We start from the raw sequence: 57,671 nt of genomic DNA on the forward strand, positions 1-57,671 counted from the left end.
TCGGGCCGACCTGATGGACGTCGCGAAAGCGATCGGCGCAACCGAGCCGGTCAACATGCTGGTGCTGCCGGCCGATCTCGACGCGGCCCGCGCGCTGCTCGCGACTGCAAGCGTCGCGAATCCCGACCTGCATGCACGTTATGCGGCGCGTCCGGCGGGCACGGGCGGGATCACCCTCGTGCCGCTAGCCGACGGCTTCAATGACTTCTGGGTGCGCGACACGGGCTGCGTGTTCGTCAGGGACACCGCGAACGGCAATGCGCTGAACGCGGTCGGCTTCAATTTCAACGGCTGGGGCAACGCAAACACCGACGGCGTCGGCGCGACGATCCCGCCGGCGGTAGCCGCCGCGAGCAACCGGTCGAAGGCGGGCAAGTTCTTCCAGCCGTTCGGCCGCGACAGTACGGTGGCGGGCTGGATGGCACAGACGAAAGGCGCGAACCTGATCCGCAGCGCGTTGACGCTCGAAGGCGGTGCGATCGAATTCGACGGTGATGCGACGGCGATCCTTACCGAATCGGCCGTGCTGCACGTGAACCGGAATCCGCAGTTGTTCGACATCCCCAACGGTGTCATCGCCAACGCGACACTGCTGCCGACGGCGAAAGATACCGTGCTCGCCGAGTTGCAGCGTACGCTCGGCGTGCGCAAGATCATCTGGCTGCCGGGCACGGCAACCTATCCGCGCGGTGCCGGCGTGGGCGGTGCCGGTGGCGCGGCGACGCCGGCCGGCGAGAGCGACATCACGAACGGCCACGTCGATTTCTATGCGCGGTTTCTCGCGCCGGGTGTGGTCGCGTGCTGCTACGACGCGTCGAATTCGACTGGCGAGCGCGCATTGACGGATGCGAACCGGCAACGCCTCGCCGGCCAGACCGATGCGAATGGCCGGCCGCTGCAGATTGTCGAACTCGTGCCGCCGGTCAACTTCGGCACGTCGGCCGGCACGAGCCTGAGCGAAAGGCAGCTGTCGCATTTCGCGGCCGGCTACATCAACTTCTACACGTGCAACGGCGCGATCGTGATGCCGAAGTTCAACGACGCGGCGGCCGACGCGGCCGCGGTCGCCGCCCTCCGCCCGTATGCGGGGAAGCGCGCGATCGTGCAGGTCGACATCCTCGGCATCGCGTCCGGGGGCGGCGGCATCCACTGCGCGACCCGGGAAGTGCCGGCATGAGCGTGTCGTGTCATATCGATATGGAAATCGATTCGTTGTCCGTGACGCGCGATTTCCTTAATCTGAACCCGTAGTTCGTGTGACACCTCCTTGACTGGGATTCGCGCCCGCTGCTTGCAGCGGGCGTCTTTTTTTGTGCGCTGCATCTCACGTCGGCCCGTGCGGGGTTGGTGGCGAGAGGCGACTCGCCTATGCTGGTTGCTGCGTGTCCGCGCGGCGGTCCGGATCGGCCGGGCCGGTGACGTTTCGATGACATGCCACGTCAAGGAGAAACACCATGAGCAAACCCGCGATCGTGCTCGTGCACGGCTTCTGGGGCGGTGCCGCGCACTGGGCAAAAGTGATCGTCGAACTTGCGCGCAAGGGTCATGTGTCGCTGCATGCGGTCGAGATGCCGCTGACATCGCTCGCCGACGATGCAGAACGCACGCGCAAGATGGTCAGGCAGGTGGACGGCCCCGTGCTGCTGGTCGGCCATTCGTACGGCGGGGCGGTGATCAGCGAGGCCGGCAACCTGCCGAATGTCTCGGGCCTCGTGTTCATTGCCGCGTTCGCGCCGGACGCCGGCGAAAGCCCCGGCGCGATCACGCAGGAACACCTGCCGGTGGCCGCGCCGAATCTCGCGCCCGACAGCGATGGTTATCTGTGGCTCAAGCCCGACAAATTCCACGAGAGCTTCTGCCAGGACCTTTCGTCGGACGAAGCGCTCGTGATGGCCGTCACGCAGAAGGCGCCGTTGGCGAGCACGTTCGCGGACACCGTCAGCACACCCGCGTGGCGCACGAAGCCGTCGTGGTACCAGATCTCGAGCGAGGACCGGATGATTGCGCCGGAGAACCAGGAGCGGATGTCGGCGCGGATGAATGCACGCAAGGTCATCACGCTCGATGCGAGCCATGCGTCGCTCGCGTCGAAACCGGTGGCGGTCGCCGCGCTGATCGACGAAGCGGCTGCGTCGCTTGCCGGATGAGGCAAGGATCGGCGGGAAGGGCGCAGCGCCATGCCGCGCCCGCGGCCGGTATCGCTCATCACGAAACCCGCTGAGCAAAGCACCATTTGTTGGTTCGAATTCGCCGCACGCGCTGATACGTTAGCGGCTTCGCGACCCACACGCGTCGCGATGTTCCTCGAACCGGGCCGCCGCGCGATCCGCGGCGGCCTTCATAACAAGACAGGTCGTGCTCATGAAATTCCACACTCTCGCTACGTGGCTCGTCGGGGCCGCGCTCATTACCGCCGGCACCGTCGCGCATGCGGATCGCCTCGACGACATCAAGAAGGCCGGCGTGCTGCGCGTCGCGACGTTCGACAGCAACCCGCCGTTCGGTTATGTCGACGCGAAGAACAACCACATCGTCGGTCTCGACGTCGACTATGCGAAGGCGCTCGCCGACAAGCTCGGCGTGAAGCTGCAACTCCAGCCGACCAACCCCGCGAACCGCATTCCGTTCCTGACGTCCGGCAAGGTCGACCTCGTGCTCGCGAACTTCACGATCACCGACGAGCGCGCGAAGCAGGTCGACTTCAGCATTCCGTATTTCTCGTCGGGCCAGCAGTTTCTCGCGAAGAAGGGCGTGCTGAAATCGGCCGACCAGTTGAGCGGTTTGCGCGTTGGTGCGGACAAGGGCACGACGAACGAAATCACGCTGCGCGAGAAATTCCCGAAGGCGACGATCGTCGCTTATGACGACACGCCGTTCGCGTTCGCCGCGCTGCGCGCGGGCAACGTGCAGGCGATCACGCAGGACGGCCCGAAGCTGATCGGCCTGCTCGCGAACGTGCCCGACAAGCAGAACTACGAGATCCCGGCCTTCACGATCTCGAACGACTACATGGGCGTCGGCGTGCCGAAGGGCGAGACGCGCCTGCTCGGTTTCGTCAACGACACGCTGAAGGGGCTCGAGGCGAACGGCCGCGCCGTGCAGATCTACGACGCCTGGTTCGGGCCGACGACGAAGACGCCGCTCACGCGCATCTTCCGCATCGGCGACAAGACCTGAGCCACGCCGCACGCGCGCCGCGACCTGCCGGAACATCGGCGTCGCGGCGCTTTCCGTTTTCTTCCGATCGCGCGCTTGGCGCGCGCACCCAGGCATGCTCGGGTTGGCTCCCAAATATCTGTTCTGGCTCTGGCAGGGTTTCCTGCTGACACTCGGCCTCGCGGCCGCGTCGGCCGTCGCCGCGACCGCCGGCGGGCTGTTGCTCGCGGTCATGCGTCACGCGCGCAGCACGGCCCTGCGCATGACGGCGTCCGCGTATGTCGTCGCGTTTCGCAACACGCCGCTGCTCGTGCAGTTGCTGTTCTGGTATTTCGGCGTGGCGTCGCTGCTGCCCGACACGTGGATCGCGTGGCTGAACGCAAGCCATGCAGTGAGCGCTGGCCCGTTCACGCTCGCCTGGCCGTCGTTCGAATTCGTCGCGGGCTGGGTCGGGCTGAGTGCGTACACGGCCGCGTTCGTCGCCGAGGAATGCGAAGCCGGCCTGCGCGGCGTACGGCGCGCGCAGCACGACGCGGCGGCCGCGCTCGGCCTCACGCCGATGCAGTCGCTGCGTTATGTGGTGCTGCCGCAGGCCGTGCGTATCGCGTTGCCGCCGCTGTGCGGTCAATACATGAATCTCGTGAAGAACTCGTCGCTCGCGATGGCGATCGGCGTGGCCGAGCTGTCGTATGCATCGCGACAGGTCGAAACGGAAACGTTCAAGACCTTCGCCGCGTTCGGCGTCGCGACCGTGCTGTACGTCGCGGCGGTGGCCGCGATCGAGGCCGGCGCATACGCGGCCACGCAATGGCGCGACAGGCTGGGAGCGGGGCGCTGACGATGGATTTTTCGCTGCTGCTCGCCAACCTGCCGTACCTGCTCGTCGGCGCATTCCCGGAAGGCCCGCTCGGCGGCGCCGCGCTGTCGCTGGTGCTTGCGATCGCGTCCGCCATAACGTCGGCCGTGCTCGGTGTCGCGCTCGGCGTCGCGATGGCGCTCGCGCGCGGCCCCGTACGCGTGCTGCTGCTCGCGTTCATCGGCTTCTTCCGCGCGATTCCGGTGCTGATGCTGATCTTCTGGACGTATTTCCTGATGCCCATGCTGCTGCACATGGACGTGCCGGGGCTCGCGACGGTCGTTTGCGCGCTCGCGCTGATCGGCGGTGCGTATCTCGCGCATGCGGTGCATGCGGGCATCGTCGCGGCGGGGCACGGGCAATGGCAGGCCGGGCTGTCGCTCGGGCTCACGCGCTGGCAGACGGTGCGCTACGTGCTGCTGCCGCAGGCGATCCGGATCATGACGCCGTCGTTCGTGAACCAGTGGGTCGCGCTCGTGAAGGACACGTCGCTCGCGTATATCGTCGGCGTGCCGGAACTGTCGTTCGTCGCGACGCAGGTGAACAACCGGCTGATGGTGTATCCGGCGCCGATCTTCCTGTTCGTCGCGGTGATCTATCTGGTGCTGTGCACGTCGCTCGACGGCGCGGCGCGCTGGCTGCTGTCGCGCGGCCCGCGTGCGGAACGCGTCGGGCAGGCGACGGCCGAGCGCACGGAGCCCGCGCGGTGACGATGCATCACGGCCGTGGCCGCGGAGAGCGGCCGGCGCCGAATTGCCAGTGATCCGCGATGGACCGCACGCCGCGCAGGTCGGGCGCGGCGTGCAGATCGGACAAGGCGGGCAGACGACTGGCCGCCTGCGTCGCCGCTGCCGGCGCGACGGCGGGCGGCACGCGCGTCACGATGCCGTGTAGTGTGTGTTGAAGACCGCGCGCAGTGTCGACTTGTCGGTCGCGAAATCGCCCCACAGCGGGCCGTCGTTCTGCGCGAACGCGAACGGCGTCGTATCGATCGACGCGAGGCGGAAGCGCCATTGCGCCGCTTCCTGGCGGAACGCGGTGAGCTGCATGTCGGACAGCGCCGTCTGCGCACTGGCGAGCGTGACGAGCGGGTCGACCGGATTGTTCGCGACGCGCACCTCGAAATGCAGGTGCGGGCCCGTTGCGGCACCCGTCATCCCGACCGAGCCGATCCGCTGGCCCTGCTTCACGCTTTCACCCGTCTTGAGGCCGCGCGCGAACGCGGACAGGTGTGCGTAGTAGGTCGAGTAGCCGTCCGCGTGATCGACGATCACGTAGCGGCCGTAGCCGCCCGGATCGAAACCGGCGAACGACACGACGCCGTCGGCCGCCGCGTCGACGGGCGTACCGCTCGGCGCGGCGAGATCGACGCCCGTATGGAACGCCATCGCCTGCGACAGCGGATGGATGCGTTCGCCGAAGAACGAGCTGATGCGCGTCCACTTGACCGGCATCGTGAACGCGGCGGCTTCGAGCGGCGAGCCGTCGAGCGCATAGTACGCGCCGTGTTCGGCACCGGGCGCACGGAACCAGATCGCACCGAACGTGCGGCCGGCGACGCGCAACTCGAACGCGGTGAGGCGCGGCGTGCCGTCGTTGGTGTCGAACGCGACGCGGTAATAGTCGCCGCGCTGCGCACTCGCGCGCATCGCGACCTTGCCGGTGACGAGATCGCCAAGCTGGATGCGCACCTCGGGCGGCACGTCGAGACGGTTCAGCGTATCGGACAGCGTGAGCTCGATGTTGCCGGCGCGCATCCCGTGCTGGTTCTCGGGCGGTGCGAGCTGGAACAGGCTCGCATAACCGAGCATGTCGTTGCGGTGTGCGCTGAGCGGCGCGAACAGGCCGGGCTGCAGGCTGCGGTCGTTGCGTTCGACGTGTTCATTGCGCTCGCCGATCGTGCGAGCGAGCTCGCTCGTCACGAAATGTTGCGCGGTGGGAAACGGCGTGTCGGACAGCACGCGCTGCGGCAGCGCGGCGGTGCCGGTATCGACGGCGCCGGGCAGTTGCGACACGGCCGGCAGCGCGGCGGCGAGACCGAGGGCGGCGAGGGCACCGAGCACGGCGGCCGGCACGAGCGCGCGCACGACGCGCTGCGCGCGGCCGGGCGCGAAAGCATCAGGAGTTGCGGCAGACTTGACCAAGGTGTCCACATCCAGGAGAGCGGTTCAAGGGGGTGTGGGCAGGGGCCGACGGCGGCACAACCGTCGAAGGGCGACGGGGCGGGCGGCGGGCGTGCAACAAAACAGGCCCCGCCAGGGGCCTGTGTCGTTTCCGTTCGACCCAACGCGCGGGGCGGGCCCGCTTCGAACGGCGGCGTGCATACCGGGTCGAACCCGGTTATCACGAAGACGCTAAAGAAAGATGACAGCGTCAGTCTACCGATGTTCCGCGAAACGTTAAAAATTTTAAAGGGGGTCAGCTCGTTCGTTTCGCAGTGCGGTAAATCGGGTTAAATCAGCATTTGTTACGACGATTTTCGTCAGTCCGGCAATTTTTGCGCGCGGCCGTGCAGCGCGGCGGACGTGCGGACGGTGTCGAAACCGGCGTCGAGCATCGCCTCTGCGTCGTTCCACAGGTTGCCGCGCAGCCGGTTGGTCCAGATCATCGACGCGAACACGCCTTCGAGCAGCGACACGAGATAGACGGCGGCCAGGTGCACGTCGAGATCGGCGGCGAGCTCGCCGGCCGCGATCGCGCGGCGCAGCAGCGCCTTCGTGATCCGCAGCATCTGCAGTTCGAGCAGCATGCGGCGCCGCTGCAGCGCGCCGTTTTCCTCGCTCTGCTCGCATTTCGTATAGAGGATCACGAGCACGCGCTGCATCGGCCCCGGCTCGCCGCATTCCTGCAGGTAGTGCGACGCGGCGCGCCGCAGCGTGGCGAGCGGCGGCAGGCCTTCGCCCGCGTCGAAACCTTCCGACGTGCGCGCGAACGCGCGGTCGCACATCGCGAGACACACTTCCATCTTGTTGCGGTAGTGGCCGTAGACGGCGCCCCGCGACATCCCGGCGGCCTCGGCGAGGTCCGCCATCGCGGTCTGCGCGACGCCTTTCTCGAGCAGCACGAGCTCGGCGGCGTCGAGGATCCGGTGCTTGATGGCGAGCGATTCTTCCCGGGTCTTGCGGGCCATGTCGTGAGTTTCCTTTCAATTCGCTGTCGTTTTATTGAGACAGTGTGGCGGTCGGATTGAAACAGCGTTTAATTAATCAGTCGTGACTGATTATAATCGGCCACCCTGAGCCGCCGCATTGTATCGGCGGCGAACGATCCGAGGTCACCATGAATAACAACAATTGCTTCCTGTCGCGCTGCCGCCGGCTGGCGCCGTTCACGCTGGCGGCTGCGCTCGTCGTGGCCGGATGCGGCAAGGGCGAGCAGGACGCGGAGAAAGAGACCGCGAAGCAGGCGACCGTCGTGACGGTGCGCCCGACGGCCGTGCCGATGACCGTCGAATTGCCGGGCCGGCTCGACGCATACCGGCAGGCGGAAGTGCGCGCGCGGGTCGCGGGCATCGTCACCGCGCGCACCTACGAGGAAGGCCAGGAAGTGAAGCAGGGTGCGGTGCTGTTCCGCATCGATCCCGCGCCGCTGAAGGCCGCGCGCGACGCCGCGCAGGGTGCGCTCGCGAAGGCGCAGGCCGCTTTGCTCGCGGCGAGCGACAAGCGCCGCCGTTACGACGATCTCGTGCGCGACCGCGCGGTGAGCGAGCGCGACCATACCGAGGCCGTCGCGGGCGACACGCAGGCGAAGGCCGAGGTTGCGTCCGCGAAGGCCGAGCTCGCGCGTGCGCAGCTGCAGCTCGACTATGCGACCGTCACCGCGCCGATCGCGGGCCGCGCACGGCGCGCGCTCGTGACCGAAGGCGCGCTCGTCGGCCAGGACCAGGCGACGCCGCTCACGACCGTCGAGCAGCTCGATCCGATCTACGTGAACTTCTCGCAGCCGGCCGCCGACGTCGACGCACTGCGCCGCGCGGTGAAGAGCGGGCGCGCGACGGGCATCGCGCAGCACGACATCGCGGTGACGCTGCTGCGCGCCGACGGCACCGCGTATCCGCTGAAGGGCAAGCTGCTGTTCAGCGATCTCGCGGTCGATCCGACCACCGACACCGTCGCGATGCGCGCGCTGTTCCCGAACCCGGAGCGCGAGCTGTTGCCGGGCGCGTATGTGCGGATCGCGCTCGATACGGCGGTCGACCAGCGGGCGATCCTCGTGCCGCGCGACGCGCTGCTGCGCACGGCCGACCGCACGTCGGTGCGCGTGGTCGGCGCGAACGGCAAGGTCAAGGACGTCGAGGTCGCGGCCGACCAGATGAGCGGCCGTGACTGGCGCATCACGCGCGGCCTGACGGGCGGCGAGCGCGTGATCGTCGACAACGCCGCGCAGTTCGCGCCCGATACGGCCGTCAAGCCCGTCGAGAAGGCGTCGCCGTCGAAGGCGGCGCCGGCAGCGGCCGCTTCGCAGGCGGCCGCCCGTCAAACCTGACCGGTTCAAACCAACCACCATGGCACGTTTCTTCATCGATCGCCCCGTCTTCGCGTGGGTGATCGCAATCTTCATCATGCTGGGCGGCGCGTTCGCGATCCGTGCGCTGCCCGTTGCGCAGTACCCGGACATCGCACCGCCCGTCGTCAGCATCTATGCGACGTACCCGGGCGCGTCCGCGCAGGTCGTCGAGGAATCGGTGACCGCGCTGATCGAGCGCGAAATGAACGGCGCGCCGGGGCTGATGTATACGTCGGCGACGAGCAGCGCCGGGATGGCGTCGCTGTACCTGACGTTCAAGCAGGGCGTGAACGCCGATCTCGCGGCCGTCGAAGTGCAGAACCGGCTGAAGACGGTCGAGGCGCGGCTGCCCGAGCCGGTGCGCCGCGACGGCATCCAGGTCGAGAAGGCCGCCGACAACATCCAGCTCGTCGTGTCGCTGACGTCCGACGACGGGCGGATGACCGACGTGCAGCTCGGCGAATATGCGTCGGCGAACGTCGTGCAGGCGCTGCGCCGCGTCGAGGGTGTCGGCAGGGTGCAGTTCTGGGGCGCCGAATATGCGATGCGGATCTGGCCCGACCCGGTGAAGATGGCCGGGCACGGCCTCACCGCGTCGGACATCGCGTCGGCCGTGCGCGCGCACAACGCGCGCGTGACGATCGGCGACATCGGCCGCAGCGCGGTGCCGGACAGCGCGCCGATCGCGGCGACCGTGTTCGCCGACGCGCCGCTGAAGACGCCGGCCGATTACGGCGCGATCGCGCTGCGCACGCAGGCCGACGGCTCCGCGCTGTTCCTGCGCGACGTCGCGCGCATCGAGTTCGGCGGCAACGACTACAACTATCCGTCGTACGTGAACGGCAAGGTCGCGACCGGCATGGGCATCAAGCTCGCGCCGGGCTCGAACGCGGTCTCCACCGAGAAGCGCGTGCGCGCGGCGATGGACGGGTTGTCCGCGTACTTCCCGCCGGGCGTGAAGTACCAGATCCCGTACGAGACGTCGTCGTTCGTGCGCGTGTCGATGAACAAGGTCGTCACGACGCTGATCGAGGCCGGCGTGCTCGTGTTCCTCGTGATGTTCCTGTTCATGCAGAACCTGCGCGCGACGCTGATCCCGACCCTCGTCGTGCCGGTCGCGCTCGCGGGCACGTTCGGCGTGATGTACGCGGCCGGCTTCTCGATCAACGTGCTGACGATGTTCGGGATGGTGCTCGCGATCGGCATCCTCGTCGACGACGCGATCGTCGTGGTCGAGAACGTCGAGCGCCTGATGGTCGAGGAAGGGCTCGGCCCGTATGACGCGACCGTCAAGGCGATGACGCAGATCAGCGGCGCGATCATCGGGATCACCGTGGTGCTGACATCGGTGTTCGTGCCGATGGCGTTCTTCGGCGGCGCGGTGGGCAACATCTACCGGCAGTTCGCGCTGTCGCTCGCGGTGTCGATCGGCTTCTCGGCATTCCTCGCGCTGTCGTTGACGCCCGCGCTGTGCGCGACGCTGCTCAAGCCCGTGAACGGCGACCATCACGAGAAGCGCGGTTTCTTCGGCTGGTTCAACCGTTTCGTCGCGCGTGCGACGCAGCGCTACGCGACGCGCGTCGGCGCGATGCTGAAGAAGCCGGTGCGCTGGCTCGTCGTATACGGTGCGCTGACCGCGGCGGCGGGATTGATGCTCACGCAACTGCCGACCGCGTTCCTGCCGGACGAGGACCAGGGCAACTTCATGGTGATGGTGATCCGGCCGCAAGGCACGCCGCTCGCGGAAACGATGCAGAGCGTGCGTGAGGTCGAGTCGTATATCCGCAACGACGAGCCGGCCGCGTATACGTTCGCGCTCGGCGGCTTCAACCTGTACGGCGAAGGGCCGAACGGCGGGATGATCTTCGTCACGCTGAAGAACTGGAAGGAGCGCAAGGCCGAGCACGATCACGTGCAGGCGATCGTCGCGCGCATCAACGAACGTTTCGGCGGCACGCCGAACACGACGGTGTTCGCGATGAACTCGCCGGCGCTGCCCGATCTCGGCTCGTCGAGCGGCTTCGACTTCCGGCTGCAGAATCGCGGCGGGCTCGACTACGCGACGTTCAGCGCCGCGCGCGAGCAACTGCTCGCGGCGGGCGGCAAGGACCGCGCGCTGACCGACCTGATGTTCGCCGGCACGCAGGACGCGCCGCAGCTGAAGCTCGACATCGATCGCGCGAAGGCCTCCGCGCTCGGCGTGTCGATGGAAGAGATCAACACGACGCTCGCGGTGATGTTCGGCTCGGACTATATCGGCGATTTCATGCACGGCACGCAGGTGCGGCGCGTGGTCGTGCAGGCCGACGGGCTGCACCGGCTCGATCCCGACGACGTGAAGAAGCTGCGCGTGCGCAACGCGCGCGGCGAGATGGTGCCGCTCGCGGCATTCACGACGCTGCACTGGACGCTCGGGCCGCCGCAGCTCACGCGCTACAACGGCTATCCGTCGTTCACGATCAACGGCTCGGCCGCGGAAGGCCACAGCAGCGGCGAGGCGATGACGGCGATCGAGCGGATCGCCGCGAAGCTGCCGGCCGGCATCGGTTTCTCGTGGTCGGGGCAGTCGTTCGAGGAGCGGCTGTCGGGCGCGCAGGCGCCGATGCTGTTCGCGCTGTCGGTACTCGTGGTGTTCCTCGCGCTCGCGGCGCTCTACGAGAGCTGGTCGATCCCGTTCGCGGTGATGCTGGTCGTCCCGCTCGGCGTGATCGGCGCGGTGCTCGGCGTCACGCTGCGGATGATGCCGAACGACATCTATTTCAAGGTGGGGCTGATCGCGACGATCGGGCTGTCCGCGAAGAACGCGATCCTGATCGTCGAAGTCGCGAAGGATCTGGTCGCGCAGCGCATGTCGCTGGTCGACGCGGCGCTCGAGGCCGCGCGCCTGCGGCTGCGGCCGATCGTGATGACGTCGCTCGCGTTCGGCGTCGGCGTGCTGCCGCTCGCGTTCGCGTCGGGCGCCGCGTCCGGCGCGCAGATGGCGATCGGCACCGGCGTGCTCGGCGGCGTGATCACGGCGACCGTGCTCGCGGTGTTTCTCGTCCCGCTGTTTTTCGTGATCGTCGGCCGCCTGTTCGACGTCGGCCCGCGCCGGCGCGGCGGGGCGCAGCCGGCGACGATGGAGGGATCGCAATGATGTTTGCGCTGAATGCACGCGCCGCGCTGCGCGCTCAGCTCGCGCTGGCCGTCGCGCTCGCGCTCGCCGGCTGCTCGCTCGCGCCGCGTTACGAGCGTCCGGCGGCGCCCGTGCCGTCCACTTATGCACCGGTCGACGGCAGCCTGGCGCCGGCTGCGGCGCCGGGCACCGCGGCCGATGCCGCACTGCTCGACGACTGGCATGCGTATTTCACCGATCCGGCATTGCAGGCATGGATCGACGCGGCGCTCGAAAACAACCGCGACCTGCGGATCGCGGCCGGCCGGCTCGAGGAGGCGCGTGCGCAATACGGCGTGCAGCGTGCGGACCTGATGCCGTCGGTCGATGCGAATCTCGGTTATGAACGCGCGCGCCAGTACGACCCGGTCGTGCGCGAAAGCGCGATCAGCGGGCTGTATCGCGCGGGTGTCGGCGTCAGCGCGTACGAGCTCGACCTGTTCGGCCGCGTGCGCAACCTGTCCGACGCGGCGCTGGCCGAATATTTCGCGACGGCCGATGCACAGCGCACGGTCCGCATCGGCGTGATCGCCGAAGTGGCGAGCGCGTACGTATCGGAGCGTTCGCTGCACGAGCAGCTCGCGCTGGCGCAGCGCACGCTCGACGCGCGCGAACGCATGGCCGCGCTTACGCAGCGCCGCTACGCGGCCGGCACGAGCGATGCGATCGAGCTGCGCTCGGCCGAGATGCTGGTGGCATCCGCGCGCGCGTCGCAGGCCGCGCTGCAGCGCGAGCATGCGCAGGCCGTGCGGGCGCTGCAGTTGCTCGCGGGCGACTTCGCGCGCAACGTGCCCGGCGACGCGACCGCGCTCGACACGCTGTCGATCGCGCCCGTGGCACCGGGCGCACCGAGCGCGCTGCTCGAACGACGGCCGGACATCCGGCAGGCCGAGGCGAGGCTCCAGGCCGCGAACGCGCAGATCGGCGCCGCACGCGCGGCGTTCTTCCCGCGCGTCGCGCTGACGACCGACTACGGCTCGGTCAGCGACGCGTTCTCGAGCCTGTTCGCGGCCGGCACGAGCGTATGGACGTTCGCGCCGCGCATCACGCTGCCGATCTTCGCGGGCGGACGCAATCGCGCGAATCTCGATGTCGCGAACGCGCGCAAGCACATCGCGGTCGCCGAATACGAGAAGACCGTGCAGACCGCGTTCCGCGAAGTGGCCGACGCGTTCGCCGCGCGCGACTGGATCGATCGCCAGCTGGCCGCGCAGCAGGACGTGTACACGGCGGACGGCGCGCGGCTGAAGCTCGCGGAGCGTCGCTACGCGGGCGGCGTCGCGACGTATCTCGAACTGCTCGACGCGCAGCGCAGCACGTACGAGTCGGGGCAGGAGCTGATCCGCCTCAAGCAGCTCAGGCTCGCGAACGCGATTGCGCTGTATCGCGCGCTCGGCGGCGGCTGGGCGCCGGCGTCAGCGGAAGCCGCGGCTTCCGCGTAAGCCCGTTCGCCTGACGCCGCGGCGCGTCGGGCGGCAAGACGGCGGCGGCACGATTCGACGTGCCGCCGCCGATTCGACTGATACCGTTATCCGCTGAATCGCCGATCGCCAGCGGCGATACCTTTCTCCGTTGGCCTCAGCCTGCCAAACGTTTTACGTCCCGCCTTGCGCGACCGATCGTGTCGCAACCCGGCGCACACGTGTGCCGCGTCTCTTTCTTTCCTGCGTCGTCCAGTCTGCGGACAAATTGCGTTCCGGCGGCCGCGCATGCGTTCGATTCCCGATCGGGAATTGACGCTCCGATTAATCCATGTATTGGAATTAATGAGGGTGGCAAAGTGTCGCGGTAAAACGTTTGTATTTATGCCGCAATCGTTTGCGCGCTAAATTGGGGTTGATTGAAGCTCCGTTTTAATTTCCTGGTTGTTGAAAATGAATTGGGATTGGCGTTGTCGCTTGGCAACGATGGCGGCATTGGACAATGTTTTGTCTTTTGCGGGATGGATCCTGGGCGAGCCAATACCAGCAAGGCTGGACGGGGTGTCGATCGTTGCTGGCCGAAAATATCTTTAATCTTCAATTGGTTCCGTCAAATAAAAAAGGACTGCGGATAAAAAATGCGGGATTGAAAATTGACAGGAAAGAATGTGATTTTCAGGGGGTGAATTGGACATTGTCAGAGACATTTGACAATGATTTACAGAAATCTTTCATGATTATCTCGATAATGCCGCCTCGTGACGGACGGAAGCCAACCACACGCTGCCGTTTGTGTCCGCCACGTCGTCCAATCCATTTGCACTCCTTACGGGAAACGTCATGAAAAAAACCATCCTGACCGCTGTCGCACTCGCGGCCCTGTCGACCTCGGCCTTCGCAGCGGGCACCGGCACGATCAACTTCACGGGCGAGATCGTCGCGGGCGCATGCGGCATCGATTCGGGCTCGGTCAACCAGACCGTGAACCTCGGCAAGGTGCCGACCAACGTGTTCAAGCAGGCTGGCGACAAGTCCACGCCGACCAACTTCGACATCAAGCTGACCGACTGCGACACGAGCATCGCGCAGAACGCGTACTTCACGTTCACGGGCACGTCGAGCGCGGGCCAGCCGAAGCTGCTCGCCACGATCGGCTCGGCAACCAACGTCGGCATCCGCCTGCAGGCCGCGTCGGGTGAATACCTCGACAACGGCGCCGAGCAGAAGGCCCCGACCGTGCTGCAAAACGGCACGAACATCGCTCGCTTCGCAGCCATGTACGAAGCAACGGCAGCCGGCGTCACGCCGGGTACCGCCGACGGCGTCGCGAACTTCACGGTCCGCTACCAGTAAGCCGCCGTACCGGGGAAGGGTGCGCGCACCCTTCCTCGTTCACATTCCTCCCGTTTTTCTCCTTCTCGGACTTCCGGTAGCGCCGCGTGCGAATCAGACATTCCTTCCTTTGCGTCTCCGTGCTGGTCGTCGGCAGCCAGAGCCATGCGACGGAATTCAATTCGTCGTTTCTGAACATCGACGGCACGAACAACGTCGATCTGTCGCAGTTCTCGCAGGCCGACTTCACGCTGCCGGGCGAATACATGCTCGACGTGCAGGTCAACGACCTGTTCTACGGGCTGCAGTCGATCGAGTTCATCGCGGTGGACGCATCCGGGGCGGGCAAGCCGTGCCTGCGGCCGGAGCTCGTCGCGCAGTTCGGGCTGAAGCCGTCGCTCGCGAAGGACCTGCCGCGCTTCCAGGGCGGACGCTGCGTCGATCTCGGTGCGATCGAGGGGGCGACCGTGCGTTACCTGAAGAGCGACGGGCGGCTCAAGATCACGATTCCGCAGGCCGCGCTCGAGTTCACCGATTCGACCTACCTGCCGCCGGAGCGCTGGTCCGAAGGGATTCCGGGCGCGATGCTCGACTATCGCGTGATCGCGAACACGAACCGCAATTTCGGTGCGGGCGGCGGACAGACGAATTCGATCCAGGCCTACGGGACGGTTGGCGCGAACTGGGATGCATGGCGCTTTCGCGGCGACTACCAGGCGCAATCGAACGTGGGCAACACGGCGTACGCGGACCGCACGTTCCGCTTCAGCCGGCTTTACGCGTTTCGCGCGCTGCCGTCGATCCAGTCGACGGTGACGTTCGGCGACGACTACCTGACCTCCGACATTTTCGACACGTTCGCGCTGACGGGCGCGTCGATCCGCAGCGACGACCGCATGCTGCCGCCTTCGCTGCGCGGTTATGCGCCGCTGATCGCGGGTGTCGCGCGTACCAACGCGACCGTGACCGTGTCGCAGGCGGGCCGCGTGCTGTACGTGACGCGCGTGTCGCCGGGCGCCTTCGCGCTGCAGAACATCAACACGAGCGTGCAGGGCACGCTCGACGTCGCGGTCGAGGAAGAGGACGGCAGCGTGCAGCGCTTCCAGGTGACGACGGCCGCGGTGCCGTTCCTCGCGCGTACCGGGCAGTTGCGCTACAAGGCCGCCGTCGGCAAGCCGCGCCTGTTCGGCGGCGCCGGCATCACGCCGTTCTTCGGCTTCGGCGAAATGGCGTACGGCCTGCCGTTCGACGTCACGGTGTATGGCGGCTTCATCGCCGCGTCGGGCTACACGTCGCTCGCGCTCGGCGTCGGCCGCGATTTCGGCACGTTCGGCGCGGTGTCGGCCGACGTCACGCATGCGCGGGCGCGCCTGTGGTGGAACGGCGCGACGCGCAACGGCAACTCGTATCGCATCAATTATTCGAAGCACTTCGACGGGCTCGACGCCGATGTGCGCTTCTTCGGCTATCGCTTCTCCGAGCGCGACTACACGAACTTCGCGCAGTTCTCGGGCGATCCGACCGCGTACGGCCTGGCCAACAGCAAGCAGCGCTACTCGGCGACGATGTCGAAGCGCTTCGGCGACACGTCGACCTATTTCTCGTACGACCAGACGACCTACTGGGCGCGCTCGTCCGAGCAGCGTGTCGGCCTCACGCTGACGCGCGCGTTTTCGATCGGCGCGCTGCGCAACGTGAACGTCAGCATGTCGGCATTTCGCACGCAGAGCGCGGGCGGAAGCGGCAACCAGTTCTCGGTCACCGCGACGCTGCCGATCGGCGGCCGCCACACCGTCACGTCGAACCTGACGACGGGCAGCGGCAGCACGAGCGTGAACGCGGGTTATATCTACGACGATCCGGACGGCCGCACCTACCAGGTCAACGCGGGCGCGACCGACGGCCGCGCGTCGGCGAACGCGAGCTACCGCCAGCGCACGTCGGCGTACCAGCTCACGGCACAGGCGTCGACGCTCGCCAATGCGTATGCGGCCGCGTCGCTCGAAGTCGACGGCTCGTTCGTCGCGACGCAGTACGGTGTTTCCGCGCACGCGAACGGCAACGCGGGCGATACGCGGCTGCTGGTGTCGACCGACGGCGTGCCCGACGTGCCGCTGTCCGGCACGCTCGCGCATACCAATTCGCGCGGCTACGCGGTGCTCGACGGCATCTCGCCGTACAACGTGTACGACGCGACCGTCAACGTCGAGAAGCTGCCGCTCGAAGTGCAGGTGACGAACCCGATCCAGCGCATGGTGCTGACCGACGGCGCGATCGGCTTCGTGAAATTCTCCGCCGCGCGCGGCAGCAACCTGTACCTGACGCTGACCGACCCGGCCGGCAAGCCGCTGCCGTTCGGTGCGTCGGTGCAGGACGCGGCGAACGGCAAAGAGCTCGGCATCGTCGGCGAGGGCGGCGCCGCGTTCCTGACCCAGGTTCAGCCGAAATCCACGCTTGCGGTGCGCGCGGGCGAACGCACGCTCTGCACGGTCGACGCACTGCCGAACCAGCTTCAACTCGAAGGCACGCCGATTCCGGTGACGTGCCAGACGCCCGGCGAGTCGCACGCAGCGGCCGCGCGGGTCGAACGATGATTTCACGGATCCAGCGATGAAAAACTCTTTGTCCCTTTCTTTCCTGCGACGCGCGTCATGCGTGCTCGCGACCGCCGGCGTGCTGCTCGCGGGTGCCGCTCATGCGGCGATCGTGCCCGATCGCACGCGTGTGATCTTCAACGAAGGCGAACAGGCCGCGATCGTCACGATCACCAACAAGAGCACGACGTATCCGTATCTCGTGCAGTCGTGGCTCGAGGACGCGAAGGGCAACAAGATCACGTCGCCGCTGATGGTCGTGCCGCCGCTGCAGCGCGTCGAGGCGAACGAGCGCAACGTGCTGCGGATCGCGAAACTGCCTGGCACCGAACTGCCGGCCGATCGCGAATCGGTGTTCTACCTGAACATCCGCGAAGTGCCGCCGAAGACCGATACGCCGAATACGCTGCAGATCGCGCTGCATACGCAGATGAAGCTGTTCTACCGGCCGAAGGCCGTGCAGCCCGCGCGCGACGAGGACTGGACGCTGCCGATGACGCTGCGGGTGGACGCGGCCGCGCACAAGCTGGTGTTCGACAATCCGACGCCGTACCACGTGACGGTGGTCGACGTGAGCGCGGGCGCGCAGAAGACGCCGGTGCCGATCGAGCCGGTGATGGTGAGCCCGATGAGCACGGCCGACGTGCCGTTCAAGGCCGCGACGCCGGCGACGCTGTTCGTCACGCATATCGACGATTACGGCGGCCAGGTGGCGGTCGAGTATGCGTGCGATGCGGGTGCCTGCAAGAGCGTGAAGAAATGAGCGGGGGAATGCGGCATCGGGAATCGCCGGCGGCATGGTTGCGCTGGATCGTGCTCGTATTGCTGGTCGCGGCCGTGCAGCCCGCATGGGCGCTGCGGTGCCTGACCAACAGCGGTGCAACGTCATTGACCGAGCCGATCGGCGGCGTTGCGTCGTATCCGACCGACGCGCCGGACGGATACGTGATCTGGGTGTCGCCGGTGCGCACGACATCGGGGTATTGCTACAAGGATCTGGGTGACGACGGCAGCCTGAAAGTCGTCGACAACATCTATTTCTACGCGAATCCGAATCGCACGAACCCTGCGTCGTGGGGGCTCGAGATCGGTATCCGCTACAAGGGCATCGACTATTTCGACAAGACCAGCAACCGCGGCGGCGGGGTGTTCACCGGTTATTCGGTGCCGCCATGCAGCAAGTATGACTTCGACCGCGGACGTTGCCAGCAGACGCGAATCAGCATCGACTATCAGGTCGTCGTGCGCAAGAAGGGCAACTGGGTTCAGCCGCCGAGCGATATCTACACGGTGTTCCAGTTCGATGGCGAGTTCGGGCTGAACGCGTACAACCCGAGCTTCCAGTATCGCCTGAGCGGCCTGCGCAACCTCAAGCCGACACCGTGCTTCGTCGATGTGCTGGTCACGCCCGAACCGGGCATCGTCAATTTCGGACAGGTGCAGGCGGTCGGCAACGGCTTCATGCCGGCGGTGCCGCGCAAGCGGTTCTCGTTGTCGTTGACCAAGAAATGCAATGTCGCGGTACGCGTCGACGGGTATTTCGAAACGAGCTATCCGGTTCGGAACGGCTTGCTGGTGCCCGCGAAAGACAGCAATTTCGGTATCGGCATCGAGGACAGCCAGGGTAAGGCAATTCCGTTCAACGAACAGTTCAATCTGGCTCAGTTCCCGTCCAACGTGATGAACCAGAGCGTATTGATGGACGCGGTGCTGAAGTCGTTCGGGCCGCCGAAGATCGGGAGATTCGATGCGACCGCAACGATCCGGCTGTTCATCTATTGAGCGAACCAGGGCCGGGCACCGTACGGTCAGTCGCGACAATGAAAAAAAGCGCCGGCATCCCGGCGCTTTTCCGCATCTGCTGCGTGATGCTCAACGCACCCAGCGGCACACCTTGTGATGATGATGGTCGAAGTGGCACTCGCGGTGCTGGTGCGCTTCGGCGATGGCCGGCACGAGCACGGCGGCGGCCAAAGCCGCGACGGTCAGCGTTTTCAGTAGCGTTTTCATGTTGAAGTCCTTGTCGTTGAAGTGCGGATCACCGGAGCAGGAGGGGCATTACCACTGCGGCCGTTGATCGTCGCGCCGGTCGTCCCGATGGTCGTCCCGGCGGTCGTCATTTCCGCGCTGATGCTGCGCTTCCCAATCGCGGCGCTCCCAGTAGCGATTGCCGTCCCAGTAACGATCGCCATGCCAGCCGATCGTGACTTGAGCCGGACCGGCAGGGTAGGCAACGCATCCGGTCAGCATCACGCTCGATAGCGCGCCAACCATGACAGCGGATAACACGATGGATTTCATGGTTTTCTCCCTTGGAAACAGCAGCTAGATCGTACGAGCCCCCTAAATTTCACGTGGTAAGAAGTTGCTACCGCCCATGACAGGTGCAGGCGCTTCGTCAGGCACGTGAAAGATCGGCTCGACGACGCGCAAGCCGGTCACGCCGTTCGGGATTGCCGATAACCGCGCACCACGGCCAATGGCGGGTGTCCCATCCGCCCGCGCAGCGATTCCGTCAATTGTTCAGACAAATCCTGACAACTGAAAGGGCCATTCGGTAATCGGATTGAGAATGATTTGCGTTTACGTTAAATTGCGCTATCTCGGAATTTGACGGAGCAGATCGATGGCCATGGCGGAAGTGCTCGACCGACCGGCGGCGGCAACGGCGAACCCGTTCCTCGGCAGTTATCCGGACCTGCCGCCGCGCGCCGCGCCGCGTGCGCGCCGTGCCGCGGAGCCCCGCGTGCAGGGCGCGCTGCTCGACGTGCTGATCTCGCATCGCGCGATGCTGGTGAATGTCGCGCGTGGCTTCGTCGGTTGCGCGAGCCGTGCCGAGGACGTCGTGCACGATGTTTTCGTGAAGCTCGTCGAATTCCCGAACCAGGACGCGGTGCGCCAGCCGGTCGCGTATGTGACGCGGATGGTGCGCAATGCGTCGATCGACGCGTGCCGCCGGCAAAGTCTCGAAAACGTCTATCACACGGAAGAGGACGACGGCTACGACGTGCCGTCGTCCGAGCCGACGCCGGAAGCCGCGCTGATGACGCGCGATACGCTGAAGCGCGTATGGGCCGCGCTCGACGACCTGCCGGCACGCAGCCGCGCGGCCTTCGAGATGGTGCGGCTGCGCGAGGAAACGCTGCAGACCGCGGCGCGCGCGCTGAACGTATCGCAGACGCTCGTGCATTTCATGGTGCGCGACGCGGAGCGCCATTGCGCGGAATGCCTCGACGCGTGCCATCGCGGCGTCGCGTGCCCGGTGTTCCTCGGCGGCCGCGCGCGGCGGCGGTAAAAAAACGCGCCGGCCAATCGTCTATCAGACAGGAGCGGCCGAATTCGCCGCTTCGCCTCCTTCAACCGTCTCCCGCTTTTTTCCGATCATGACGCAAGCCACGACGCCTTCCGCCGACACCGACGATCTCGTCTATACGGTCGTCATCAACGACGAAGAACAGTATTCGATCTGGCCGACGTTCCGGCCCGTGCCGGCCGGCTGGCGCGAGGTCGGCGTGAGCGGCCCGAAGGCCGACTGTCTCGCGCACATCGAGACAGTCTGGACCGACATGCGCCCCGCAAGCCTGCGCCGCGCGATGGACGGCGAGCGCGCATCGCGCGCGTTGTGAACCGCTGCGCCGCGATCCGGCGCGCCACCTGAAGAGGACGTTGCATGACCCTGCTTTCGTTGCCGACGCTCGACGACCTGCGTATCGAGCCGGGGCTGCCCACCGTCGTGTCGCCGCGTGGTAGCGACGGCATGTCGATCGACGAAGTCGCGCCGCTGGCGCGCGAGATCGCGGCCGACACGCTCGAACGCGCGGGCGGCGTACTGTTTACGGGCTTTCACGTGCCGTCGATCGACGCGTTCCAGCAGTTCGCGGCGTCGTTCGGCGATCCGCTGATCGGCTATGAATACGCGTCGACGCCGCGCAGCCAGGTCGAAGGCGCCGTCTACACGTCGACCGAATACCCGCCGCACCGCGCGATTCCGCTGCACAACGAGCAGTCGTATACGCGCGAATGGCCGCTGCGGATCTGGTTCCACTGCGCGCTCGCGGCGCCGAAGGGCGGCGCGACGCCGATCGCGGACAGCCGTGCGGTCTACCGCGCGCTCGATCCCGCGCTCATCGCGCGCTTCGAGCGGCGCGAACTGCTGTACGTGCGCAATTTCGGGCAGGGGCTCGACCTGTCGTGGCAGCAGTCGTTCGGCACCGACGAGCCGGCCGAGGTCGAGCGGATGTGCGCAGCGCGCGGCATCGAATGCGCATGGCGCACCGACGACGACGGCGAACTGCTGCTACGCACCCGCGAACGCTGCCAGGCCGTCGCGCGCCATCCGCGCACCGGCGATCGCGTGTGGTTCAACCAGGCCAACCTGTTCCATCTGTCCGCGCTCGACGACGACATGCAGGAAGCGCTGGTCGACGCGGTCGGGCTCGAGAACGTGCCGCGCAACGTGTACTACGGCGACGGCGAGCCGCTCGAGGCCGATGCGCTTGCGCAGATCCGCGGCGTGCTCGACCAGCAGCGCATCGTGTTTCCGTGGCGCACGGGCGACGTGCTGATGCTCGACAACATGCTGACCGCGCATGCGCGCGACCCGTTCGAAGGGCCGCGCAAGGTCGTCGTCGCGATGGCGCAGAGTTACACGGTCCCGCTCGCGACCGACCGGAGGACCGATGACGCGTAGTACCGCCGCGCTTGCCGCGCGGGGGCTGACGGTAGGTTATCGCGACCATGTCGTGATCGACGGATTGGATCTGTCGATCGCGGCCGGCCGCGTAACCGCGCTGTGCGGCCCGAACGGCTGCGGCAAGAGCACGCTGCTGCGCACGCTCGCGGGCCTGCAGCCCGCGCGTGCCGGCCATGTGGAAGTCGACGGCAAGCCCCTTGCGTCGTTTCGCCGTCGCGCGCTCGCGCGCGAGCTGACGATGCTCGCGCAGTTCAACCAGATTCCGTCGGGCCTCACGGTGCGCGAACTCGTCGCGTACGGGCGCTATGCGTACGGCGGCTTCCTGCGCGGCCTGTCGCGCGCCGACCATGCGGCGATCGACGAGGCGCTCGAGACGAGCGGCCTCGCCGACGACGCGGGCCGCGACGTCGGCGCGCTGTCGGGCGGCGAGCGCCAGCGCGCGTGGATCGCGATGGCGCTCGCGCAGCAGGCGCCGATCGTGCTGCTCGACGAACCGACGACCTATCTCGACATCCATCACCAGCTCGACATCCTCGATGCACTGCGTGCGCTGAACCGCGCGCGCGGGCTGACGATCGTCTGGGTGCTGCACGACCTGAACCAGGCGGCCGCGTACAGCGACGAGATCGTGCTGATGCGCGCGGGCCGCCTCGTCGCGCAAGGCTCGCCCGACGCGATGCTCGAACCGGCGCGGTTGCGCGCGGCGTTCGGTGTCGAGATGCTGAAGCTCGCGCATCCGCAGACGGGCGCGCCGATGTGCGTGCCGGCCTACGGGCCGTCGAGCACTGCCACGTCGCATGCGGCCGGCGTCTTCGACCAGGATCTCGCCGTATGACGACGTTCGCGATGCGCAAGCGCCTTGCGGCGACGGGGAAGGGCGCGGCCACCGGCCGGGCCGGTGCGATCGCGATCGGCCTCGTCGTGCTGATCGCGGGTCTCGCGGCGCTGCGCGTCGCACCCGATTTACGCGTGTGGTGGGACGCGGCGCCCGGCAGCGATGGTGCCGCGCTCGCGCACGTCTTCCTGTTCGATCTCAACCTGCCGCGTGTCGCGGCCGCGCTCGTCGCGGGCGGCTGCCTCGGCATCGCCGGCGCGCTGTTCCAGTCGCTCACGCGCAATCCGCTCGCGTCGCCCGACCTGCTCGGCGTGACGGGCGGCGCGCAGCTCGGCCTGCTCGCGGCGATGCTCGTGCCGGCGCTGGCGGGCGTCGCGTCGGTGCCGCTGCTGTTCGTCTGCGGGCTGGCCGCCGCCGCATGCGCGATCGTCGCGGCCGGCGGCTGGCGCGCGACGCCGTTGCGCCTCGTGCTCGCGGGCAGCGTCTGCATGCTGCTGTTCGCCGCGCTGTCGACGCTCGTGCTCGCGTTCTTCGAGCAGAACATCGCGGGCGCCGCGCTGTGGACCAACGGCAGCCTTTACCAGCCGGGCGCGACGGGTCTCGCGCTCGCGATGCGCTGGCTCGTCGTGCCGCTGCTCGCATTGCCGTTCGTGATCCGGCCGCTGAATCCGCTCACGCTCGGCGACGATGCGGCGGCTGCGGCCGGCGTACGCGTCGATGCGACGCGGCTTGCCGCGACGATCGTCGCGGTTGCGTTCACGAGCGTGGCCGTCAGTATCGCGGGCCCGCTGTCGTATGTCGGGCTCGTCGCGCCGAACCTGCTGCGCCAGGTGCGCGGCGCACGTGTGGCGCGTCTCGGCGTGATGGTGCCGCTGTCGGCGCTCGCCGGTGGCGCACTCGTGCTCGTCACCGACAGCGCCGTGCTCGCGTCGGGCCTCGACGCGACGCTGTCGACCGGCGTCGCGATCGCGCTGGTCGGCACGCCGTTGATGCTCGCGATGATTCGGCGCGGTGCCGCGTGGTCGGGCGTGCTGCACGCGGACGCCGAGCGCGTGGCGGGCGGCGGATCGACGCGGTTCGTCGGCTGGCTCGAACAGCTCGGCTGGCCGTTGCGTACGGTGCTGTTCGTCGTGGCCGGTGTGCTCGCGGTGTGGGTCGGCGTGTCGGCCGGTCCCGAATGGTTGTCGCCCGCACGCTGGTCTGCTGCGCTGTCCGGTCACGATGCGCTCGCTCGGATGCTGATCGACCTGCGCATGCCGCGCCTGCTGTGCGCGCTCCTCGCGGGCGCGCTGCTGGCGGTCAGCGGCGTCGCGATGCAGAGCGTCGTGCGCAATCCGCTCGCGGGCCCCGAAGTGCTTGGCGTCACGCAGGGCGCGGGGCTCGTCACGCTGTTCGCGCTGTCGACCTGGCCGCTGATGGGCCATGTCACGCTCGCGGCGGCCGCGCTGATCGGCGGTGGACTGTCGCTCGCGATCACGCTCGCGCTGAATCACCGGCATCGTTATGCGCCACTCGCGGTCGCGCTCACGGGCATCGCGATCGGCGCGTTATGGACAACGCTCGCGCAATGGCTGATCACGCAGCAAAGCGTGCAGCCCGCACGCTTCGTCGTGTGGCTCGTCGGCGGCACCTATGGCCGCAGCTGGGGCGAGGTGTCGATGCTGCTGCCGTGGTGCGTGCTCGCGGTGCCCGTGTTCGCGTGGCTCGCGCGACCGCTCGACATGCTCGCGCTCGGCGACGACCAGGCGGCCGCGCTCGGCCTGCCGGTCGCCGCGCTGCGGCCGCTTGCGCTGACGATCGCGACGCTCGCCGCGTGCGCGGCCGTCGCGGCGGTCGGGCCGGTCGGCTTCATCGGATTGATGGCGCCGCACGTCGCGACGATGCTCGGCGCGCGCCGGCATCGCACGCGACTGTGGCTCGCGGCCGCGTGCGGCGCGCTGATTCTCGGCGTCGCGGATCTCGCGGCCCGCACGGTCGTCGCGCCGCGCGAAGTGCCGGCCGGCGTGCTGACCGCGTTGATCGGCGCGCCATACCTGCTCGGGCTGCTGATTCTCGAGGGGCGCCGCGCCCGGCGCGCGGGGCGATGACGCCGTTGCCCGACGGCGCGCGCGCCACGCGTTTCTCGGCGTTCGCGCCCGAACCGTTTGCCGATCATCTCGACGTCGTCTGGCTCGGCATGCCCGACGACGCGCATGCGCCGGGCCGGGTCGTCGTGCCCGTCAGCGCGCTGCCCGAGCATCGTGACGCGGTGCTCGACGCGATGGTCCGCCATTACGGTGGCGATCCGGCGCAACATGCGCGCGCGCTGATGTCGCAATGGAGCAAATACTATTTTGGCCGTGCGGCGCCCGCTGGCGTCGTCGCCGCGCTGACGCTCGGCCGGCCGCTCGACATGACGCCCGAGCGCACCTTCGTCGCGCTCGACGACGGGATGCCCGCTGCGCTGTATTTCGCGCCTGACGCGCTTGGCGCGCCGTGCGACGAACCCGCGCCGCGCTATGCGGGGCTCATCGCGCATCTCGGCGCGGTGATCGACCTGCTCGCGGCGATGGGGCGCGTCACGCCGCGCGTGCTGTGGAGCAACGCGGGCAACCTGCTCGACTATCTGCTCGACACCTGTCGTTCGCTGCCATGCGCGGCCGATCCCGTGCACGACGCGGACTGGCTGTTCGGCTCGACCTGCAACGGCTGCGAACCGAATCCGCTGCGCGTGCCGGTGCGCGATGCCGTGCCGCGCTCGCCGCTGCTGCCGACGCCGTTTCGCGCGCGCCGTGTGTGCTGCCTGCGCTACGAAATTCCTGGAGAAACGCAACTGTGTGGAAGCTGCCCCCTGCTACTGACGATGGACGACGCGGCGCTGGCCGAGCAGGACGCGATCCGGTGACACACGCCGGCCGCCGGCATGCGCTTGGCGCACTCGCCGCGCTTGGCGCCGCGTGCTGCGGCGCGTTTTCCGCATCGGCTGCCGCGGTGACTGCTGCCGGCGACGCAAGCGGTGCGCAGGCCTTGCGCGCCGTGTCGCTCGCCGGCAATCCCGTCGTGTCGCAGGCGAGCAAAACGATGCCGGTGCGGCCGCAGCGCGTGGTCGCGCTCGACTTCATGTTCGCGGAAAGCGTGATCGCGCTCGATATCGTGCCGGTCGGGATGGCCGATACCGCGTTTTATCCGGGCTGGCTCGGCTACGAGAGCGACCGGCTCGCGCATGTGACCGATATCGGCTCGCGGCAGGAGCCAGGGCTTGAAGCGATCGCGGCGGTCAAGCCCGATCTGATCATCGGTGTCGGCTTCCGGCATGCGCCGATTTTCGACGCGCTCGACCGGATCGCACCGACCATCCTGTTCCAGTTCAGCCCGAATGTTTCCGAGGACGGCGTGCCCGTCACGCAGCTCGACTGGATGCGGCAGATCTTCCGGACGATCGGTACGGTCACGGGGCGCGACGCGCGTGCGCAGGTGGTCGATGCGCAACTCGACGCGGGGATCGCGCGCAATGCGGCGCGGCTCGCGGCCGCGGGCCGAAAGGGCGAGCGCATCGCGCTGCTGCAGGATCTCGGCTTGCCCGACCGTTACTGGGCCTATACGGGCAACAGCACGTCGGCGGGTCTCGCGCGTGCGCTCGGGCTCGATCCATGGCCGAAAAAGCCGACGCGGGAAGGCACGCTGTACGTGACGTCGGCCGACCTGCTCAGGCAGCGCGACCTGGCCGTACTGTTCGTGACCGCGTCGGGGATGGACGTGCCGCTGTCGGCGAAGCTCGATTCGCCGGTGTGGCGCTTCGTGCCCGCACTGCGCGACCGCCGGATCGCACTGATCGAACGCAATATCTGGGGGTTCGGCGGGCCGATGTCGGCGCTGAAGCTGGCCGATGTGATGACCGATACGATGCTGAAACTGCCGGTCGTGCGTTGAGCACGTGAACGTGTGGCGGCGGAGCATGCCGCTTTGACGGGCAGGGCGTTGTCGTTGGTTTGATGGCGGACGTACTTGGCGTTTCCGCTCGGCCGCTCATCCGCAACATGCCATTCCGAAACGCACATCGCCGACACGCTGCGGTTGCCGCGCGTCGGCGATTCATTGATGGACGGCTTACGCGCTCAGCGCATCGACGCCGTCCCGCGCATGCGAACGTGCAGGCATCGTGTCGCTGACGATGCGCCCGTTGTCGAGCTTCAGCAGCCGGTCGGCGAGATCGAAATAACGATCGTCGTGCGTGATCACGATCACGGCCTTGCCGCGCGCGCGCAGCTCGGGCAGCAATTGCTCGTAGAACACGGCCTTGAACGACGGATCCTGGTCGGCCGCCCATTCGTCGAACAGGTAGAACGGCCGGTCCTCCAGATACGCGACGACGAGCGCGAGCCGCTTGCGCTGCCCGGTCGACAGCGCGCGGGTCGAGAACGCGCCGTCGACCACTTTCACCTTGTGGTCGAGCGCGAGCTTCGCGACGAGCGCGTTCGCGCGTGCATCGGCCTGCGCGCGGGCCGGATCGTCGGGATCGACGATGCCGAGCAGCGCATCGAACAGGTGGAAATCGTTGAACACCGCGCTGAAGCGCTGCCGGTACGCGGCGCGCTCGCGCCAGCCGATCGGCCGGCCGTCGACCTCGATCGTGCCTTCCTCGGGCTCGTAGAGCCCCGTCAGCACCTTCGCGAGCGTCGTCTTGCCGCTGCCGTTGCCGCCGACGATGAACACGAGCTCGCCCGGCTTGATCGTCAGGTCGACCGGCCCGATGCTGAACATGCGTTCGTCGCGTTCGTGGAAATACGCGTGCGTGACGCCGCGCAGCGTGACGGCGCCGGCCGTCGGCACATCGGGCGCGTCGGCCGCGGGCGGCACCGTGCGCAGCGCGCCGAATTCGGCCATCACGCCTTCGATCCGCGTGAGCGACACGCGCGCCGCGTTGACGGTCGGCAGGTTGTTCAGCAGGCCGTCGAGCGGCACCAGCATGAACAGGAACACGACGACGTAGCCGGCCGCGGCTCCCGCATCGGCATGCACGCCGAGCTGCGGCCAGAACGACGCGACGCCGAGGAACACGTAGAACAGGAAGATGATCCAGCCGACCCCGACCGCGTACGCGCTGAACGCACGGCGGCGGTGGTCGCGCACTTCGCCGATCGCGGCGCCGAGCTGGCCGTCGACGAACTGGCGTGCGCGCGCGTCGTGCAGCTTCAGTTCCTTCGCGCCGGAAAACAGCGAGCCGAGATAACCGAACAGGCGGTCCTGCGCCTTGCCTGCCGCCTCGAGCGACGCGATCGCGCGACGGTCGCCGGTGTGATAGCCGAGCGAGCCCGCGATGATCGCGGCCAGCGCGAGCACGCACACGGGCCACGACAGCCACGCGAGGTAGCCGAGGCAGCCGAACACGATCGAGCCGTGCATGACCAGGTTCGGCAGCGCGAAGAACAGCATCGACACGTTGGTCGCGTCGTCGGTCAGCACCGACTGGACGGGCGCCGCGCCGATCCGCTCGATGTCGCGCAGCTCGGCCGCGCCGACGCGCCGCGCGAGATGCACGCGCAGCCGCGCCATCGTGTCCTGCGACAGGCGGGCGAACAGCGTGCCCGACACGATCCGCGTGACGAGCGCGATCACCGCGCACAGCGCGAAGCGCCATGCGAGCGACGCATCGGCCGCGCCGGGTGTCGCGAGCGCGCGGTTCAGCGTCGCGACGAGCAGCACGCTCGCGACGCCGTTCAGCACGCACGCGGCGAGCGCAAGCGCGAGCGACGCGCGGCTTTCGCGCAACAGCGCGAGGATCAGGCGGGCCGCGGGGCGGGCGGGAGAGGCGTCGAGGGACGGCGGGGAAGAAGGCTCGTGGGCAGCAGTCATCGGCAACGTCGGTAGAGGGAAGGCAAGTGAATACGCGGAAACGGCAAAACGGAGGCGAAAGCGTCGGACAGGGTGGGCTCCGTTGTGGCTTTCCTTCCTGATAGACGAACGGGCCGCGCAAATATTTAACGGCGCCCGCAAAAAAAGCGGCCGCACGTACTTTGAGCGCAAAACGGTAAAAAATCGGCCGCGCCGTTCGTCACACCAGTGAAGCCGCCCCAAGCGGCCCCGAGACTTGGCCGTAGCGGCCGGACCGAAGGACTTCACGCACATGACGAGTTTCCCGACTGCGCTGCATCACCGAATCCGCGAACTGGCGCGCGTCGCGCCCGACGCACCCGCAATCGCGGCACCTTTCCAGAATGATTTGCGCCTGTCGCGCGGCGCGCTCGACGCGCGTGCGTCGCGGCTGGCCCGGCAACTGCGCGCGGCCGGCGTCGGCGCCGAAGTGCGGGTCGGCGTCTGCGTCGAACGCTCGTGCGAGCTGTTCGTCGCACTGCTGGCCGTGCTGAAGGCGGGCGGCGTGTTCGTGCCGCTCGATCCGCGCCATCCGGCCGCGCGCCTCGACTGGATCGTCCAGGATGCCGAACTGCGGCACGGCATCGTCGACGAAGCGGGCCGTGCGGCGCTCGGCGCACCGTTCGAACACGCGTTCGACGCGGCAGCCGAAGCGGCGGGCGAGCAAGGCCTCGATGCCGACGACGAAGATGTGCCCGTGCACCCGCGTGCGGCCGCATACATGATCTATACGTCGGGCTCGACCGGCACGCCGAAGGCGGTCGTCGTCGAGCACGGGCCGCTCGCCGCGCACTGCGACGCGCTAGCGGCCGCGCTGCCGATCGAGGCCGGCGACCGTCTGCTGCATTTTGCGTCGGTCAATTTCGACGCCGCCCACGAATGCTGGCTCGCGCCGCTCGCGGTCGGCGCCAGCATCGCGATTGCGCCGCCGCAGCCGTTCGCGCCGGACGCCGCGCATGCGCTGATGGTGCGCGAGTCGGTCAACGTCGCCGCATTTCCGCCCGCATACCTGCGCGAATTCGCGGCCGTCGCCGCGCGCGAAGGCGTGCCGCCGGCATTGCGCGTGCTCGCCTTCGGCGGCGAAGCGCTGCCGCAACAGGCATTCGAATTCGTGCGCAGCACGTTCCCGTCGGTACGCCTGATCAATGGTTACGGGCCGACCGAAGCCGTGATCTCGCCGATGCTGTGGCCGGTCGAGCCGGGCGAAACACCCGTGCTGGCCGCCAACGATGCGTATGCGTCGCTGCCGATCGGTCGCGTGATCGGCCCGCGCGTCGCGCGCATCGACGGCGACGCCGCCGGTAATAGGGCCGAAGGGGGCGAGCTGCTGCTTGGCGGCGTCTGCGTCGCGCGCGGCTATCACGGTCGCCCGGCACTGACCGCCGAACGTTTCATTCCCGATCCGGACGGCGAGCCGGGTGCGCGCGTCTATCGCACGGGTGACCTTGCACGCATGCGCGACGATGGCGCATTCGACTACCTCGGCCGCCTCGACGATCAGGTCCAGGTGCGCGGCGTACGCGTGGAGCCTGCTGAAATCGCCGCGTGCCTGCGCTCGCATCCGGCCGTGGCCGATGCGGCCGTGGTCGCCGAAACCGGCAATGGGCCGACGCGGTTGATCGCGTGCGTTGCACTGCGCGCGGCGGCCGACGATGCGGCGCTGAAGGCGCACGTGGCCGCGCAATTGCCGGCGGCATGGCAACCGCACCGGTTCGTGCGCTGCGATGCGCTGCCGTATACGCTGAACGGCAAGATCGACCGTGCCGCGCTGCGCGAGCGGATTGCCGCCGCGCGCGACACGACGCATGGTGCCGGCGACGCGCCTCGCACGCCGACCGAACAACAGCTCGCCGACCTCTGGCAGACGCTGCTCGGCCTCGATGCAACGCCGTCGCGCAACGACCATTTCTTTGCGCTGGGCGCCGATTCGCTCGCCGCGATGCAGTTGCAGGCCGCGATCCGTGCCGCCTGGCGCGTGAACCTGCGGCTCGACACGCTGTTCGCCGATCCGGCGCTCGCCGAACTGGCAGGAACGGTCGATCGAGCGGAACGCGAGACCGGCGAACCGCTGGCCGCCATTTCCGCACGCGGCACGACGATCGATGCGGCTGCATCCGGCGCGCCGCATGTCGACCGTGCGGCGTCGCTCGCACAGCAACGTTTCTGGGTGCTCGCGCAAACGCGTGACGCGAGCGCCGCATATCACATCGCCGCGCACTGGACCATCGACGGCACGCTCGATCGCGACGCGCTGCAGCGCGCGCTCGATCACTTGATCGGACGGCACGAAGCGTGGCGCACGACGCTCGTCGACAACGACGACGGCGTCGTGATGCAGCGGATCCATGCGCATCTGCCGGTATCGATCGCCGCGATCGATCTGCGCGACCAGCCGCCGGCCGCGCGCGACGCGCAAGCCGCGCGTCTCGCCGAACGCGACGCGGCCGAACCATTCGACCTCGCGCACGGCCCGCTGCTGCGCGCGACACTCGTGGCGCTCGCCGACGATCGTCATCGCCTGCTGCTGACCGCGCATCACGCGATCACCGACGGCTGGAGCTCGCGCTGCGCGTTCGACGAACTGTCGGCTGCCTACCGCGCGTATGCCGAAGGCCGCGAACCGTCGTTGCCCGATCTGCCGATCCAGTACGCCGATTACGCGGACTGGCAGCGCGACATGCTGGCGGGCGGTGAGGGCGAGCGTCAGCTCGATTACTGGCGCGGCGCATTGCGCGACGTGCCGGGCCCGCTCGCGCTGCCGGTCGATCGGCAGCCGGGCGCCGCACGCACGCTGCAGGGCGCGCGCGTATCGGTGCGCCTGCCTGACGCGGTCGCGGCCGACGTGCGACAACTCGCACGCGACGCGCAGGCCACCGTGTTCACGGTGCTGCTGGCCGCGCTCGACGCATGGCTGTCGCGTCTGACCGGCGCAACGGATGTCGTCGTCGCGGTGCCGGTCGCGCATCGCCAGCGCCCTGAAACGCGTGCGTTGCTCGGTCTCTTCCTGAATACGGTCGCGCTGCGCGTGCGTGTGGCGCCGACGCTGCCGTTCCGCACGCTGGTCGACGCGGCACGCACGGCGGCACTCGACGCGGTTGCGCACCAGGATGTGCCGTTCGAGCGTGTCGTCGATGCGGTGAAGCCGCCGGTCAAGCGCGGTGACGAATGGCTGCGCGTGAAATTCGCGCAGCAGTTCGACGCGCGGCACGACAGCGTGCTGCCGGGCGCAACGGCGGTTGCAACGCCGGGTCCCGATCTCGCCGCGCGCTTCGACTTCGCGCTGGATTTCACCGACGACGCGAACGGGATCGAACTGGTCGCGGCCTATGCGACCGACTGTATCGACTCGGATACCGCGCGCGCCTGGCTCGACAGCTATGCGGCGCTCGTCGGCGCGGCCGCGCACGATCCGCAACGCACGACGGCCGCACTGCCGTGCGACGAGTCGGCTGCCTCGCGCCAGCCGCGCGACGGCCGTGCGCTGAAGGTCGAGCATGCCGACATCGTCGCCGCATTCGCGCGGCAGGCGGCCGCGTACCCGCACCGTGTCGCGCTTGCCGATGCGTCGGCGTCGCTGACGTTCGCCGAACTCGACGACGCGTCGAATCGCGTCGCACGCGCGCTGATCCAGCGTGGTGCCGCTGCCGAAGCGCCGGTCGTCGTCTGCATCGAACGATCGGCCCGCTTCGTCGTCGGCCTGCTCGGCGCGCTGAAGGCCGGTGCGCTCGCCGTATTGCTCGATCCCGCGCAACCGTCCGCCCGGCTCGCCGCGGCGGCAGCCGACTGCGGCGCGCGCTGGGCGCTCGTCGCGGATACGGCCGCGTGGCCGGCCGGCATCGATGCGCAGCCGCTCGACGTCGACGCGCTCGCACAGGACGCGACGCTCGCCCATGCGGCCGGCGTGCGCGTCGCACCGCATCCGGAACAGGGCGCGTACCTGATCTATACGTCAGGGTCGACCGGCACGCCGAAGGGTGTCGTCGTGTCGCATGGCGCGCTGGCCGACTACGTGCAGGGGATGCTCGACGAACTCGCGTTCGCACCGGACGCGTCGTTCGCGATGGTGTCGACCGTGGCGGCCGACCTCGGCCATACGACGCTGTTCGGCGCGCTGTGCGCGGGCCGCACGCTGCACCTGCTGCCGGCCGCGTGCGCATTCGATCCCGACCTGTTCGCGCACGAGATGCGCCGCCGCGACGTCGGCGTGCTGAAGATCGTGCCGAGCCACCTGCAGGCGCTGCTCGACGCGCGCGTGCCGGCCGACGTGCTGCCGCGCCACGCGCTCGTGACGGGCGGCGAAACGCTCACGTGGGCGCTCGTCGCGCGCCTGGCCGCGCTCGCGCCGGGCTGCCGCGTGATCAGCCATTACGGGCCGACTGAAGCGACGGTCGGCGCGATCGCGTGCGACACGGCGTCGATTGCCGCCGACGCGCGCGATTCCGCGAGCGGCGTGCCGCTCGGCCTGCCGCTGCCGAATGCGCGCGCGCTCGTGCTCGACGCGTTCGGCGCTTGCGTGCCGGCCGGTGCGACGGGTGAACTGTACCTGGGCGGGCCGGGCGTCGCGCGCGGCTACCTCGGCCGTCCGGCGCAGACCGCCGAACGCTTCGTGCCCGATCCGTTCACGCCCGGCGCGCGGCTGTATCGCACGGGCGACCGCGTGCGCTTGCGCGCGGACGGCCGGATCGCTTTCCTCGGCCGCATCGACGACCAGGTGAAGATTCGCGGCTACCGCGTCGAACCGGGTGAGGTGAGTGCGGCCGTGCGCGCGGCCGGCCCGGTCGCGCAGGCCGAAACGCTCGCGATCGAGCACGACGGCCGCCTGCGGCTCGCGGCGTTCGTCGTGATGCGCGATGGCACGGCATTCGACGAAGCCGCGATGCGCGCGGCGCTCGCCGCGAAGCTGCCCGACTATATGGTGCCCGCGCAGTTCGTCGCGCTCGCGCGCCTGCCGGTGACCGCGAACGGCAAGATCGATCGCACGGCGCTACGCGAACTGGCCGCCGCGCCGGTCGCGAGTGCGTCCGGCGACGCGCCGCAGGGCGCGGTCGAAACAGTGCTCGCCGAAGTCTGGCAGGCCGTGCTGAAAGCCCCGCAGGTCGGCCGCGACGACAACTTCTTCGAACTCGGCGGCGATTCGATCCTCGTGCTGCAGGTGATCGCCCGTGCGCGCAAGCGCGGCGTGCGTTTCACGCCGAAGCAGCTGTTCGACGGCCCGACGGTCGCCGAACTCGCACGCATCGCGAAGACCGAGGACGTGAGTGCTGCTGCACAGCCTGCAATCGCAACCGCGACCGCAGCGGCGGTGCCGACCACTGCGCCGATCCTGACGCCCGCACAGCAGCGCTTCTTCGCGCTCGACGTCCCGCATCGCGGCCACTGGAACCAGTCGGTCGCGTTCGATGTACGCGGGCCGTTCGACGCGGATGCGTTCGCACGGGCATTCGATGCGCTGCTGACGCATCACGATGCCTTCCGCCAGCGCTTCGCGCACGGCGCGGACGGCACGTGGCACGCCAGCGATGCCGCGAAGCCTTACGACGCGCTGCCGTTCGTCGACGTCGCCGCACGCGACGAAGCCGACGCGCTCGCGCGCTTCGACGCGTTGCAGCGCCGCCTCGACCTCGGCCGCGGACCGCTCGCCTGCGCGTGCGCGGCACGGCTGCCGGACGGTTCGACGCAGCTCTATCTCGCGATTCACCATGCAATCGTCGACGGCGTATCGTGGCGCATCCTGCTCGACGACCTGGACACGGCCTACCGCGCCGCGTGCGATCGCACGCCGGTCCGGCTGTCGCAGCCGGGCCTGCGCGCGGACGCATGGGCCGCACGGCTCGCACGCGCTGCGACGGAACCGGCATCGCCGTTCGCAGCGGAGGCCGCGTACTGGGCCGGCATGGCGCAGGGCGATGACCTCGTGCCCGATCATCCCGACGCCGCGGCGACGAATGCCGATGCGGCCGTCGTCGTGCAGACGATCGACGCGGCATTGACCCGCGCGGCGCTGACCGACGCGCAAGCGGCCTATCGTACGCAGACGATTGAACTGCTGGGCGCCGCGCTTGCGCTGACGCTGGCCGGCGCTCGCGGCGCCGCATCGTGCCGTGTCGAACTGGAAGGGCACGGCCGCGAGGCGCTGTTCGACGACGCGGATGCCAGCCGCACGATCGGCTGGCTGACGAGCCATTACCCGGTGACGCTGCCGGTCGCGGCAACGGCGCGCGACACGCTGTGCGCGGTCAAGGACACGCTGCGCGCGGTGCCGCACAAGGGGCTCGGCTTCGGCGTGCTCGCGCACTACGGCGATGCGGCGACGCGCGCGGCGCTGGCCGCCGTGCCGCACCCGCGCGTCACGTTCAACTACCTGGGCCAGTTCGATGCGCCGCGCGACGCGACGCTCGTGCCGCGCTTCGGCGGTACCGGCGTCGAGCGCGATCCGCAGGGGCCGCTCGGCAATACGCTCGCGATCCACGCATACCTCGATACGGACCGCGACGGCGCACGCACGCTGAAAATGCACTGGGTCTATGGCGCGCCGCAGTTCGAGCGCGCGACGATCGACGCGTTCGCCGAACGCTTCGCGGCCGCGCTGCGGGAACTCGTCGAAGCCTGCGCGTCGCGGGTCGCGCATCGCGGCGGTGGCGCGACGCCGGGCGATTTTCCGCTCGCGCAGGCCGCCGGCCTCACGCAGGCCGCGATCGAACGCACGCCGCTCGACTGGCGCGCGATCGACGACGTGTATCCGCTGTCGCCGATGCAGCAGGGCATCCTGTTCCATGCGCTGTTCGCGCCCGGTCACGCGAGCTATGTGAACCAGCTCGTCGCGACCGCGACCGCGCTCGACGCAGACAGGCTCGCGGCGGCGTTCGATGCATCCGTCGCGCGCCACGACATCCTGCGCACGAGCGTGATGCCGGACGAAGCCGCGCCGCTGCAGTGCGTGCATCGCCATGCACGGATGCCGGTCGAGCAGCTCGACTGGCGTGCGCGTGTCGACACGCTCGACGCCGATTTCGATGCATGGCTCGCGGCTGACCGCACGCGCGGTTTCGACTGGCGCGAGCCGCCGCTGATGCGGCTCACGCTGATCCGCGTGACGGACGAAGCGTGGCGCGTCGTCTGGACGCGTCACCACGTGCTGCTCGACGGCTGGAGCACCGCGCGCCTGCTCGCGGACGTGCTGCGCGACTATCGCGACCCGGACGCCGTGTCGCCGTTCGCCAGCCGCCAGGCGCTGCGTTATCGCGACTTCATCGCGTGGCTCGGCACGTGTGACCGCGATGCCGACGAGCGCTTCTGGACCGAACGCCTCGCACGGCTCGACGCGCCGACGCTGATCGCGGAACGCGCGGCCGACCGCGCGGACGCCGAAATGGTCACGTGGCGCGCGACGCTCGACGCGGAAGCGATGACGCGCGTCGCGCAGACGGCGCGCGCACTGAAGCTGACCGTCAACACGCTGGTGCAGGGCGCCTGGGCGCTCGCGCTGCAGCGGATGACGCACCAGCCGGCCGTCGCGTTCGGCGCGACGGTCGCGGGCCGCCCCGATGCGCTCGCGGATGTCGACACGGTGCTCGGTCTCTTCATCAACACGCTGCCGGTGATCACGGCGCCCGCGCCGCAGCAGCGCGCGGCCGACTGGCTGCAGGCGCTGCAGCGCGACAACGCGGCCGCCGCCGAGCATGCGCATACGCCGCTTGCCGACATCCAGCGCTGGGCACGCGGCGCCGGCGGTGCGCTGTTCGACACGCTGGTCGTGTTCGAGAACTACCCGGTCGACGACACGGCGCGCGACGCCGATTCGCGCGCACTCGCGTTGAGCGGCGTGCGCAGCATCGAAGCGACCGATTTCGCGCTGACGCTCGTGATCGAAAGCGGCGCCGAGCTGACGATCGACTACGGCTACGACACCACGCGCGTCGATGCGCGGCAGGTCGAGACCTGGCACCGCGCGTTCGCCTGCGCGCTCGACGCTCTGGCCCGCACGCCGGACGCGCTGCTCGGCACGCTGTCGATCGCCGACGACGCGACGCGCGCCTCACTGGCACTGGCGCAGGACACCGCGCGTGCATGGCCGGATGCGCAACGGCAGCCGCTGCACCTGCAGTTCGCCGCTGCGGCACAGGCGATGCCGGACGCGATCGCGCTCGAATACGCGGATGTTCACGGCGGCGTGCATCGCGCGACCTATCGCGAACTCGATGCCGGCACGTCGCGCATCGCGGCTGCGCTGCGCCGGCGCGGCGTGCGGCCCGACACGCCGGTCGCACTGTGCGTCGAGCGCTCGTTCGACATGGTCATGGCGCTCGTCGGCGTGCTGAAGGCCGGCGCGGCGTACCTGCCGGTCGATCCCGACTATCCGGCCGAGCGCATTGCGTACCTGCTGCGCGACGCGCGGCCAGCCGTCGCGATCACGCAGGCCCACCTGCGCGAGCAGGTCGAGGCCGCGCTGGGCGACGGCGCCGCGACGCAGTTGCTGACGGTAGCGGACCTGCTGGCCGATGAAGCGGCCGACGCATCCGCCGACGCGACCGCCAAGGTCGACGACGCGCAGCTCGCCTACCTGATCTACACGTCGGGTTCGACCGGCAAGCCGAAGGGCGCCGGCAACACGCACGGCGCGCTCGCGAACCGGATCGCGTGGATGCAGGACGCATACCGGCTGACGCGCGACGACGTCGTGTTGCACAAGACGCCGTTCGGCTTCGACGTATCGGTATGGGAATTCGTGTGGCCGCTGGCGATCGGCGCGAAGCTCGCGATCGCCGCGCCCGGCGATCATCGCGATCCGGCGCGCCTGGCGGCCGCGATCCATGCGCACGGCGTGACGGTGCTGCATTTCGTGCCGTCGATGCTCGCCGTGTTTGCCGCGTATCTCGACGATTTTTCGGCCGTCGCGCAATGCGACAGCGTGCGCCTGATCGTCGCGAGCGGCGAGGCGCTCGCGCCCGAACTCGTCGCGAAGATGGCACGGCTGCTGCCGAACGCGACGCTCGTGAACCTGTACGGGCCGACCGAGGCCGCGATCGACGTGTCGCACTGGACTTGCGGCCCCGACGACGCGAATGCGGTCGCGGTACCGATCGGCCATCCGATCGCGAACCTGCAGCTGCACGTGCTCGATGCCGCATGGCATCCGGTGCCGGCCGGCGCGACCGGCGAGCTGTACCTCGCGGGCGCGGGCCTGGCGCGCGGTTATCTCGGCCGTCCGGCGCTGACCGCCGATCGTTTCGTGCCCGATCCGTTCGTGCCGGGCGCGCGCATGTACCGCACCGGCGACCTCGCGCGGCGCCGCGCCGACGGCGCGCTCGACTACCTCGGCCGCGTCGACACGCAGGTGAAGCTGCGCGGCCAGCGGATCGAGCCGGGCGAGATCGAGGCGTTGCTGCGCGCGGCGCCGGGCGTGAACGATGCGGTCGTGATCGTGCGCGACGAGCAGTTGATCGGTTATGTCGCACGCGGCGACGCGGGCCCGCTCGACCGCGCGGCGCTGCTCGACGCGTTGCGCGCGCAACTGCCGGCCTACATGGTGCCGTCACAACTGATTGAACTCGATGCGCTGCCCGTCACGCCGAACGGCAAGTGCGACCGCCATGCGTTGCCGGCGCCGGTGCGCGAAGTGGCCGAAGCCGTCGAACTTGCGACCGACACCGAGCGTGCGCTTGCGGACATCTGGCAACGCGTGCTGCACGTGGACGCGATCGGCCGCGACGGCGATTTCTTCCTGCTCGGCGGCCATTCGCTGCTCGCGACGCAGGCCCACGCGCAGGCGAACCTGCACTGGGGGCTCGCGCTGCCGCTGCGCATGCTGTTCGACACGCGCACGCTCGCGCGCTGCGCGGAAGCGATCGACGCGGCCTGCGCGGCGCGCGGCGCGACCGATGCGGCGAGCGCGATCGACGCGCTGCTCGGCGAACTGGAAACCCAATAAGGACGACGGATGACGAAGGTGCAACCCGACTGGCTGGCGCTCGCGACGCGTTTCGCGCAACTGCCCGACGCGCAGCGCGCGGTCTTCATCGACAAGCTCGGCGCGGCCGGCATCGATTTTCGCGTGCTGCCGATCCCGCCGCGCACGCCGCGCAGCGACCGCGTGCCGGCATCGTTCGCGCAGACGCGGCTGTGGCTGCATGCGCGGCTGATCGACGCGCCCGACGCGTATCACATCACCGAGCGCCTGGCGCTGACGGGCCCGCTCGACGCGCATGCGCTGCGTCTCGCGTGCGACGCGCTGATCGCACGCCACGAGGCGCTGCGTACCACTTTCGACGAGGCGCCGGACGGCGTCGCTCAGACGATCCACGCGCCGCTGCGCTGCCCGTGGCGCGAAACCGATCTCGAAGCGCTGCCGGACGCGCAACGTGCCGCGCGCGCGGAGGCCGTCGCGACGGCCGACGAAGCCGAACCGTTCGATCTCGGCGCGGCGCCGCTCGTGCGCGCGCACCTGGTGCGCTTCGACGCGACGCATCACTGGCTCGCGCTGACGGTGCACCACATCGTGTCGGACGGCTGGTCGTCGGGCGTGATGCTGGAAGAACTCGCGGCGTTCTATCGCGCGTATGCGTCCGACCGGCCGGTGCCGCTCGCGCCGCTGCCGATCCAGTACGCCGACTACGCGTTGTGGCAGCGTCGCTGGCTCGATGCCGGCGAACGCGATCGCCAGCTTGCGTTCTGGCGCGAACGGCTCGATCCGCAGCGCGGCGTGCTGACGCTGCCGGGCGCCACCGCGCGGCCGGCGCGCCGCAGTGCGCGCGGCGCACGCCACGTGTTTTCGCTCGACGCGCGCGTTGGTGCGCAACTGCGCGCGTTCGCGGCTGCATCGGGCGCGACGCCGTTCGCGGTGCTGCTCGCCGCGCTCGATGCGCTGCTGGCGCGCGCGACCGGCGATGCGCGAATCTGCGTCGGCGTGCCGGCCGCGAACCGCGAACGCGCGGAGGTCGCCGGCCTGATCGGCTTCTTCGTCAATACGCTCGCGATCGACGTCGACGTGCCCGCGCACGGCGACTTCTCGTCGCTGGTCGCGCGTACGCAGCGCGCGCTCGTCGACGCGCAGATGCACCAGGACGTGCCGTTCGAGCAGGTGGTCGACGCGCTCGGCGTGCCGCGCAGCGCGAGCCACCATCCGCTGTTCCAGGTGATGGCCGCGTATGGCGAGCGCCGTGCGCTGCCTGCGCTCGGCGCGGCGTCGGCCGCGTTGCTGCCGTCCGGCACGCCGTCCGCGAAGTTCGACCTGACGCTGTCGGTCGAGGCGACGCCCGACGGCACGTTCGACGCCGCGTTCATCTACGCGCTCGACCTGTTCGACGCCGATGCGATCGCGCGGCTCGCCGCGCGCTTCGTCACGCTGCTCGGTGATGCGCTCGCGCGCCCCGACATGCCGGTCGGCGATCTCGACTGGCTGCCGGCCGACGAGTGCGCGCAACTGTTTGCGTGGAATGCACCGGCGGGCGCGACGGATACCGAACCGTTCGTGCCCGTGCATGCGCGCATCGCCGCGCATGCGCACGCGCGGCCCGATGCTCGCGGCGTCGCCGATATCGATCGCGCGCTGACGCGCGGCGAAGTCGATGCCCGCGCGGCGCGCCTGGCACGCCATCTGGTGGCGGCCGGCGTGCGGCCGGAGATGCGCGTCGGCGTGGCGCTGCAGCGCTCGGTCGACCTGCTGGTCGCGCTGATCGCGGTGCTGAAGTCGGGCGCCGCGTTCGTGCCGCTCGATCCGGCCCATCCACGCGAACGGCTTGCGCAGATCGTCGGCGATGCCAACATTGCACATGTGCTGACCGATGGCGCGAGCGCCGCGTCGCTGCCCGAGCTGCCGTCGCTGCGCGTCTGGCGCGCCGACGAAATCGAGGCGCTCGACGAAGCCGCCGATATCGCGCTGCCAGACGTGCTGCCGGGTCATGCGGCCTACGCGATCTACACGTCGGGCTCGACCGGCAAGCCGAAGGGCGTGATCGTCGACCATGCGTCGTTCGCGCTGCATTGCGCGGCGATCGCCGAGCGCTATGGCGCGGGCGAGCAGGACGTGTTCCTGCTGTTCCAGTCGGTCAACTTCGACGGCGCGCATGAAGGCTGGTTCTCGCAATACATGTCGGGCGCCGCGGTGTCGGTGACGGCCGACGTGCTGTGGCCGCCCGCGCAGACCTGCGCGATGATGGTCCGCGACGGCGTGACGATGACCTACGTGCCGCCGGGCTGCGCCGCGCAACTCGCCGAATGTGCGCTCGCGCACGGCGCGCCGCCGACGCTGCGGTCGCTGACCGTCGGCGGCGAGGCGACGTCGCGCGAGGCGTTCGCGATGCTGCGCCGCGCGCTGCCGAACGTGCGCGTGGTCAACGGCTACGGCCCGACCGAGACGGTCATCACGCCGACGCTGTGGATGTTCCGGCCCGGCGACGATCTCGCGAAGCTCGGCGACGCCGCGTATCTGCCGATCGGCACGCTGGTCGGCGCACGCACCGCGCATGTGCTCGACGAGCGGCTGCATCCGCTGCCGGTCGGCGTGATCGGCGAACTGTATCTGGGCGGCGAGGGGATCGGCGTCGCGCGCGGTTATCTCGACCGACCGGCGCTGACGGCCGAACGTTTCGTGCCCGATCCGTACGGCGCGCCGGGCGCGCGGCTGTATCGCACGGGCGACCTCGTGCGGCGCCGCGCGGACGGCGTGTTCGACTTCATCGGCCGCGTCGATCACCAGGTGAAGCTGCGCGGCTTGCGTATCGAGCTCGGCGAGATCGAGGCGCAGTTGGCCGCGCACGACGCGGTGCGCGAAGCGTGCGCGGTCGTGCACGGGCAGGGCGCGCTCGCGCAACTCGTCGCGTATGTCGAGCTGACCGCTGACGCACAGGCGGCCGCGCAGCCCGTCGAAGCCGCGACGCTCGACGCGCACCTGCGCCGCACGCTGCCCGATTACATGGTGCCCGCGCAACTGATCGTGCTCGACGCGCTGCCGCGCAACGCGAACAGCAAGGTCGACCGCGCACGGTTGCCGGCGCCCGTGCGCGTCGAGCGTGCATACGAAGCGCCGCGCGATGGCGACGAAGCCGCGCTCGCGGCGATCTGGTGCGACGTGCTGAATCTCGAGCGCGTCGGCCGCGGCGATCATTTCTTCGATCTCGGCGGCCATTCGCTCGCCGCCGTGCGCGTCGCGACGCGCGTGGCCGAACGGCTCGGCCGCGACGTGCCGGTGCGCGCGCTGTTCGAGGCGCCGGTGCTCGCGCAGTACGCGCTGCAGGTGGCCGACGCGCCGCGCGCCGCGCATGCCGGTGCGGCAGCGCCGGGCGTCGCGGTCGCCAAACCCGACGCACACGGCGTGTGGCCGCTGTCGCCCGCGCAGCTCGGCCTGTGGTTCCTGTGGCGCGCGCAGCCGGACAGCGCCGCGTACAACATTCCGGTCGCGCTGCGCGTGCGCGGCCCGCTCGACGTCGATGCGTTGCGCGCCGCCTTCGCGGCTACGGCGGCCGTGCATCCGGCGCTGCGCGCGCGGCTCGTCGTTCGCGACGGCGCATTGCCGGGCCAGCGGATCGATGCGGCAGCGGCGGTTGCGCTGCCGCTGGTCGACCTGTCGGCGCAGCCCGATGCGCGCGCCCGCGCGGCGGCGCTGACTGACGAGGATGCGCTGGCGCCATTCGACCTCGCGGCCGATGCGCCGCTATGGCGCGCCCGCGTGCTGCGGCTCGGCACGGACGACCACGTGTTGTCGGTGACGATCCATCACATCGTGTCGGATGGCGAATCGATCGAGCTGTGGCTCGATGCGGTTCGCGCCTGTTATGTCGCTCGTGTGCGGGGTGACACCGTGCCGGCCGAAGCGGCTGCGCCACTCGTGCTGCCCGCGCCGTGCCATCCGGCCCGCGTCGCGTACTGGCGCGACGCACTGGCCGATCTGCCGTCGCGCGTGCTGCCGCAGCGCGCGGACGCGCCGGCCGTGCCGCAATGGCGCGCGGCCCGCATCGCGTTCGAATTCGACGCGCCGCTGATCCGCGCCGCGCGCGAAGCCGCGTCGGCGGCGCACGCGACGCTGCCGATGTTGCTGCACGCGGCGCTCAATACCGCGCTGTTCCGCGCGACGGGCGCGGCCGACCAGCCGGTCGGCGTGCTCGCGTCGACGCGCGAGCTGACCGGCGATGCGGCACGCGATGCGCTCGGCCTGTTCATCAATTCAGTCGTCGTGCGCACGCGGATCGACCCGGCCGCTCGCCGCGCGGACGTGCTCGCGCAAGTGCGCGACACGGCGCTCGCCGCATATGCGCATGCGGACGTGCCGTTCGCCGACGTCGTCGCGGCGCTGCGCGTGCCGCGTACCGCGCAAGCCAATCCGCTGTTCCAGGTGATGTTCAACTACCTGCGCCCGACCGGCGCGGCCGCTCGCGACTGGGCCGGCCTGTCGCTTGCGGCGTTCGACGACGTGCGCCATCGCGTCGTGTTCACGCTCGAGCTGGACGTCGTCGAGCATCCGGACGGCCGCGTGAGCGCCGCGTTCTCGTATGCGGACGAACTGCTCGACCGCGGTTTCGTCGATGCGCTCGTCGATGTCTACCACGACGAAGTCGCGCGCTTCGCCGGTGCGTCGGAGGCTGCGCTCGGCGCGCCCGATACGCATGCCGTCGCGCAGGCGGCCGGCATCGCGCAGGCAAGCGGCGACGCACTCGCCGACGCGCCGTCCCACACGCCGCACGCGGCTGCCGCGCTCGCGGCGCTGTGGTCGGACACGTTCGCGACGGCCGCGCCCGAGCCCGGCGCGGACCTGTTCGAAGCCGGCGCGACGTCGTTCGACGTCGTGCGTTTCGTCGACGCGGCCGTCCGCGCCGGTCATGCGCTGACGGTCGCCGACGTGTTCGCGTCGCCGACGCTCGCGGCACTCGGCGCGCGGCTCGATGCGCAAGCGGAAACAGGACAGGAGGAACGCCATGCTGGCTGAAGTGCGTCCGGACGGATTCACGATGCCCGATACGTGCCGCCTCGCGTTCGCGGACGGCCTGTTCGCCGCGCGCGACGGCTCGGAGATCCGGGTCGCGCAGGGCGACGGCATCGGCGCGCAGTTGCTGCGCGCGCAACTCGCGGACGACGGCACGCTGCGCCTCGTCGCGTACAACCATCGCGCGGCGCCGTCCGACCAGCGGCGTGGGCTGCTGGCCGCGCTGTCCGCGGCGTTTTCGGACGGCGCGCACCACGCGACGATCCGGCTCGATCCGGCCGCATGGCCGGCGGTGGCGCTCGATGCGCTGCGCGCGAGTGGCGTGCTCGCCGACGGCGGCCGCTGCGCGCGCGACGGCTGGGCGCAGCAGGCCGATCTGTGGCTCGTCGGCCCGCATCTGCCGTGCGCGACGCTGCCGATGCTGACCGGCGGCCGGCGTCACCCGCGCCGGCCGCCCGCGCCGCGCGGCGAGGTCTACGCACGTGACCTGCCGGCGCTCGGCGTGCGCTTCACGTTGCGCGGCTGGCAGCCGGCCGACGATGCCGAGCGGGTCGCGCGCTGGTTCGCCGAGCCGCGCGTGCGCGACGGCTGGCCGGGCGCACAGCCCGGCACGGCCGACGCCGATCCGCATGTGACGCCGCTCGTCGGCTGCTTCGACGGCGAGCCGTTCGCGTACTTCGAGGCTTACTGGCTGAAGGAAGACGCGCTCGCACCGCACGTCGCGGCGCGCGACTACGACCGCGGGCTGCGGATGCTGGTCGGCGAGTCGCGCTGGCGCGGCCCGCATTGCGTGGCGGGCTGGCTGCCGTCCGTCGTTCATTACCTGTTTCTCGACGACCTGCGTACCGAAGCGGTCGGCTGTGCCGTTCCGGCCGGCCACGCGCGGGTTGCCGACCATCTCGCGCGGCATGGCTTCGCGCGGCAGCGCCGTCTCGCGCTGGCCGACGCGCAGCCGCTGTGGATGCGCACGCTGCGCGAGACGTTCTTCTCCGGCCGTCACGTCTGACGGGCCGGATTCACCGACAAGGGAGCTGAAACATGCAGAGAGAAACCGTATTCGACCTGATCGGCGTGGGCTTCGGGCCGTCGAATCTGGCGCTGGCCGTGCGCCTCGCGGAGCGCAGCGGCGCGCGCACGTTTGCCCATTGCTTCGTCGAGCGCCAGCCGGAATTCGGCTGGCATCGCGGGATGCTGCTCGACGACTGCCGGATGCAGATCTCGTTTCTGAAGGATCTCGTCACGATGCGCGATCCGAAAAGCCGCTACACGTTCATCAACTACCTGTTCGAACGCGGCCGGCTGAACGAATTCGTCAACCTGAAGAACTTCTATCCGACCCGCGTCGAATTCCACGACTACCTGAGCTGGGTCGCCGACGCGTTCGACGATCGCGTCCATTACAGCGAAACCGTCCTCGCAATCGAACCCGTGCACGGCGACGGCGCGCGGATCGACGCGCTGCGCGTGCTGTCGCGCGACGCCGCGGGTCACGAGCGCCAGCGCGTCACTCGTGCGCTGTCGGTCGGTGTCGGCGGCACGCCCGCGGTTCCGCACGCGTTCGCCGCGCTCGGCCGCGACCGCGTGATCCATTCGTCGTCGTATCTCACCGACATCGACCGGCTCGTCGCGTCACCGGACGGCGAACGCCGCCGCGTCGCGGTGATCGGCGCGGGGCAGAGCGCGGCCGAGGTGTTCATCGATCTCGCGCGCCGCTTCCCGCATGTCGACGCGAGCCTCGTGATGCGCGCCGGCGCGCTGAAGCCGGCCGACGACAGTCCGTTCGTCAACGAGATCTTCAGCCCCGAGTTCACCGACGTCGTTTATGCGCAGCCGCATGACGCACGCCGCGCGCTGCTCGATCGCTATCGCGACACCAACTACGCGGTGGTCGACCGGCCGCTGATCGAACAGATCTACGAAATGCTGTACCTGCAGCGCATCGACGGCACGCCGCGTCATGCGCTGCTCGCGAACAGCGCGATCGAGGGCGCAGTGCGCAGCGCCGACGGCCGATTCGAACTGACGCTGCGCGACCGGATGAGCGGCGCCACGCGCGTCGAGCGCTTCGACGCGCTCGTGCTCGCGACGGGCTACCGCCGCGATACGCATTCGGCGCTGCTCGAAGGGCTCGCGCCGCACCTGGGCGATGCGCTCACGCGCGGCGACGTCACGCGCGACTACCTGCTCGCGACGCCCGAACACTTCGCGCCGCGCATCTACCTGCAAGGCTGTTGCGAGGACAGCCACGGATTGTCCGACACGCTGCTGTCGGTACTGGCGCGCCGCGCGGACGAAATCTGCGCGTCGCTCGAAGACGGGATCGCGCCCGCCCAAAACGAAGGCGCGGCCCGGGCAAGACAAGAAAACGGGGCGAGCGCGGGCCGCATGGCTTTCGCTCTTTGACAAAAGCGCGGTCGGAGACCGCATGAAAAAAGTGGAGCAGAGAAAGATGGAGTGGGCAACAGGCACGCGTTTGCGTGCGATCGCAGCCGCGGCAAGCGTGGCGTTCGGTGCGGCGGCGGGGCAGGCATACGCCCAGACGGCGCCGGCCGGGAACGCAGGCGCCACGGCGTCGGCCAGCAGTGCGCAGAACGGTGCGGCGGGCAGTACGTCGACCGGCGCGCAGAACGGCTCGCCGAACGGCACGCTGCCGGCGATCAACGTCAACGCGGCCTCGGAAGGGGACGGCACGGTCGGGCTCGTCGCGAAGCGTAGCCGCGCCGGCACGAAGACCGACACGCCGATCAACGAGATTCCGCAGACGATCAACGTCGTCACCGCGCAGCAGATCGAGATGACCGGCGCAACCGACGTGAACGCGGCGCTGCGCTACGTGCCGGGCTTCTCGTCGTACGGTTCGGACAACCGTTCGGACTGGTACGCGGCACTGCGCGGCTTCACGCCGACCGCCTACGTGAACGGGCTGCAGGTACCGAACACGATCAACCTCGCGAGCTGGCGCGTCGATCCGTACATGATCGACAGCATCACCGTGCTGCGCGGGCCGACCTCGGTGCTGTACGGCGCGGGCGACCCCGGCGCGATCATCGACGTGCAGACCAAGCTCGCCGACGGCGAGCGCGTGCGCGAGGCCGGCGTGCAGATCGGCAACTATGCGCGCAAGCAGTTCATGATCGACGTCGGCGACAAGCTCGATGCGGACGGCAAGTACGCGTACCGCTTCGTCGGCGTCGCGCGCGACGGCAACGCGCTGACCGGCCCGAACAACGACCAGCGTGTCGCGCTCGCGCCGTCGTTCCGCTGGCGCCCGAACGCGGATACGTCGCTGACGCTGTCCGCGACGTATCTGCAGGACTGGGGCGACATCTCGTCGAACTTCCTGCCCGCGCAGGGCACGGTGCTGCCGAACCCGAACGGGCAGATCAACAAGGACGTCTATGAAGGTGACGGGAACTTCAACTACTACCGCAAGAAGCAGTGGTCGGTCGGTTACCAGTTCGAGCAGAACCTGACCCCGGCGTGGAAGTTCCGGCAGAACGTGCGCCTGATGCACCTGTCGCTCGACAACGGCTCGGTGTTCGGCAACGGCTTCGTCGACGGCAGCACGACCGACGTGTCGCGCTGGGCCGGCGTGTTCCAGATGAACTACAGCCGCTTCGACATCGACAACAACGTGGAAGGCCGTTTCGCGACGGGCCCGCTCCAGCACACGCTGCTGCTCGGCTTCCAGTACAACCGGCAGACCGCGACCGACAGCGAATGGCTCGCCGCCGCGCCGCCGCTGAACATCTACAACCCGGTTTACCTGCCGGTCACGACGGCGGTGTTCGATCCGGCGTCGACGATCCGCACCAACACGTACACGGCGATCAACACGTTCGGCCTGTACGCGCAGGACCAGATCAAGTGGAATCGCTGGACGCTGACGCTCGGCGGCCGCGAGGACTGGGTCAACATGCGGATGGACGACCGCGCGGCCGGCACGTCGACGAAGGCGGACGTGACGGCGTTTACCGGCCGCGTCGGCCTCACGTACCAGGGCGACTACGGGTTGTCGCCGTACGTCAGCTACGCGACGTCGTTCAATCCGCTGATCGGTGTGAACCTGCTCGGCGGCGGGCTGCCGCAGCCGACGCGCGGCAAGCAGATCGAGGCCGGCCTGCGCTGGCAGCCGCCCGGCAAGAACCTGATGCTGAACGCGGCGATCTACCAGATCAACCAGACCAATGTGCTCACGTCGGCGCTGCCGAGTCAGGACCCTACCGGCACGAAGTCGGTGCAGACCGGCGAAGTGCGTTCGCGCGGGATCGAGCTGAGCGCGACCGGCAAGCTCACGCGGAACCTGTCGCTGATCGCGTCGTACGTGTACCAGGATGTGAAGAACATCAAGGCCAACGACGTGTCGCTGAACAACTGGCCGGTCGACATCCCGCGTCCGCGCCAGATGGCGTCGCTGTGGACCGACTGGACGTGGCACACGGGGCCGCTCGCCGGTTTCGGCCTCGGCGGCGGCATTCGCTACCAGAGCGCGTCGGCCGGTGCGGCCGACAACTCGCTGACGGTATCGAGCGTCACGCTGTTCGACGCGGGTGTGCATTACGACACGCGTAACTGGCGCTTCGCCGTAAACGGGACGAACCTGTTCAACCGCCATTACATCAGCGGTTGCCAGTCGATGAACGTCTGCGTGTTCGGCACCGACCGCACGGTGATCGCAACCGCGAAATACAACTGGTGACGTTGCGCGCCGCAGCCTGCCGGCCGGCCCTCGTGGCCGGCGCGGGCCGGCCGCGGCGTCTTCGTCCGCTTTTTTCCACGACGCCTCCATGCCGAAGAAAAATCTCGTCTACATCCAGTCGCTGCGCAACGGCGCGGCCGATCGCGCCGGCCAGCCGGTCGCTTATCAGGGCGGCACGCGCTACATGAAGGCGCCGCTCGAATTCCTCGTCGAGCGCCTGAACGACTCGCCGCTCGGCGAGCGCTACACGCTCGAGGGCGTGATCGTCGACGACGACGACGGTTCGCCGGCCGATCGCGCGAAAGTGGCCGATTACGGGTTCGCGCGCACGCCGGGCCGCCCGTGGATCCTGCCGGAAGGGTTGACGGTGCAGGGCCGGCCGGTCGACGAGCTGTTCTGTTCGATTCCGTCGACATACCGGCGCCTGCCGCGCGACGCGCGCGAGCGCGTGGCCGGCAAACAGGCGTTCGAGCGCCGCCTGCTCGAGCGCCTGCTCGAACTCGACGCGGACGTCGTCGTGCTCGACGGGCTGCTCGTGATCCTCGACGAACTCGTGCGGCCCGGCGCGCGCTTTCACCGGCGCATCGCGAACATCCACCCGGGCATCACGGCCGACGATTCGCCGTACCAGCGGCGCGGCGCGTGGGCGACGCTCGACGCGCTGCACGGCGCGCGCGGCGAACGGGTCGACTGGGCGAGCGGCGCGACGTCGTCCGTCGAGCCGGTGACGATGACGGGCGCATCGTTCCACTACGTCGACAACGGCATCGATTCCGGCGAGGTGATCTGCGACGTGCTCGACACGCCGATCGCGCCGGACGACACGATTCTCGAACTGCGCTGGAACAACTTCCAGCGCAGTCTGTTTCCGGCGCTCGAGCGGGGGCTTCACGTCCTCGCCGACCGCCACGATGCGGGAGCACTGTGATGGAAGACACGCTGACGAAACCGGCCGGCGCCGCGGACGCCGTCGAAGGTGAGGTGGCGGCGGCGCTCGACGGCGCCGCGCCCGGCCAGGCGGCGCTGGTCGCCGAACACACGCTCGACGCATGGCATCCCGACGATTCGCCGGACCGGCTGCTCGCGGCGTTCGTCGCGTTGTTCAACACCGACACGCGGCACGACGCGGCAACGATCTCGGTGCCGCTCGGCGGCGCCGGTGCGGCGGCCGTCGCATCGTACGTCGCACGCGCGGTGCGCGAGGGCGTGATCGACAGCGCGCAGGTCGCCGGCGACATGCTGCGCCTGAGCGTGTCGCGCACGACGTTCTGGCAGAACCCGCGGCCGTGGCTGACGGCGCCCGCGTCGGGCGGGATGCCGCTGCGCTACGCGATCACGAACGGCCACCGGCATCCGGTGCGGCCGCCGTCGCCGGCGGGCGAGATCTATGCGCGCTATATGCCGCAGGTCGGGATGACGTTCAGCCTGCGCACCGTCGACGTCGACGCGCACGCGGACCTGTTCAGCGGCTGGATGAACCTCGATCGCGTTGCGCAGTTCTGGGACCAGCGCGGCACGCGCGACGAGCATGCGGCGTATCTCGCCGAGCGGCTCGCCGATCCGCACATGCACCCGATGATCGGTTATTTCGACGACAAGCCGTTCGGCTATTTCGAGTTCTACTGGGCGAAGGAGGATCGCCTCGCGCCGTTTTACGACGCGCACGACTATGATCGCGGGCTGCACCTGCTGATCGGCGACTCGCGCTTCCAGAGCGCCGGCAAGCTGCATGCGTGGTGGAGCGGGGTGCTGCACTACATGTTCGTCGACGAACCGCGCACGCAGCGGCTCGTCGGCGAGCCGCGCGTCGATCACGTGCGGCACATCGCGTACATGCACCGGCTCGGATTCCACACGCTGAAGGAATTCGATTTCCCGCACAAGCGTGCGGCGCTCACCATGATCGAGCGCGACACATTCTTCGACACTTTCCGGTTGCCGTGACGAGGCGGGCGGGCGACGATGCGCGCGGCCCTGCGTCGCGCCTGCCTCGGCCGTTCGGGATATGGACCGCGCGGCCTGCGTCGTGAAGAATGGATCGCTCTCCTCATCGACGACAGGCACGACGACATGGCAAAAACACCCGCTACAGCATGGGGCTCGACACCCGATTCGCGGCCCCCAATATTGACATATGCCGACATATGCCTAGAATGGGCGCATCGTACTCCCGTGGAGTGGCTCATGCGCACCGTTTCCATTTTCAAGAACGCCCGTAACCAGGCAATCCGCATCCCGAAGGACATGGAGTTCGAGGGCGTGACGGAACTCGAGATCCGCCGCGAGGGCGACACGCTGCTGCTGCGGCCGGTGCGTCCCACGTGGCTCTCGTTCGCGAACGAACCGCTGGCCGACACCGACTTCCTCGCGGAACGCCCGGCCGTCATCGAGTCCGGCCGTTTCGACCTGTCCGGCGACGCCGCCGATTCGACGGAGTCCGGCCGGTGACGACGCTCTATATGCTCGATACGAACATCTGTTCGTTCATCATGCGCGAGCGGCCACCGGTGGTGCTGTCGCGGTTGCAGTCGTGCGTCAATGCGCAGCACCGGATCGTCGTATCGGCGATTACCTATGCCGAAATGCGGTTCGGCGCGGTCGGCAGGAAAGCGTCGCCGAAGCATGCGGAACTCGTGACGGCCTTTGTGTCGCGGCTGGATGGCGTGCTGTCGTGGGATACGGCGGCCGTCGATGCAACGGCCGCGATTCGCGCGGATCTCGCCGCGCGCGGCACGCCGATCGGCGCGAACGATGCGTCGATCGCCGGGCATGCGATCGCGGCCGGCGCGGTGCTTGTCACGAACAACGGCCGCGAATTCGGCCGGGTCGCCGGGTTGTCGCTCGAGGATTGGGCGGCCTGAGCGCAGCGGGGCGAACGCTCGGTGGCGTGGCTGTTTTGCAGCGGCGCGTCACGCGGGCGGGGCGGGCGGATCAACGAGAAAGGCGTGGCGGAACGCGTCGAGGTACCGGTCGGCGTCATCGCTGAATTCGCCCGGCAACAGTGCGAACGCGCGTGCCAGCAGATCCTGGCCGAGTGCCGTGTAAGTCGCTTCGTCGGACAGCAGCGCGCGGATGGCGTCGTGCGTTTGCGGCAACGCGATCCGTTTCGCATCGCGCGCGAGCAGCGCGGCGGCGGCAAGGCCTGGCTGGAACGCGTGTGTCTCGAGCAGGTCCGGCGCGGCATCCCAGATACGTTCGCGATTGCCGGCGTCGTGAAAATTCCGCAGCAGGAACAGCAGGTCGTATGCGTCGCTGTTCTGCCGCGCGCGCCGGTCCTTCCATGCGAGCAACTTCAGCAGCGCGAGCGCCGGCAGGCTGGCTACCGGTACCACGGTGCGCGCGTCGATCGACACCGGCTGTGCGGTGTCGACTGCTTCCTGGAACCCGAGCACGTTCAGCACGAATTCACCGTCCGGCGGCCACACGATCTCGCCCGGCGGCGCTTCGAGCGGCCCGAACGGCACGAGATCGAGATCAGTGCGAAAACCGTGCGTTCCGCTCTCGAACAGCAGTTTCTGCTGCTGTTTCGGTGCGCGCGTGAATTGCCCGGTCGCGACGAGTTCATCGACGAGATGCGCGTGGAATGGCCAGCTCACCGCGCAGACCGCGACGTCGACGTCCCGTGTCGCGCGCACCGGCCGGATGCCGTGCACGTGCCACATCAGGATGTCGCGCGCGGTTGCGCCAGCGACGACGAAGGCCGCGTCGAGGCGCGCGCAGGCCGTGCTGAGCGCTTGCAGCAGCGCGACCGCCGCCGGCTCGAGCGGCCGGCCTGGATCGACTTCAAGCGGGCGGGTGGGCGAGGTATCGGTCATGGATCCGTTCGGCGGCGGCAAGGTTGCGGCTGTCCCCGGACGAGACGAGATCCGCGTAGATCAGAAGCGGCGGCACGAGCGGCACATCCTGTTCGCGCCAGTCGAGCACCGGTGAGTGCGGCCAGAATGCTTCGAGGAACTCGACGTCGCCGTGTTCGTCCGGGCGCAGGCGAGCCTTGAGCAGCAGGCTGTTGGGTACCGCGCCGTGCGTATAGACCGTGATCGCGGCCGGCTTCAGGTCGTGCGTCAGCAAGTCGGCCGCCGGCTCGCCGCCAAGCCGCGCATCGAATGCCGCGAAATCGAAACCGCGCCACCAGTCAGGCGTGAGGCCGGTAAACCGGCGGCTCGGCAGTTTCGCGCGCAAGCGGCTCGGGTACAGCGCGACCCATTCCTGCACGAAGCGCGGCCAGTCTGGAATCAGGCGCTCGCCGTTGCGACGCTGCCCGACGAGGCCGCGCGCGATCAGATCGTCCATCGCGAGATTGACCGTGCCGAGCGCGACGCCCGACGCGGCGGCGATCCCCCGATATGGCTGCGCGATGAGGCCCGGCTGCGTCGCGAGCGCGAACATCACGGCCAGCCCCTTCGGCGTCGTCGCGCGCGATGCTTGCCGCCGTGGCGCGCGTGCGGGTTTCGGCCGGCCCGCGATCATCACGGTTGCCTCCGGCTGAATCAGGCATGTGTTGCCGGCAGTGTCGAGAAACGGAATGCCCTGGTCGGTCAGGCCGGCAGCCAACTCGGCCGAAAGATGCGGCGCGACCAGCATCAGCGGCCGCTCGCCGGGCATCGGGGCAGCGCCGCCGCGGCGGCGCAATTCCGCGAGCGCGCCCGGCAGCGATTCGACGCGCAGGCTCACGGCGACCGGCATCTCGAATGCCTGCCCGGCGACGTCGAAGCGGATCATCGCGTCGGCACGCGCGTTGTACGCCGCCGGCACGCGCACGGGCCGTGCCTTGAAGCGCCGCGTCGCGCGTTCGAACGCGGCGCAGGCTTCGTCTAGCACGCGCTGTTCCGACATCGGGAGGGTGGCGTTCTTGGGCATCGGAGCGGGTCGTCTGTTCACTTTTTTGTCAGCGTACACAAAAAATGTACAAACGTCAAAAAATGAACAACCCTTCGCAAGTCCTTGATGAACAGGCGATATTCTCGATATCTCAGCGGCCATCGCCGGATCCTTATACACGGAAAATCGAAGTTTCACATGCCCGCATGGCGAGCGGCAGTCGTCCGGATGGCCGGGGTGTGCCCACCGCGTGTCACGCCTCGAAACGGCAACTTCTAGTTGCTACCGCGACGACTTTCCGTCTGCCCGGTTGCCGCCGAACCGACTATCCTTGCCTGCAGATTCCCCACCGGACACAGGAGACGACCCCATGACGCACAGCGTGATCCCCGCAGGCCTTGCCGACGAAATGATCGAGATCCGGCACCGCATCCATGCCCATCCCGAACTGGGCTTCGAGGAATTCGCGACGAGCGACCTCGTCGCGGAGCAACTGCAGTCGTGGGGCTACACGGTGCATCGCGGGCTCGGCGGCACGGGCGTCGTCGCGCAATTGAAGGCAGGCGACGGCACGCAGCGCCTCGGCCTGCGCGCCGACATGGACGCGCTGCCGATCCACGAGTCGACGGGCCTGCCGTACCAGAGCACGATCGCCGGCAAGATGCATGCGTGCGGCCACGACGGCCACACGGCGATGCTGCTCGCGGCCGCGAAGCATCTCGCCCGCGAGCGCCGTTTCTCGGGCACGCTGAACCTGATTTTCCAGCCGGCCGAGGAAGGGCTCGGCGGCGCGAAGAAGATGCTCGATGACGGGCTGTTCGAGCTGTTCCCGTGCGATGCGATCTTCGCGATGCACAACATGCCGGGCTTCCCGACCGGAAAATTCGGCTTCCTGCCGGGGCCGTTCATGGCGTCGTCGGATACGGTGACCATCGACGTGCAGGGCCGCGGCGGCCACGGCGCGGTGCCGCACAAGGCGATCGATCCCGTCGTCGTGTGCGCGCAGATCGTGCTGGCGTTGCAGACGATCGTGTCGCGCAACGTGTCGCCGCTGGACATGGCGATCGTCACGGTCGGCGCGATCCACGCAGGCGAGGCGCCGAACGTGATTCCGGATCGCGCGCAGATGCGCCTGTCCGTGCGTGCGCTGAAGCCCGAGGTGCGGGACCTGCTCGAGACGCGCATCAAGGAAGTCGTGCATGCGCAGGCGGCCGTGTTCGGCGCGACCGCGACGATCGACTATCAGCGCCGTTACCCGGTGCTCGTCAACGATGCGGAGATGACCGCGTTCGCGCGCGGCGTCGCACGCGAGTGGGTGGGCGACGCGAACCTGATCGACGGGATGGTGCCGCTGACCGGCAGCGAGGATTTCGCGTTCCTGCTCGAGAAACGGCCGGGAAGCTACCTGATCATCGGCAATGGCGACGGGGAGGGCGGCTGCATGGTGCACAACCCGGGGTATGACTTCAACGATGCTGCACTGCCGACCGGCGCGTCTTACTGGGTCAAGCTGGCCGAGGCGTTTCTGGTGTGACGCAGCGTCACGGCGGCATGGCGACCGCCGCCCGGTGTGTGCGTGCGCGCCCGCGAAATCGGACGTGCGCGGACCGCACACGCTGATTTGACGCTCCTTGACATCGACGGGACAGGTCGCGTGCTACGCTGCGCGCGACGCCGGATCGGCTCGATGAATACAGGTGTGGACGAAATGCGAAAACAGCTTCTGACCGTGCTGACGGCCTGTGCGGTCGGCGTTCTGGCGGCCGGGTGTGACGACCAGAAAGTGGCCGATGCAGTCAACGCGATCAAGCCCGATCCGATGGCGTTCGGCAAACTGCAGCCGGGCGTCTCGACGGTCGAGGACGTGCTCCGCCAGGCAGGCAAGCCCGAGATGGTCAGGCAGGGCGACGACGGCTCGCAGCGGTTCGAGTATCCGCGCGGCCCGTACGGCACGAGTACCTACATGCTCGATTTCGGGCCCGACGGCCGGCTCGTGTCGATCACGCAGGCGCTGACGGCGGCGAACATCGCGAAGGTCGTGCCCGGGATGTCGAAGGACGACGTACGGCAACTGCTCGGCAAGCCGACCGAGGTCGCGCAATACGCGTTGAGCCATGAAGAGGTGTGGAGCTGGCACTGGGCCGAGGGCGGCGTTTCGGGCGACGCGATGTTCAATGCGCATTTCTCGCCTGACGGCACCGTGATCCGGACTTCGCGTTCGGAAGCGCCGGGCCGCGAAAAACCCTGACCTGACGAAAGACGCAACGCATGCGGCGCGGGCCGGACATCGGCAAGGATGTCACAGCACCGAATACAAAATGTACAGAGCCTTGGTATATGGTGCTCGCCTTGAAAAGGAGGTGACTCATGTCGCGAAACATATCCGTTTCCCTGGGCGACCACTTTGCCGAATTCGTCGACGCCCAAGTGCAATCGGGGCGATACGGTTCCGCAATTGACGTCGTGCGAGCCGGGTTACGGCTCCTCGAGTCACACGAAACGCAAATGCGTACGTTGCAGGAAGCGTTGAAGGCGGGCGAGGCATCAGGGAGGCCACAGCCCTTCGACAGCGAGGCCTTCCTGGTCCGCATGCGGACAACACATGGCGGTTAAAGGCATGACTCCGCTGGCTGAACTGGATCTCGAATCAGCAGTGCCGCCTCGATCCGCGCCCGGCATCGATCAATCTAGAACGCTTCCCCGCTGAACAAAGCCACGACCACATCCGGATTCGACGGCCAGTACATGTGCATGTACGTCGCGACCACCGCGCCGCTGCGATAGACGGCTTCGCCGCTGCCCGGCGCGTCGTCGGGGCGCACGGCGTTCGCGACCGGCTCCAGCGGCGTCGCGAGCCGCGAATAGTGGAACGTATGGCCGCGCATCGGCCCGTCGCGCGTATCGAGCCGCTGCATGCCGAGCGCCGCGAACCGGCGCTGCATCGTCGCGTGGCCCGGCAGCAGGCCGAGCATCGGCGTCGTTGCGCCATCCACATCGGTCAGCGATTCACACAGATACACCATGCCCCCGCATTCCGCGACGATCGGCCGGCCCGCGGCCGCATGCGCACGAATCGTCCGCGCGGTTTCGTCATTCGCCGCGAGCGTCGCCGCATGCAGTTCCGGATAACCGCCCGGCAGGAACAGCGCGTCGCAATCGTCCGGCACGCGCTCGTCCGCGAGCGGCGAGAAGAATCGCAACTGCGCGCCGAGCGCGTCGAGCAACGCTAGATTCGCCGGATAGATGAACGAGAACGCCGCATCGCGCGCGACCGCGATCCGCTTGCCGGCAAGCGTACGCGGCAGCGGTGCCGCGACGCCCGGTTCCGCGAACGCAACGGCCGGCGGCAATTCGGCAAGCGCCGTTTGGGCGAGCACGTCGGCCGCACGCTCGAGCCGCGCATCGAGATCGCCGATGTCGGCCGGCTGGTGCAGGCCGAGATGCCGTTCAGGCAGCGCGATGCCCGCATCGGCGGGCACGTGCCCGAGCCAGCGCAGGTCGTCGGGCAGCGCCTGTTGCAGCAGTTCCGCATGCCGCGCCGAGCCGACTCGGTTTGCCAGCACGCCGTGAAACGGCAACCCCGGCCGGAACCGCGCAAGCCCGAACGCGATCGCCGCGAACGTCTGCGCCATCGATTTCGCGGAGATCACCGCGACGACCGGCACGCCGAACGCGGCCGCGAGATCGGCGCTGCTCGGCGTCCCGTCGAACAGCCCCATCACGCCCTCGATCAGGATCAGGTCCGCATCGCGCGCGGCGTCGGCCAGCAGCGCGCGGCAGCCGGCCTCGCCGACCATCCCGAGGTCGAGCGCATGCACGGGCGCGCCGCTCGCGCGTTCGAGGAGCATCGGATCGAGAAAATCCGGCCCGGTCTTGAACACGCGCACGCGGCGGCCGAGCCGGCGGTGCAGCCGCGCGAGGCCGGCCGTCACCGACGTCTTGCCCTGGCCGGACGCGGGCGCGCTGACGAACAGCGCGGGGCAGGCCGGCACGCTCAGAACTCCACGCCGCGCTGCGCCTTCACGCCTTGCTCCTTGTACGGATGCTTGACGAGCCGCATTTCGGTGACGAGATCGGCCGCGTCGATCAGCGCATCGGGCGCGTGGCGCCCGGTGACGACGACGTGCACCGAGTCCGGGCGCGCGACGAGCGTCGCGAGCACCTCGTCGAGCGGCAGGTATTCGTACTTCAGCACGGTGTTCAGCTCATCGAGGATCACCATCCGGTAGTCGCCGCTTTCGATCATCCGGCGCGCCTCGTCCCAGCCCTTGCGCGCGGTCGCGATGTCGGCGTCGCGGTTCTGCGTGTTCCACGTATAGCCGTCGCCCATCGTCACGAAGTCGCATTCCGCGACGGCGCCGAGGAAGTCACGCTCGGACGTATGCAGCGCACCCTTGATGAACTGCACGACACCGAGCCGCATGCCGTGGCCGAGCACGCGCACGGCCATGCCGAACGCGGCCGTGCTCTTGCCCTTGCCGTTGCCGGTGTGGACCATCAGCAGGCCCTTTTCGTGGGTGGCGGCGGCCTGTTTCTTCTCGTGGCCGGCGCGGCGGCGTTCGGCCATCCGCTGATGGGATTCGGTATCGGTCTTCATCGGGAATCGTCCTGTCGAAAGCGAAACAAAGGGTTCAGAGCGGGCCGGCGAGCGCGACCGTCACGCCGTCCCGGATGGATTTGGGGCCGAGCAGCCGGCCATGCGGCGCCGCGAGCTGCGCGCACGGCTCGGCCACGCCCGCGACGCCGAAGCGCGCGAGCGCGGCATCCGACGGGCCGCTCGCGGCCAGTTCGGGACGGCTCGCGAGCCGCGCCGCGTCGAACCCGACGAGCGCCCAGCCGCGGC

Annotated in this window: 41 protein-coding genes (2 of these 41 running past the window's edge); 31 read left to right on the forward strand and 10 right to left on the reverse strand. The window is 68.9% G+C overall.

All coding sequences use genetic code 11. The annotated features are described in order from the left end of the window. The 5 genes from ACN22W_RS08785 to ACN22W_RS08805 form a co-directional block, all read left to right on the forward strand. A protein-coding gene (locus ACN22W_RS08785; protein ID WP_419683574.1) for an agmatine deiminase family protein crosses the window boundary here: on the forward strand, positions 1 to 1,177 show its 3' portion. The gene continues 329 nt to the left of window position 1, outside the view; 1,177 of the gene's 1,506 nt are visible here — the last part of the coding sequence; its start codon lies off the left edge, out of view; it ends in the stop codon at positions 1,175 to 1,177. Between the two features lie 277 nt (positions 1,178 to 1,454). Continuing rightward, positions 1,455 to 2,147 carry an alpha/beta hydrolase gene (locus ACN22W_RS08790; RefSeq protein ID WP_419683576.1) on the forward strand — a complete coding sequence of 231 codons (693 nt, stop codon included), beginning with the start codon at positions 1,455 to 1,457 and terminating at the stop codon, positions 2,145 to 2,147. 214 nt (positions 2,148 to 2,361) lie between these two features. After that, complete coding sequence (locus ACN22W_RS08795; protein WP_129514511.1) at positions 2,362 to 3,177, forward strand: ABC transporter substrate-binding protein; 816 nt, start codon at positions 2,362 to 2,364, stop codon at positions 3,175 to 3,177. Between the two features lie 94 nt (positions 3,178 to 3,271). Continuing rightward, a complete protein-coding gene (locus ACN22W_RS08800) occupies positions 3,272 to 3,994 on the forward strand; it encodes an amino acid ABC transporter permease (protein ID WP_419683578.1) in 723 nt (240 codons plus the stop codon). Positions 3,995 to 3,996: 2 nt separating this feature from the next. Further along, the gene (locus ACN22W_RS08805; protein ID WP_419683580.1) at positions 3,997 to 4,722 is read left to right on the forward strand and encodes an amino acid ABC transporter permease; all 726 of its coding nucleotides are present in this window, start codon (positions 3,997 to 3,999) and stop codon (positions 4,720 to 4,722) included. 168 nt (positions 4,723 to 4,890) lie between these two features. On the opposite strand, the gene ACN22W_RS08810 is transcribed toward ACN22W_RS08805, so the two are convergent. Continuing rightward, positions 4,891 to 6,156, reverse strand: a complete 1,266-nt coding sequence (locus ACN22W_RS08810; RefSeq protein WP_419683582.1) for a M23 family metallopeptidase — start codon at positions 6,154 to 6,156, stop codon at positions 4,891 to 4,893. 338 nt (positions 6,157 to 6,494) lie between these two features. Further along, the gene (locus ACN22W_RS08815; RefSeq protein ID WP_419683584.1) at positions 6,495 to 7,142 is read right to left on the reverse strand and encodes a TetR family transcriptional regulator; all 648 of its coding nucleotides are present in this window, start codon (positions 7,140 to 7,142) and stop codon (positions 6,495 to 6,497) included. A 149-nt stretch (positions 7,143 to 7,291) separates the two neighbouring features. Here ACN22W_RS08815 and ACN22W_RS08820 point away from each other — a divergent pair, with 149 nt between their 5' ends. The 7 genes from ACN22W_RS08820 to ACN22W_RS08850 all read left to right on the forward strand — a co-directional run bounded on the left by ACN22W_RS08820 (position 7,292) and on the right by ACN22W_RS08850 (position 18,801). Further along, positions 7,292 to 8,497, forward strand: a complete 1,206-nt coding sequence (locus ACN22W_RS08820) for a MexX/AxyX family multidrug efflux RND transporter periplasmic adaptor subunit (RefSeq protein WP_419683586.1) — start codon at positions 7,292 to 7,294, stop codon at positions 8,495 to 8,497. Between the two features lie 19 nt (positions 8,498 to 8,516). Next, the gene (locus ACN22W_RS08825) at positions 8,517 to 11,654 is read left to right on the forward strand and encodes a multidrug efflux RND transporter permease subunit (protein WP_419683588.1); all 3,138 of its coding nucleotides are present in this window, start codon (positions 8,517 to 8,519) and stop codon (positions 11,652 to 11,654) included. After that, positions 11,654 to 13,114, forward strand: a complete 1,461-nt coding sequence (locus tag ACN22W_RS08830; protein WP_419687391.1) for an efflux transporter outer membrane subunit — start codon at positions 11,654 to 11,656, stop codon at positions 13,112 to 13,114. Before ACN22W_RS08825 ends, ACN22W_RS08830 begins: the two co-directional genes overlap by 1 nt. Positions 13,115 to 13,933: 819 nt before the next feature. Then, on the forward strand, positions 13,934 to 14,446 hold the full coding sequence (locus ACN22W_RS08835) for a fimbrial protein (RefSeq protein ID WP_193098315.1): 513 nt from the start codon (positions 13,934 to 13,936) through the stop codon (positions 14,444 to 14,446). A 119-nt stretch (positions 14,447 to 14,565) separates the two neighbouring features. Beyond that, positions 14,566 to 17,019: a fimbria/pilus outer membrane usher protein gene (locus ACN22W_RS08840; protein ID WP_419687393.1), complete on the forward strand. Its 2,454-nt coding sequence runs from the start codon at positions 14,566 to 14,568 to the stop codon at positions 17,017 to 17,019. Between the two features lie 16 nt (positions 17,020 to 17,035). Then, entirely contained in the window at positions 17,036 to 17,782 is a 747-nt protein-coding gene (locus tag ACN22W_RS08845; RefSeq protein WP_419683590.1) for a molecular chaperone, read from the forward strand. After that, positions 17,779 to 18,801, forward strand: a complete 1,023-nt coding sequence (locus tag ACN22W_RS08850) for a fimbrial protein (RefSeq protein WP_048243765.1) — start codon at positions 17,779 to 17,781, stop codon at positions 18,799 to 18,801. The genes ACN22W_RS08845 and ACN22W_RS08850 overlap by 4 nt, the downstream gene beginning before the upstream one ends. A gap of 90 nt (positions 18,802 to 18,891) precedes the next feature. Here the strand turns inward: ACN22W_RS08850 and ACN22W_RS08855 are convergent, their stop codons facing one another. Both ACN22W_RS08855 and ACN22W_RS08860 read right to left on the reverse strand, forming a co-directional pair. Next, a complete protein-coding gene (locus tag ACN22W_RS08855; RefSeq protein WP_164992011.1) occupies positions 18,892 to 19,029 on the reverse strand; it encodes an HHHH-motif protein in 138 nt (45 codons plus the stop codon). Between the two features lie 48 nt (positions 19,030 to 19,077). Beyond that, positions 19,078 to 19,320, reverse strand: coding sequence for a hypothetical protein (locus tag ACN22W_RS08860; RefSeq protein WP_193098318.1), 243 nt, complete (start codon positions 19,318 to 19,320; stop codon positions 19,078 to 19,080). 325 nt (positions 19,321 to 19,645) lie between these two features. Between ACN22W_RS08860 and ACN22W_RS08865 the strand changes: the two genes are divergently transcribed. The 7 genes from ACN22W_RS08865 to ACN22W_RS08895 all read left to right on the forward strand — a co-directional run bounded on the left by ACN22W_RS08865 (position 19,646) and on the right by ACN22W_RS08895 (position 26,456). Further along, positions 19,646 to 20,314, forward strand: coding sequence for an RNA polymerase factor sigma-70 (locus ACN22W_RS08865; protein ID WP_129514521.1), 669 nt, complete (start codon positions 19,646 to 19,648; stop codon positions 20,312 to 20,314). 88 nt (positions 20,315 to 20,402) lie between these two features. Then, positions 20,403 to 20,645, forward strand: a complete 243-nt coding sequence (locus ACN22W_RS08870) for an MbtH family protein (protein WP_419683594.1) — start codon at positions 20,403 to 20,405, stop codon at positions 20,643 to 20,645. Positions 20,646 to 20,689: 44 nt separating this feature from the next. After that, entirely contained in the window at positions 20,690 to 21,709 is a 1,020-nt protein-coding gene (locus ACN22W_RS08875) for a TauD/TfdA family dioxygenase (RefSeq protein ID WP_419683596.1), read from the forward strand. After that, on the forward strand, positions 21,699 to 22,547 hold the full coding sequence (locus ACN22W_RS08880) for an ABC transporter ATP-binding protein (protein ID WP_419683598.1): 849 nt from the start codon (positions 21,699 to 21,701) through the stop codon (positions 22,545 to 22,547). The genes ACN22W_RS08875 and ACN22W_RS08880 overlap by 11 nt, the downstream gene beginning before the upstream one ends. Continuing rightward, on the forward strand, positions 22,544 to 24,634 hold the full coding sequence (gene fhuB, locus ACN22W_RS08885; protein ID WP_419683600.1) for a Fe(3+)-hydroxamate ABC transporter permease FhuB: 2,091 nt from the start codon (positions 22,544 to 22,546) through the stop codon (positions 24,632 to 24,634). The genes ACN22W_RS08880 and fhuB overlap by 4 nt, the downstream gene beginning before the upstream one ends. Continuing rightward, on the forward strand, positions 24,631 to 25,431 hold the full coding sequence (fhuF, locus tag ACN22W_RS08890; protein ID WP_419683601.1) for a siderophore-iron reductase FhuF: 801 nt from the start codon (positions 24,631 to 24,633) through the stop codon (positions 25,429 to 25,431). The genes fhuB and fhuF overlap by 4 nt, the downstream gene beginning before the upstream one ends. Beyond that, the gene (locus ACN22W_RS08895; RefSeq protein ID WP_419683602.1) at positions 25,428 to 26,456 is read left to right on the forward strand and encodes an ABC transporter substrate-binding protein; all 1,029 of its coding nucleotides are present in this window, start codon (positions 25,428 to 25,430) and stop codon (positions 26,454 to 26,456) included. The genes fhuF and ACN22W_RS08895 overlap by 4 nt, the downstream gene beginning before the upstream one ends. Before the next feature lie 177 nt (positions 26,457 to 26,633). On the opposite strand, the gene ACN22W_RS08900 is transcribed toward ACN22W_RS08895, so the two are convergent. Then, complete coding sequence (locus tag ACN22W_RS08900) at positions 26,634 to 28,379, reverse strand: cyclic peptide export ABC transporter (RefSeq protein ID WP_419683605.1); 1,746 nt, start codon at positions 28,377 to 28,379, stop codon at positions 26,634 to 26,636. A gap of 271 nt (positions 28,380 to 28,650) precedes the next feature. Between ACN22W_RS08900 and ACN22W_RS08905 the strand changes: the two genes are divergently transcribed. The 9 genes from ACN22W_RS08905 (at position 28,651) to ACN22W_RS08945 (ending at position 50,871) form a co-directional block, all read left to right on the forward strand. Continuing rightward, positions 28,651 to 38,325, forward strand: coding sequence for an amino acid adenylation domain-containing protein (locus ACN22W_RS08905; protein ID WP_419683606.1), 9,675 nt, complete (start codon positions 28,651 to 28,653; stop codon positions 38,323 to 38,325). 9 nt (positions 38,326 to 38,334) lie between these two features. Further along, complete coding sequence (locus ACN22W_RS08910; protein ID WP_419683608.1) at positions 38,335 to 43,314, forward strand: amino acid adenylation domain-containing protein; 4,980 nt, start codon at positions 38,335 to 38,337, stop codon at positions 43,312 to 43,314. Next, positions 43,304 to 44,317, forward strand: a complete 1,014-nt coding sequence (locus ACN22W_RS08915; protein WP_419683610.1) for a GNAT family N-acetyltransferase — start codon at positions 43,304 to 43,306, stop codon at positions 44,315 to 44,317. Before ACN22W_RS08910 ends, ACN22W_RS08915 begins: the two co-directional genes overlap by 11 nt. A 32-nt stretch (positions 44,318 to 44,349) precedes the next feature. After that, positions 44,350 to 45,714 (forward strand): lysine N(6)-hydroxylase/L-ornithine N(5)-oxygenase family protein, encoded by a 1,365-nt coding sequence (locus ACN22W_RS08920; RefSeq protein ID WP_419683612.1) that lies wholly within the window; start codon positions 44,350 to 44,352, stop codon positions 45,712 to 45,714. A gap of 22 nt (positions 45,715 to 45,736) precedes the next feature. Then, positions 45,737 to 48,010 (forward strand): TonB-dependent siderophore receptor, encoded by a 2,274-nt coding sequence (locus ACN22W_RS08925; RefSeq protein ID WP_419683614.1) that lies wholly within the window; start codon positions 45,737 to 45,739, stop codon positions 48,008 to 48,010. 88 nt (positions 48,011 to 48,098) lie between these two features. Beyond that, a complete protein-coding gene (locus ACN22W_RS08930) occupies positions 48,099 to 48,938 on the forward strand; it encodes a formyltransferase family protein (protein ID WP_419683617.1) in 840 nt (279 codons plus the stop codon). Further along, positions 48,938 to 49,954 carry a GNAT family N-acetyltransferase gene (locus ACN22W_RS08935; RefSeq protein WP_419683619.1) on the forward strand — a complete coding sequence of 339 codons (1,017 nt, stop codon included), beginning with the start codon at positions 48,938 to 48,940 and terminating at the stop codon, positions 49,952 to 49,954. The genes ACN22W_RS08930 and ACN22W_RS08935 overlap by 1 nt, the downstream gene beginning before the upstream one ends. A 240-nt stretch (positions 49,955 to 50,194) precedes the next feature. After that, positions 50,195 to 50,458 carry a type II toxin-antitoxin system VapB family antitoxin gene (gene vapB / locus ACN22W_RS08940; protein WP_343491382.1) on the forward strand — a complete coding sequence of 88 codons (264 nt, stop codon included), beginning with the start codon at positions 50,195 to 50,197 and terminating at the stop codon, positions 50,456 to 50,458. Further along, positions 50,455 to 50,871, forward strand: a complete 417-nt coding sequence (locus tag ACN22W_RS08945) for a PIN domain-containing protein (RefSeq protein ID WP_027787436.1) — start codon at positions 50,455 to 50,457, stop codon at positions 50,869 to 50,871. The genes vapB and ACN22W_RS08945 overlap by 4 nt, the downstream gene beginning before the upstream one ends. Before the next feature lie 48 nt (positions 50,872 to 50,919). Here the strand turns inward: ACN22W_RS08945 and ACN22W_RS08950 are convergent, their stop codons facing one another. After that, positions 50,920 to 51,825 carry a nucleotidyl transferase AbiEii/AbiGii toxin family protein gene (locus ACN22W_RS08950; RefSeq protein ID WP_419683623.1) on the reverse strand — a complete coding sequence of 302 codons (906 nt, stop codon included), beginning with the start codon at positions 51,823 to 51,825 and terminating at the stop codon, positions 50,920 to 50,922. Then, positions 51,794 to 52,867: a type IV toxin-antitoxin system AbiEi family antitoxin gene (locus ACN22W_RS08955; protein WP_419683625.1), complete on the reverse strand. Its 1,074-nt coding sequence runs from the start codon at positions 52,865 to 52,867 to the stop codon at positions 51,794 to 51,796. The genes ACN22W_RS08950 and ACN22W_RS08955 overlap by 32 nt, the downstream gene beginning before the upstream one ends. A gap of 331 nt (positions 52,868 to 53,198) precedes the next feature. On the opposite strand from ACN22W_RS08955, the gene ACN22W_RS08960 reads away from it, so the two are divergent. From ACN22W_RS08960 to ACN22W_RS08970, 3 genes are all read left to right on the forward strand, one after another. Next, positions 53,199 to 54,362, forward strand: coding sequence for a M20 aminoacylase family protein (locus ACN22W_RS08960; RefSeq protein WP_419683627.1), 1,164 nt, complete (start codon positions 53,199 to 53,201; stop codon positions 54,360 to 54,362). 174 nt (positions 54,363 to 54,536) lie between these two features. Beyond that, complete coding sequence (gene bamE, locus ACN22W_RS08965; RefSeq protein ID WP_419683629.1) at positions 54,537 to 55,076, forward strand: outer membrane protein assembly factor BamE domain-containing protein; 540 nt, start codon at positions 54,537 to 54,539, stop codon at positions 55,074 to 55,076. Between the two features lie 119 nt (positions 55,077 to 55,195). Continuing rightward, the gene (locus ACN22W_RS08970; RefSeq protein ID WP_419683631.1) at positions 55,196 to 55,441 is read left to right on the forward strand and encodes a type II toxin-antitoxin system ParD family antitoxin; all 246 of its coding nucleotides are present in this window, start codon (positions 55,196 to 55,198) and stop codon (positions 55,439 to 55,441) included. Between the two features lie 74 nt (positions 55,442 to 55,515). Here ACN22W_RS08970 and ACN22W_RS08975 read toward each other — a convergent pair whose 3' ends face one another. The 3 genes in view from ACN22W_RS08975 to ACN22W_RS08985 are tightly spaced (at most 34 nt apart) and all read right to left on the reverse strand, a layout consistent with a single transcriptional unit that may run on beyond the window. After that, positions 55,516 to 56,820 carry a cobyrinate a,c-diamide synthase gene (locus ACN22W_RS08975; RefSeq protein WP_419683633.1) on the reverse strand — a complete coding sequence of 435 codons (1,305 nt, stop codon included), beginning with the start codon at positions 56,818 to 56,820 and terminating at the stop codon, positions 55,516 to 55,518. Between the two features lie 2 nt (positions 56,821 to 56,822). After that, positions 56,823 to 57,425 carry a cob(I)yrinic acid a,c-diamide adenosyltransferase gene (gene cobO, locus ACN22W_RS08980; protein ID WP_129514543.1) on the reverse strand — a complete coding sequence of 201 codons (603 nt, stop codon included), beginning with the start codon at positions 57,423 to 57,425 and terminating at the stop codon, positions 56,823 to 56,825. Positions 57,426 to 57,459: 34 nt separating this feature from the next. After that, positions 57,460 to 57,671, reverse strand: partial view of a cobalamin biosynthesis protein gene (locus ACN22W_RS08985; RefSeq protein WP_419683635.1) — the 3' portion only. 166 nt of this gene lie beyond the right edge of the window; the window shows 212 of its 378 coding nt (coding positions 167–378); its start codon lies beyond the right edge, outside the window; it ends in the stop codon at positions 57,460 to 57,462.

This window comes from Burkholderia theae (assembly GCF_048565265.1).
Classification (GTDB): domain Bacteria; phylum Pseudomonadota; class Gammaproteobacteria; order Burkholderiales; family Burkholderiaceae; genus Burkholderia; species Burkholderia theae.

Excerpts from the sequence above, each read along its gene's own strand:
- ACN22W_RS08910 (WP_419683608.1), top strand. The coding sequence starts at position 38,335 with ATGACGAAGGTGCAACCCGACTGGCTGGCGCTCGCGACGCGTTTCGCG.
- ACN22W_RS08815 (WP_419683584.1), bottom strand. The coding sequence starts at position 7,142 with ATGGCCCGCAAGACCCGGGAAGAATCGCTCGCCATCAAGCACCGGATC.
- ACN22W_RS08850 (WP_048243765.1), top strand. The coding sequence starts at position 17,779 with ATGAGCGGGGGAATGCGGCATCGGGAATCGCCGGCGGCATGGTTGCGC.
- fhuF (WP_419683601.1), top strand. The coding sequence starts at position 24,631 with ATGACGCCGTTGCCCGACGGCGCGCGCGCCACGCGTTTCTCGGCGTTC.
- ACN22W_RS08900 (WP_419683605.1), bottom strand. The coding sequence starts at position 28,379 with ATGACTGCTGCCCACGAGCCTTCTTCCCCGCCGTCCCTCGACGCCTCT.
- ACN22W_RS08875 (WP_419683596.1), top strand. The coding sequence starts at position 20,690 with ATGACCCTGCTTTCGTTGCCGACGCTCGACGACCTGCGTATCGAGCCG.
- ACN22W_RS08970 (WP_419683631.1), top strand. The coding sequence starts at position 55,196 with ATGTCGCGAAACATATCCGTTTCCCTGGGCGACCACTTTGCCGAATTC.
- ACN22W_RS08925 (WP_419683614.1), top strand. The coding sequence starts at position 45,737 with ATGAAAAAAGTGGAGCAGAGAAAGATGGAGTGGGCAACAGGCACGCGT.
- ACN22W_RS08855 (WP_164992011.1), bottom strand. The coding sequence starts at position 19,029 with ATGAAAACGCTACTGAAAACGCTGACCGTCGCGGCTTTGGCCGCCGCC.
- ACN22W_RS08820 (WP_419683586.1), top strand. The coding sequence starts at position 7,292 with ATGAATAACAACAATTGCTTCCTGTCGCGCTGCCGCCGGCTGGCGCCG.
- fhuB (WP_419683600.1), top strand. The coding sequence starts at position 22,544 with ATGACGACGTTCGCGATGCGCAAGCGCCTTGCGGCGACGGGGAAGGGC.
- ACN22W_RS08880 (WP_419683598.1), top strand. The coding sequence starts at position 21,699 with ATGACGCGTAGTACCGCCGCGCTTGCCGCGCGGGGGCTGACGGTAGGT.
- ACN22W_RS08920 (WP_419683612.1), top strand. The coding sequence starts at position 44,350 with ATGCAGAGAGAAACCGTATTCGACCTGATCGGCGTGGGCTTCGGGCCG.
- vapB (WP_343491382.1), top strand. The coding sequence starts at position 50,195 with ATGCGCACCGTTTCCATTTTCAAGAACGCCCGTAACCAGGCAATCCGC.
- bamE (WP_419683629.1), top strand. The coding sequence starts at position 54,537 with ATGCGAAAACAGCTTCTGACCGTGCTGACGGCCTGTGCGGTCGGCGTT.
- ACN22W_RS08860 (WP_193098318.1), bottom strand. The coding sequence starts at position 19,320 with ATGAAATCCATCGTGTTATCCGCTGTCATGGTTGGCGCGCTATCGAGC.
- ACN22W_RS08830 (WP_419687391.1), top strand. The coding sequence starts at position 11,654 with ATGTTTGCGCTGAATGCACGCGCCGCGCTGCGCGCTCAGCTCGCGCTG.
- ACN22W_RS08865 (WP_129514521.1), top strand. The coding sequence starts at position 19,646 with ATGGCCATGGCGGAAGTGCTCGACCGACCGGCGGCGGCAACGGCGAAC.
- ACN22W_RS08955 (WP_419683625.1), bottom strand. The coding sequence starts at position 52,867 with ATGCCCAAGAACGCCACCCTCCCGATGTCGGAACAGCGCGTGCTAGAC.
- ACN22W_RS08835 (WP_193098315.1), top strand. The coding sequence starts at position 13,934 with ATGAAAAAAACCATCCTGACCGCTGTCGCACTCGCGGCCCTGTCGACC.
- ACN22W_RS08950 (WP_419683623.1), bottom strand. The coding sequence starts at position 51,825 with ATGACCGATACCTCGCCCACCCGCCCGCTTGAAGTCGATCCAGGCCGG.
- ACN22W_RS08935 (WP_419683619.1), top strand. The coding sequence starts at position 48,938 with ATGGAAGACACGCTGACGAAACCGGCCGGCGCCGCGGACGCCGTCGAA.
- ACN22W_RS08825 (WP_419683588.1), top strand. The coding sequence starts at position 8,517 with ATGGCACGTTTCTTCATCGATCGCCCCGTCTTCGCGTGGGTGATCGCA.
- ACN22W_RS08800 (WP_419683578.1), top strand. The coding sequence starts at position 3,272 with ATGCTCGGGTTGGCTCCCAAATATCTGTTCTGGCTCTGGCAGGGTTTC.
- ACN22W_RS08845 (WP_419683590.1), top strand. The coding sequence starts at position 17,036 with ATGAAAAACTCTTTGTCCCTTTCTTTCCTGCGACGCGCGTCATGCGTG.
- ACN22W_RS08870 (WP_419683594.1), top strand. The coding sequence starts at position 20,403 with ATGACGCAAGCCACGACGCCTTCCGCCGACACCGACGATCTCGTCTAT.
- ACN22W_RS08790 (WP_419683576.1), top strand. The coding sequence starts at position 1,455 with ATGAGCAAACCCGCGATCGTGCTCGTGCACGGCTTCTGGGGCGGTGCC.
- ACN22W_RS08930 (WP_419683617.1), top strand. The coding sequence starts at position 48,099 with ATGCCGAAGAAAAATCTCGTCTACATCCAGTCGCTGCGCAACGGCGCG.
- cobO (WP_129514543.1), bottom strand. The coding sequence starts at position 57,425 with ATGAAGACCGATACCGAATCCCATCAGCGGATGGCCGAACGCCGCCGC.
- ACN22W_RS08905 (WP_419683606.1), top strand. The coding sequence starts at position 28,651 with ATGACGAGTTTCCCGACTGCGCTGCATCACCGAATCCGCGAACTGGCG.
- ACN22W_RS08960 (WP_419683627.1), top strand. The coding sequence starts at position 53,199 with ATGACGCACAGCGTGATCCCCGCAGGCCTTGCCGACGAAATGATCGAG.
- ACN22W_RS08795 (WP_129514511.1), top strand. The coding sequence starts at position 2,362 with ATGAAATTCCACACTCTCGCTACGTGGCTCGTCGGGGCCGCGCTCATT.
- ACN22W_RS08915 (WP_419683610.1), top strand. The coding sequence starts at position 43,304 with ATGCTGGCTGAAGTGCGTCCGGACGGATTCACGATGCCCGATACGTGC.
- ACN22W_RS08805 (WP_419683580.1), top strand. The coding sequence starts at position 3,997 with ATGGATTTTTCGCTGCTGCTCGCCAACCTGCCGTACCTGCTCGTCGGC.